The organism is Glycomyces luteolus (assembly GCF_027622875.1).
Classification (GTDB): domain Bacteria; phylum Actinomycetota; class Actinomycetes; order Mycobacteriales; family Micromonosporaceae; genus Glycomyces; species Glycomyces luteolus.
Map to the genome: position 1 here is coordinate 63,200 of NZ_JAPZVP010000006.1, position 51,323 is coordinate 114,522.

The 51,323-nt window shown below is 68.2% G+C and carries 50 protein-coding genes, 1 tRNA gene and 1 pseudogene; 16 read left to right on the forward strand and 36 right to left on the reverse strand.

The annotated features are described in order from the left end of the window. Together O1R50_RS26610 and O1R50_RS26325 are read left to right on the forward strand one after the other, a co-directional pair. Positions 1–236 (forward strand): annotated as a pseudogene (locus tag O1R50_RS26610) (helix-turn-helix domain-containing protein); the annotation flags it as partial. A 16-nt stretch (positions 237–252) separates the two neighbouring features. Beyond that, on the forward strand, positions 253–969 hold the full coding sequence (locus tag O1R50_RS26325) for a hypothetical protein (protein ID WP_408612653.1): 717 nt from the start codon (positions 253–255) through the stop codon (positions 967–969). A gap of 204 nt (positions 970–1,173) precedes the next feature. On the opposite strand, the gene O1R50_RS09135 is transcribed toward O1R50_RS26325, so the two are convergent. The 15 genes from O1R50_RS09135 to O1R50_RS09205 form a co-directional block, all read right to left on the reverse strand. Beyond that, positions 1,174–2,274 (reverse strand): hypothetical protein, encoded by a 1,101-nt coding sequence (locus O1R50_RS09135; RefSeq protein ID WP_270109668.1) that lies wholly within the window; start codon positions 2,272–2,274, stop codon positions 1,174–1,176. Positions 2,275–2,464: 190 nt separating this feature from the next. Further along, positions 2,465–4,174, reverse strand: coding sequence for a hypothetical protein (locus tag O1R50_RS09140; RefSeq protein WP_270109669.1), 1,710 nt, complete (start codon positions 4,172–4,174; stop codon positions 2,465–2,467). Then, positions 4,171–5,289 (reverse strand): AAA family ATPase, encoded by a 1,119-nt coding sequence (locus O1R50_RS09145; RefSeq protein WP_270109670.1) that lies wholly within the window; start codon positions 5,287–5,289, stop codon positions 4,171–4,173. Before O1R50_RS09145 ends, O1R50_RS09140 begins: the two co-directional genes overlap by 4 nt. Positions 5,290–5,551: 262 nt before the next feature. Continuing rightward, entirely contained in the window at positions 5,552–6,505 is a 954-nt protein-coding gene (locus O1R50_RS09150; protein WP_270109671.1) for a hypothetical protein, read from the reverse strand. Positions 6,506–6,510: 5 nt separating this feature from the next. After that, positions 6,511–7,017 carry a hypothetical protein gene (locus O1R50_RS09155; RefSeq protein ID WP_270109672.1) on the reverse strand — a complete coding sequence of 169 codons (507 nt, stop codon included), beginning with the start codon at positions 7,015–7,017 and terminating at the stop codon, positions 6,511–6,513. Beyond that, positions 7,018–7,494, reverse strand: a complete 477-nt coding sequence (locus O1R50_RS09160) for a hypothetical protein (RefSeq protein ID WP_270109674.1) — start codon at positions 7,492–7,494, stop codon at positions 7,018–7,020. A gap of 1 nt (position 7,495) precedes the next feature. Beyond that, a complete protein-coding gene (locus tag O1R50_RS09165; RefSeq protein WP_270109675.1) occupies positions 7,496–8,545 on the reverse strand; it encodes a hypothetical protein in 1,050 nt (349 codons plus the stop codon). Positions 8,546–8,635: 90 nt separating this feature from the next. Beyond that, a complete protein-coding gene (locus tag O1R50_RS09170; RefSeq protein WP_270109676.1) occupies positions 8,636–9,118 on the reverse strand; it encodes a hypothetical protein in 483 nt (160 codons plus the stop codon). A 54-nt stretch (positions 9,119–9,172) separates the two neighbouring features. Beyond that, on the reverse strand, positions 9,173–10,033 hold the full coding sequence (locus O1R50_RS09175; RefSeq protein ID WP_270109677.1) for a hypothetical protein: 861 nt from the start codon (positions 10,031–10,033) through the stop codon (positions 9,173–9,175). A gap of 89 nt (positions 10,034–10,122) precedes the next feature. Continuing rightward, positions 10,123–10,725 (reverse strand): hypothetical protein, encoded by a 603-nt coding sequence (locus tag O1R50_RS09180; RefSeq protein WP_270109678.1) that lies wholly within the window; start codon positions 10,723–10,725, stop codon positions 10,123–10,125. Between the two features lie 43 nt (positions 10,726–10,768). Beyond that, a complete protein-coding gene (locus O1R50_RS09185; RefSeq protein WP_270109679.1) occupies positions 10,769–11,152 on the reverse strand; it encodes a hypothetical protein in 384 nt (127 codons plus the stop codon). Between the two features lie 75 nt (positions 11,153–11,227). Next, entirely contained in the window at positions 11,228–11,650 is a 423-nt protein-coding gene (locus O1R50_RS09190; RefSeq protein WP_270109680.1) for a hypothetical protein, read from the reverse strand. 84 nt (positions 11,651–11,734) lie between these two features. Next, on the reverse strand, positions 11,735–12,319 hold the full coding sequence (locus O1R50_RS09195) for a hypothetical protein (RefSeq protein WP_270109681.1): 585 nt from the start codon (positions 12,317–12,319) through the stop codon (positions 11,735–11,737). Positions 12,320–12,400: 81 nt separating this feature from the next. Next, positions 12,401–12,805, reverse strand: a complete 405-nt coding sequence (locus tag O1R50_RS09200) for a hypothetical protein (protein WP_270109682.1) — start codon at positions 12,803–12,805, stop codon at positions 12,401–12,403. A 125-nt stretch (positions 12,806–12,930) separates the two neighbouring features. Further along, positions 12,931–13,332: a hypothetical protein gene (locus O1R50_RS09205; RefSeq protein WP_270109684.1), complete on the reverse strand. Its 402-nt coding sequence runs from the start codon at positions 13,330–13,332 to the stop codon at positions 12,931–12,933. Positions 13,333–13,742: 410 nt separating this feature from the next. Here O1R50_RS09205 and O1R50_RS09210 point away from each other — a divergent pair, with 410 nt between their 5' ends. The 3 genes from O1R50_RS09210 (at position 13,743) to O1R50_RS09220 (ending at position 16,484) form a co-directional block, all read left to right on the forward strand. After that, a complete protein-coding gene (locus O1R50_RS09210; protein WP_270109685.1) occupies positions 13,743–14,120 on the forward strand; it encodes an effector-associated constant component EACC1 in 378 nt (125 codons plus the stop codon). After that, on the forward strand, positions 14,117–14,806 hold the full coding sequence (locus tag O1R50_RS09215) for a caspase family protein (RefSeq protein ID WP_270109686.1): 690 nt from the start codon (positions 14,117–14,119) through the stop codon (positions 14,804–14,806). Before O1R50_RS09210 ends, O1R50_RS09215 begins: the two co-directional genes overlap by 4 nt. Before the next feature lie 112 nt (positions 14,807–14,918). Continuing rightward, positions 14,919–16,484, forward strand: coding sequence for a hypothetical protein (locus tag O1R50_RS09220; protein ID WP_270109687.1), 1,566 nt, complete (start codon positions 14,919–14,921; stop codon positions 16,482–16,484). 285 nt (positions 16,485–16,769) lie between these two features. Here the strand turns inward: O1R50_RS09220 and O1R50_RS09225 are convergent, their stop codons facing one another. From O1R50_RS09225 to O1R50_RS09255, 7 genes are all read right to left on the reverse strand, one after another. After that, a complete protein-coding gene (locus O1R50_RS09225; protein ID WP_270109688.1) occupies positions 16,770–17,612 on the reverse strand; it encodes a replication-relaxation family protein in 843 nt (280 codons plus the stop codon). Continuing rightward, positions 17,609–19,843: a type IV secretory system conjugative DNA transfer family protein gene (locus tag O1R50_RS09230; protein ID WP_270109689.1), complete on the reverse strand. Its 2,235-nt coding sequence runs from the start codon at positions 19,841–19,843 to the stop codon at positions 17,609–17,611. The genes O1R50_RS09225 and O1R50_RS09230 overlap by 4 nt, the downstream gene beginning before the upstream one ends. Positions 19,844–19,935: 92 nt before the next feature. Further along, complete coding sequence (locus O1R50_RS09235; RefSeq protein WP_270109690.1) at positions 19,936–20,988, reverse strand: M23 family metallopeptidase; 1,053 nt, start codon at positions 20,986–20,988, stop codon at positions 19,936–19,938. Next, positions 20,985–22,718, reverse strand: coding sequence for a VirB4 family type IV secretion system protein (locus O1R50_RS09240; RefSeq protein ID WP_270109691.1), 1,734 nt, complete (start codon positions 22,716–22,718; stop codon positions 20,985–20,987). Before O1R50_RS09240 ends, O1R50_RS09235 begins: the two co-directional genes overlap by 4 nt. After that, positions 22,715–23,590 carry a PrgI family protein gene (locus O1R50_RS09245; protein WP_270109692.1) on the reverse strand — a complete coding sequence of 292 codons (876 nt, stop codon included), beginning with the start codon at positions 23,588–23,590 and terminating at the stop codon, positions 22,715–22,717. The genes O1R50_RS09240 and O1R50_RS09245 overlap by 4 nt, the downstream gene beginning before the upstream one ends. Beyond that, entirely contained in the window at positions 23,590–25,323 is a 1,734-nt protein-coding gene (locus tag O1R50_RS09250; protein ID WP_270109693.1) for a hypothetical protein, read from the reverse strand. Before O1R50_RS09250 ends, O1R50_RS09245 begins: the two co-directional genes overlap by 1 nt. After that, the gene (locus O1R50_RS09255; protein WP_270109694.1) at positions 25,316–25,615 is read right to left on the reverse strand and encodes a pilin; all 300 of its coding nucleotides are present in this window, start codon (positions 25,613–25,615) and stop codon (positions 25,316–25,318) included. The genes O1R50_RS09250 and O1R50_RS09255 overlap by 8 nt, the downstream gene beginning before the upstream one ends. Positions 25,616–26,173: 558 nt before the next feature. On the opposite strand from O1R50_RS09255, the gene O1R50_RS09260 reads away from it, so the two are divergent. Further along, complete coding sequence (locus O1R50_RS09260; protein WP_270109695.1) at positions 26,174–26,998, forward strand: hypothetical protein; 825 nt, start codon at positions 26,174–26,176, stop codon at positions 26,996–26,998. Here O1R50_RS09260 and O1R50_RS09265 read toward each other — a convergent pair. Next, positions 26,939–28,627 carry an AAA family ATPase gene (locus O1R50_RS09265; protein ID WP_270109696.1) on the reverse strand — a complete coding sequence of 563 codons (1,689 nt, stop codon included), beginning with the start codon at positions 28,625–28,627 and terminating at the stop codon, positions 26,939–26,941. The two genes, O1R50_RS09260 and O1R50_RS09265, sit on opposite strands and share 60 nt — an antisense overlap. Positions 28,628–28,860: 233 nt before the next feature. Continuing rightward, positions 28,861–32,124: a CHAT domain-containing protein gene (locus O1R50_RS09270; protein ID WP_270109697.1), complete on the reverse strand. Its 3,264-nt coding sequence runs from the start codon at positions 32,122–32,124 to the stop codon at positions 28,861–28,863. Positions 32,125–32,362: 238 nt separating this feature from the next. On the opposite strand from O1R50_RS09270, the gene O1R50_RS09275 reads away from it, so the two are divergent. The 3 genes from O1R50_RS09275 to O1R50_RS09285 all read left to right on the forward strand — a co-directional run bounded on the left by O1R50_RS09275 (position 32,363) and on the right by O1R50_RS09285 (position 35,066). Then, positions 32,363–32,881, forward strand: a complete 519-nt coding sequence (locus tag O1R50_RS09275; RefSeq protein ID WP_270109698.1) for a hypothetical protein — start codon at positions 32,363–32,365, stop codon at positions 32,879–32,881. Between the two features lie 756 nt (positions 32,882–33,637). Continuing rightward, entirely contained in the window at positions 33,638–33,862 is a 225-nt protein-coding gene (locus tag O1R50_RS09280) for a helix-turn-helix domain-containing protein (protein WP_270109699.1), read from the forward strand. Further along, on the forward strand, positions 33,855–35,066 hold the full coding sequence (locus tag O1R50_RS09285; RefSeq protein WP_270109701.1) for a site-specific integrase: 1,212 nt from the start codon (positions 33,855–33,857) through the stop codon (positions 35,064–35,066). The genes O1R50_RS09280 and O1R50_RS09285 overlap by 8 nt, the downstream gene beginning before the upstream one ends. Positions 35,067–35,182: 116 nt before the next feature. On the opposite strand, the gene O1R50_RS09290 is transcribed toward O1R50_RS09285, so the two are convergent. Continuing rightward, positions 35,183–35,267 (reverse strand) — tRNA-Leu (locus O1R50_RS09290). 156 nt (positions 35,268–35,423) lie between these two features. Here O1R50_RS09290 and O1R50_RS09295 point away from each other — a divergent pair. Next, positions 35,424–36,437 carry a phosphotransferase gene (locus O1R50_RS09295; RefSeq protein ID WP_270109703.1) on the forward strand — a complete coding sequence of 338 codons (1,014 nt, stop codon included), beginning with the start codon at positions 35,424–35,426 and terminating at the stop codon, positions 36,435–36,437. A 44-nt stretch (positions 36,438–36,481) separates the two neighbouring features. Next, on the forward strand, positions 36,482–37,579 hold the full coding sequence (locus O1R50_RS09300; protein WP_270109704.1) for a C45 family autoproteolytic acyltransferase/hydolase: 1,098 nt from the start codon (positions 36,482–36,484) through the stop codon (positions 37,577–37,579). Here O1R50_RS09300 and O1R50_RS09305 read toward each other — a convergent pair. From O1R50_RS09305 to O1R50_RS09345, 9 genes are all read right to left on the reverse strand, one after another. Further along, the gene (locus O1R50_RS09305) at positions 37,576–38,433 is read right to left on the reverse strand and encodes a TrmH family RNA methyltransferase (RefSeq protein ID WP_408612655.1); all 858 of its coding nucleotides are present in this window, start codon (positions 38,431–38,433) and stop codon (positions 37,576–37,578) included. The genes O1R50_RS09300 and O1R50_RS09305 overlap by 4 nt on opposite strands. Before the next feature lie 56 nt (positions 38,434–38,489). Beyond that, positions 38,490–39,527 carry an SPFH domain-containing protein gene (locus O1R50_RS09310; protein ID WP_270109706.1) on the reverse strand — a complete coding sequence of 346 codons (1,038 nt, stop codon included), beginning with the start codon at positions 39,525–39,527 and terminating at the stop codon, positions 38,490–38,492. Between the two features lie 103 nt (positions 39,528–39,630). Further along, on the reverse strand, positions 39,631–40,077 hold the full coding sequence (locus O1R50_RS09315; protein ID WP_270109707.1) for an NfeD family protein: 447 nt from the start codon (positions 40,075–40,077) through the stop codon (positions 39,631–39,633). A 100-nt stretch (positions 40,078–40,177) separates the two neighbouring features. Then, positions 40,178–41,218, reverse strand: coding sequence for a ferrochelatase (locus O1R50_RS09320; RefSeq protein WP_408612666.1), 1,041 nt, complete (start codon positions 41,216–41,218; stop codon positions 40,178–40,180). Between the two features lie 16 nt (positions 41,219–41,234). Beyond that, positions 41,235–42,017 carry an enoyl-ACP reductase FabI gene (gene fabI, locus O1R50_RS09325; protein WP_270109709.1) on the reverse strand — a complete coding sequence of 261 codons (783 nt, stop codon included), beginning with the start codon at positions 42,015–42,017 and terminating at the stop codon, positions 41,235–41,237. Between the two features lie 51 nt (positions 42,018–42,068). Then, positions 42,069–42,773: a beta-ketoacyl-ACP reductase gene (locus O1R50_RS09330; protein ID WP_270109710.1), complete on the reverse strand. Its 705-nt coding sequence runs from the start codon at positions 42,771–42,773 to the stop codon at positions 42,069–42,071. A 107-nt stretch (positions 42,774–42,880) separates the two neighbouring features. Next, on the reverse strand, positions 42,881–43,831 hold the full coding sequence (locus tag O1R50_RS09335) for a VWA domain-containing protein (protein WP_270109711.1): 951 nt from the start codon (positions 43,829–43,831) through the stop codon (positions 42,881–42,883). 36 nt (positions 43,832–43,867) lie between these two features. Continuing rightward, on the reverse strand, positions 43,868–44,761 hold the full coding sequence (locus O1R50_RS09340) for a DUF58 domain-containing protein (RefSeq protein WP_270109712.1): 894 nt from the start codon (positions 44,759–44,761) through the stop codon (positions 43,868–43,870). Between the two features lie 14 nt (positions 44,762–44,775). After that, positions 44,776–45,861 carry an AAA family ATPase gene (locus tag O1R50_RS09345; RefSeq protein ID WP_408612656.1) on the reverse strand — a complete coding sequence of 362 codons (1,086 nt, stop codon included), beginning with the start codon at positions 45,859–45,861 and terminating at the stop codon, positions 44,776–44,778. A gap of 383 nt (positions 45,862–46,244) precedes the next feature. Between O1R50_RS09345 and O1R50_RS09350 the strand changes: the two genes are divergently transcribed. The 4 genes from O1R50_RS09350 to O1R50_RS09365 all read left to right on the forward strand — a co-directional run bounded on the left by O1R50_RS09350 (position 46,245) and on the right by O1R50_RS09365 (position 49,115). Further along, positions 46,245–46,808, forward strand: a complete 564-nt coding sequence (locus O1R50_RS09350) for a dienelactone hydrolase family protein (protein WP_270109714.1) — start codon at positions 46,245–46,247, stop codon at positions 46,806–46,808. Positions 46,809–46,834: 26 nt separating this feature from the next. Continuing rightward, positions 46,835–47,035 (forward strand): hypothetical protein, encoded by a 201-nt coding sequence (locus tag O1R50_RS09355; protein ID WP_270109715.1) that lies wholly within the window; start codon positions 46,835–46,837, stop codon positions 47,033–47,035. A 22-nt stretch (positions 47,036–47,057) separates the two neighbouring features. Further along, a complete protein-coding gene (locus O1R50_RS09360) occupies positions 47,058–47,564 on the forward strand; it encodes a PH domain-containing protein (protein ID WP_270109716.1) in 507 nt (168 codons plus the stop codon). Positions 47,565–47,693: 129 nt separating this feature from the next. Further along, positions 47,694–49,115, forward strand: coding sequence for a PH domain-containing protein (locus O1R50_RS09365; RefSeq protein ID WP_270109717.1), 1,422 nt, complete (start codon positions 47,694–47,696; stop codon positions 49,113–49,115). A 52-nt stretch (positions 49,116–49,167) separates the two neighbouring features. Here O1R50_RS09365 and hisG read toward each other — a convergent pair whose 3' ends face one another. Both hisG and O1R50_RS09375 read right to left on the reverse strand, forming a co-directional pair. Then, positions 49,168–50,013 (reverse strand): ATP phosphoribosyltransferase, encoded by an 846-nt coding sequence (gene hisG / locus O1R50_RS09370; protein ID WP_270109718.1) that lies wholly within the window; start codon positions 50,011–50,013, stop codon positions 49,168–49,170. Positions 50,014–50,037: 24 nt separating this feature from the next. Further along, entirely contained in the window at positions 50,038–50,301 is a 264-nt protein-coding gene (locus tag O1R50_RS09375) for a phosphoribosyl-ATP diphosphatase (protein ID WP_270109719.1), read from the reverse strand. A 194-nt stretch (positions 50,302–50,495) separates the two neighbouring features. Here O1R50_RS09375 and O1R50_RS09380 point away from each other — a divergent pair, with 194 nt between their 5' ends. Further along, positions 50,496–51,224, forward strand: coding sequence for a GH12 family glycosyl hydrolase domain-containing protein (locus tag O1R50_RS09380; protein WP_270109720.1), 729 nt, complete (start codon positions 50,496–50,498; stop codon positions 51,222–51,224). Positions 51,225–51,323: the final 99 nt, after the last annotated feature.

The following is a 51,323-nucleotide window of genomic DNA, read 5'->3' on the forward strand; positions in this document are numbered from 1 at the left end:
GCGGGGGGGCCCCGGCCCCCCCCCCCCCCCCCCGGCGCCCCCCCCCCCGGGGGGGGGCGCCCCCCCCCCCCCCCCCCCCCCCTTCCCTGCCGTCGCGGTACTTGCGCGAGGACGAGCGGATCGCCATCGCCGACCTGCGGCGTGAGGGCGCCGCGATCCGCGCCATCGCCCAGGAACTGGGGCGGTCCCCCTCGAGGAACCGAAGTAGACCCAGCCGTCCAGTACGGCGATGCCGGTGATGCTCGCCGCTCCGTGGCCCGAGCCGTCGTAGCGGATCCAGCCGAAGCCGGCCGGCGGTCGTTTGGGCTTGCGCTGCTGCCGGGAGCGGAGGTCTTTGGCCGCGCGTTTGAGGGCGGCTTCGAGGCTGGCTCCGGCTTGCGAGGCGGCAATGAGCCCTTGCCCGAGGTCGGGGTAGGGGCGGGCCTGATAGACCCCCGGCTCCTGTTCCCAGATTCCGATGGCCGCCTGGAATCCGTTGCGCAGACACAACGCCAGCGCGTCTTGCAATGCGCTAGTGACCTGCTCGTGCCGGTCACCGATGACGGCGTCGAGGAGGCCCACCATGGCCGCGGCGACCGCATTCTCCTCGTTGCCCGAGTTCTCAACGTGGATGGTCGACTCGATGGGGCCTTCCGGATGGGCGGTGGTGGCGTGGGTCGTGCCGTCGGTGAAGACGGCGTCGACCATGATTCGGCGCTCCTCGTCCCGCACTGTGATCGCCAGTCCTACGAGATCGGCGACGTCCACCGTGACCGCCCCGGTACGGATCCGGTCGATGAGCTGCGCAAAGTCGGCTTCGATATCGCCGCTCTCGGATTCGGCAAGGGCCTCAAGTACTTCGCCGAGGAAGCGGACTTCGAGGTGGCCCTCGTCTGTTCCCGGCTTGCGGTGCAGGTAGAGCCCGCGGATCTGGTCATAGTCGGCCTCGCGGACGAGCGCTGCGAGCTCCGTCCACGTCGAAGCCAGTGATTCATGGAAGGGGGGTTGGGGCTGATGCTGGTAGCGCATCATCGGAACTCCTTGATGTCGGGCTGCTGCAGGTAGGAAGCAGCCATTATGGAAATAAAGGCGTTGAAACTGCTGGAAACCTGCCGCAATTCGCCTGTCCGGCTTCGCGTCGGAGCGGAAAGCGAGCCGGTGCCGGGCCAGTTGGCCCGGCACCGGTTGCGGCGGTCAGACGTGGCAGTCGATGGCCACGACCAGGACGGCTGGGTCGAGCTGGTCGAGGTACTGGTTGACTTGGACCTGGTAGGCGTCTCGCTCACCTGGACCGTCGGTTGAGTGGCCGAACCAGCCCATCTCCCCGGGGGCGAGCCATTCCTTCTCGAGGGTGACCAGCGCGTAGCCGGGGACGGCGGCGCTGCGGGCCGCAGAGGCGTACTCGTCATCACCTGCGAGGAACTCCTCGATCGGGCACGGGTCGAACCAGCCGGTCAGCCCGGATTCGTTCGCCGCCGCGATCGCCGGTTGGCCGTTGTACTCGGTGCGAGCTTCGTCGATGGTGGCGACGCCGACGTGGACGAGACCCGCGAAGTGGGCCCAGCCCTTGGCGGGCGGGCAGGCAGCCTGGATGGCCGCCCACCGCTGGTAGCGTTTCCGGGCGGCTTCCTCGCCTCGATCGCGCATCACGGCGAGGTCGAGCCCGCCGATCGGTCCCCCGTCACAGCGCAGCAACCCGTCGCCGATAGCGGTGCCCTCTTCCTTGTGGTCAGACCGCCCCCAGATCAGGCCGGCTGCGGGACCGCGGGCGATGAAGTAGCCGGACCAGCGTCCGCCGATCACCCACCAGTCCCACCGGCCCTCGGGATTCGCGGTCGAGTATTGAAAGGCCGTGCCGGTCTCGGCGTCGTAGAAGAGGGCTCCTTTCCCGGCGAGGTCGAGTTCGGAGGTCCCGTCGTAGGGATGGAAGCGGTCGTTGTAGACCCGGACGACCTGCTCCCAGTTCGGGCGGGAACCGAGTTCGGCGGCCCAGGCGGCGTCTCTGGCGGTGTCGCTCTGCGCGGGGTCCGTCTTCGGGTCGTGTGCGGTGATCGCGAGCGCGTCGAGCGGATTCTGTGTGCGGATGCGCTCGGCCCTGCCTTGGTGATGGCGTTCCGCGGCGGCTCGGACGTGCTGGACCCACCAGAACGATTCGGGCCCGCCGTCGATGAAGGCGCGGTATTCGGGGACCGCGCGGTTTTCGTTCCACCGCTCGAGGACTTCGCTGAGCTGAAATTCGAGATCGGGTAGGTCGGTGTCTGCGGGAAGGCAGACGAGGACGGGGAAGTGCGTCACCGCTGCCCCCTCTCAAGGACGGCGTTCATGCCGCCGCGAGTGGGCGTGATGGCCCGGTAGGGCCGGTAGGATTCGGTGTTCACCTGGATCCTTCCTTTCTTGGGTTGGCCTGGTGGCGGCGCGGCCGGTGTGAAGTGGAATTCGGTTCCGGCCGCGCCTTTGTTCATGGAATGCGTTGCAGCCCAGACGGTCAGGGCGTCTGTGCGGCTGCGTGGAGCGCGTCGGTCACGGCGTCGGCGATGACGTCGATAGCCTCGGCGGGCTGGTCGATGCCGACGAACTCGGCGTCGGCGAGGTGGGTGCTGCGGTCGGGCCCGAGCTGGAGGATCGCGCACCCAGATTCGGTCAGCGTCTTGCACTGGGCCGCAACGAGTTTCACCTGGTCCTGAGCGAGGTCGCCGTCGGTGATAAGGACCAGAAAGCGGGCGTTCCCGTCCTCGCTGTCGAGGTCGAGCGACTCGATCAGTGCGGCGATGGCGACGTCGGCGTGGTCCGTGGCGTACTCGAGGACCGGCAGCGGAACTTGCTGCGGGACTTCTCCGACGGCGAGCATTGCTCGGGCTCGCTCCCCGAAGGTGGTCGCGGCTGCCGATCCGCCCGAGGCGTCGGTGGCGTGGGCGAAGATCCACGCGCAGGCCCCGGCCGGGTCGAACCAGTCGCCCATGGAACCGGAGACGTCGACGGCGATGCCGACCCTCGCCTGCGGGTCAGGCGGGGTCTGCTTCGTCCGCTGCTGCCAGGGCTGGGCGGTGACCAAGGCCCCGGATGTCTGCTGGGCCTTGGCATTGAGTGCCCCGCGCATGCGCAGACGACCCGGCGGGACCTGCGAGGGCGTCTTGGTGTGGGTGCGCGGCCGCTGCGCGGCCTTGCGGATCGTCGCGGCCAGCTGTCGGGCAGCGGCCCTCTCGTCGTCGGTGGCGTCCCGCGAGGCCCTCGGGGAGGTGAACTTGTCCCAGAGCTTGCGGCCGGCCTCGGCCGTTGAGGAACCACCGGGAACGCCGCCGCTGCCGCTGATGTCCCATCCCGCCGAGGCGTCCGGATCGGCGGCTGTGGGCGTGTCGGCGGCGGCGTCGGCGAGGGCTTCGGCAGCTGCCTCGGTGGCCTGGTCGAGCGTTCCGGCCGCGGCCGCTGCAGCAGCGACCTCTTTGGCCTGCTGGGAGATCAGCAGCCGGCACCAAGCCACGGCCAGGTCCCGCATCCGGTCGCCGTCGTGATTGGCGGTGGCGATGGCGTCACGCCAGATCGTTTCGAGCTTGCCGAGCAGGTCCGCGCCGCAGACCGCGGTGATCGCCGTGCGGGCTGCGCCGATACCGGCATCGGTCGCGTCCAGGACGCCGGCGTCGACCCGGCCGAGGCACCGGCACGCGGCGTCGGCGGCGTACCACAGGCCCAGGAGCGGGTACAGCGCTGCGCTGACACCACCCGATCCGGTTCCGAGGTCGAGGTCGGCTGATGCCGATCGCAGCCACTGCCGGTCGCCGGGCCGGTACTTGAGGTGGGCGGCTTCGATACGGACCTCTTCGAGGAGCATCGCGGCCCGACCGACCAAGGCCGGCCAGGATTCGTCCACAATCCACCGGGTGTTGCGGACGTGGGCTGCTTCGTGGGCGAGGACCCCGATCGCGGTCGGGTACCAGAAGTGATCAAACGTGTCGGTGACGTCGATGTCGGCCGGGTCCATGCCCGGGAAGCACCGGTCAGCGTCGAGTTCGACGATGCCCAGGTCCCTCAGGAAGCATCCGGGGGCGCCGTGGGCGGCTCCCGGAGAGGCGGTCACGGTGATCCGGGCGCCGCCGGTCATGGTCGCCAGCAGGGCGGTCAGGCCCTGCGAGACGTCCTGCCAGTCCGGGTGGCACGGCGTCGGCACGGTCTTGGTGCGGTTGTGCGGTGACGGTTTCATGTGGTCGGTCCTCCTTGCGGTTGGGTTTGCGGATTCGGCTGCGCGGGAGCGGTCTGCGCGGCGCTCGGTGCGGCTGGGCTGGGCTGCGGGGCCCTTACGGTCTTGATCTGCGCGCCCAGGCGCAGCGGGGTGCGCTGGCCGCCGCCGGCTTCCTTGTTGATGACCTGGGCGACCAGCGCCCGGTCGTCCTCGGGTGCGGTGGACAGCAGGTTCATGAGCGCGAAGTCGCGCCCCATGGCTGCCTCGGTGTCGCGGAAGGCGATGAGCTCCCGCATCTGGGGAGCCCGCGAGAGCTTCCCTTCGCCCCGCTTCTTGTTCAGCGCCTTCGCGATGCGGACGGCCGCCGTCGGCACCCCGAGCTGCTTCGCCAGGTCGTAGTCGGTTTCGACCTCGACGTGGACGCTGAACCTGCTAGCGAGCGCTTCGGTCAGGACTGCGCCGTGGACGCCGGGGTTGTGCCCTGCCAGCACATAGAAGCCGGGGGCGGCCTTGACGACCTCGGCTTTGTGGGCCTTGATGGTGATCTCGCCGCGGCCGTCCATAGCCGGATACAGCGTGGCGAGCACCGGCGGGGGGATGAGCGTGGCGTCGTCGATGAACAGGGCCCGGCCCTCGCGCATCGCGACCACCATGGGCCCGTATACGAACACGAAGTTCCCGCCCGGCTCCTGGGTGTACTCGCCGACGAAGTCTGACACGCAGGTGTCGCCGTCGCCGGCGATGGTGACCAGGTCCGGGTGCGCGGCCTCGGCCAGCGCGGTCTTGCCAGTTCCGGGTGGGCCCTGCAGCAGCACTGGGGCGCCAACCTCCCGGAGTTTGCGCAGGACCTCGACGTCGGGCTCCCCGTTGAGCTCCCGAGGGTGGTAGAGGCTCCCGCTCGGCCGCTGGACCGGTGCGACCCGCGTCATGGCCGGGGCCGGAGTCGGGGCGGTTGAGGGCGCCGGTGTGGCCTGAACCGCCGCAGAGGTGGTTCCGGCGAGTGCGAACTCCTGCGGTGAAGTGGGCAGCATTTGCACCTTGCCCTCGTCACACAGGTCCCGCAGGACGTGCCGCACGGCGCCTTCGGAAGTCTTGCTGATGGCGGTGACCTGCTCGTGGACGGCTTTTGCCGTCATAGGTTGAGCGTTCTGGGTGAGAACGTCCAGGATGTCCTGGGGCAGTTTTCCTGACGGTCTAATTGGAGACATGCCGCTACCTTTCTTTTGCGTGGCATGGAAATGGGGAGAGAGCGAACCCGCTTTGGTTTGCGGGAACGCGAATGAGGCCCGAGGCGGCATCGCCTCGGGCCATCGGGAAGAAGACTCAGAAGATCGGGCCCGGTCAGGGTGCGATCCACGCTGGAGTCTCGTTGGTGGCGTTGGCGACGGCTCGCGGGGTTCAGGCCGAGAGGCTCGTCAGCGCCCTGGTCAGTGCACGGAGCGCGTTGACGAACGGCCGATTGCTTGGCGCCAGTTCGTGCCAGGGGCAGGTCTCTTCGACCGGCTCGGACTCCTCAAGCGGCCAAGCGACCAGGTGCAGCCGCGTGCCGACGACCGCGTTGGCGACGATCATGGGCGCGGGCCCGGTCCGGTCGATGTTGACCAGTCCGCTGCCCACGAAGCCGTTCGCGTTCTGCCCCCCTGGTGCCGTTGCGAGCTCAGCGGCCGCGCGTTCCGTGGCTGAGTCGATATCACCCGTCGCCGCCAAGTGGCGGTCGAGGACATCCGTGGCCTGCTGCAGAGTCGTGGCCGAGAAGTCGCCCCCCTGCTGCCAGATACCGAAGGCGGCGTGGCCGTCTCCGGCACCGTCGCCGCCGCGTATGGACCCGATCATGGCGGCGACTGCGGCGCGGCAGGCCCGGTCCGACTCACGGACTGCGGCATCGAGCACCGCGTCGAGGCCGGCAACGACATGGTCGCTGCTCAGCAGCGCGGTGCCGTCAGGGATTCGAGCGAAGGCTGGCGGGAGCTGGCCCTTGGCGGTGCACCAGTGGACGGTGCCGTCGACCCCGACGGCGACCAGGCGGACACACCGTTCGCCTCCGTCGCTGAAACGCATCGAGATCGCAACCCCCCAGAGGAACTCGGTCTCCAGCAGGTCCTCACCCGATCGCATCCGTCGCCCGGCTCGGCGGAGTGCCTGCCTGAATGCGGCCCGACCGGTGTGGTGCTGGACTGCGGTGCGGTACTCCTGCTCCACGGCTACCCCGAGCGCATCGATTGGTGTGGCTTCCAGCGCATCGCCGTAGTGGTACAGCCCCATCACGGTGTCCCCGGGGGCCTGGACCAGGTCATTGAGGACGGCCGCGAGCGTGGCATCGAACGAGTTCTCGCCGTCGCCGTCGATGATCACGATGGTCATCGCACACCTCCCGTGCTCACCGATGCCAGGAGCCGGGCGGTTGCTGCTCCGGTGCGAGCCCACCACCACTGGTTCGGCCACCACCTCCCGGCTGCGGAGGGTTCGACGACGGCCGCGAGCGGGCTGGGAACGTCCAGGCGCCACCCGAGCCGGTATTGGACGTCGGCATCTAGGGCCGCCACGGCGCGGTGGCTCCAGGATCCGGCGCCGCTCCAGGTCCACGGCACGCCGCGTTGCTGGACGACCGCGAGTCCGAGCAGGTCTTCGGACCAGGCTCCGTAGCAGTGGCGGGGCATCGTGTCCGCGACGCGTTCGATGGCTGTCGGCAGCGAGCACAAGCGGTGTTCGCTCCAGATTCGGTCGGCCAGTTTCGACACGGTGCCGATCTGGAAGCCATCAGGGCGTTGCCGGAGCGTCAGCACGCCGAGTCGATAGTGGAACCGAGCTGGGCCGGCGTGGTCCAGGAGCGCCGTGAGCAATTGCTGGTGCAGATCGGCTTTCATCTAAGACACCGCCTTCGGGGCGAGGGCCGACAAGAGGGCGGCGAGCCCGGTCGTCGTCCCGGTTCCGGCATCGGCCTGGGCTTGGATGCGCCAGGTCGGGGCGGCGGCGCCGGCGGTCCAGCGGACGGTGTGCACCTTGGTGTCGACGACCAGGGTCGCGAAGGCGATCAGGTTTGCGTCTGGTCCCGGCACCGTGGACAACAGCCCGGTGCCGATGAGGCCGGGCACGCTGGCCGGGCGTACGGCGGAGTACTCGGTGGCGATCACCTTGATCGACGCGGCGAAGTTGTACCCGGCGCCCAGTCGGGCGGCGAGGCACGCGGTGGGACCGGCGAGCCAGTGCAAGGACAGGTCTCCCTGGTGGCGGAGGCCGATGATGCCGCTGTGCGGCAACGCGATGCACTCGGCGAGCGCATCCCGGAGCAGGCGGTTGACCGTGGAGTGCTGGGGGTCGTCGAGGTTGGCGGTCGTGTTCACGTCAGGCCCTCTCTTCCTGCTCGGCGCGACCGGCTATGGCCCCGGGCAGGTGCGCCGGGATCAGCGGGGCTCCCGCGTGCAGGTCGGCGGCCGGGACGCCGTGGGCGATGAGGTCGCACAGCCAGCCGATCAGGGGGCTGCCGCCGATATCGACGGCGTGCTCGAGGACGGCGGTGGCGTAGGCGAGGTCGCCGGTGCGCCAGGCGGCGAGCGCGACCAGTGCGGTCGTGGTGCCGTAGGCGTCGCCGGTGGCCGCTGCTGCCAGGTGCTGCCAGAGGTCGGCTCTGGCCGCGGTGGTGGTGTCGGCAGTCCAGATCGCGTCGATCGCGGCCGCGAGCAGGTCCGAATTCTCTTCGAGCGCCATGCCGAGTGCGACGGTGTGCCGCAGGCCCGGGAGCTCCGGTTCGGTCAGGGCCCGCTGGAGGGCGGCGGCGTTGTCAGCGGCTTGCACGGCAGCGTCGATGCCGTTGCGCGCCTGCCGGATTGAGTCGCGGGCGCGTTCGGCGGCGGCGAACCTCTCTGGGTCGGGTTGGCGTCGCAGGGTCTGGAGCGTGCGGCTCTGCTCGCGTCCGGCCCGACAGGCCAGCAGCCACATCCGTGCGGCCACCGGGTCGAGTTCGGGGACCGGCTGGAAGTCGAGTTCGGTGAGCGCCGGCGCCTGGTTCCGGTCGACCGCCGCCCAGCGGCGCCCGTAGTCGGTAACCGCGACAGTGGGACTTCCGTAGCCGTACCAGGCGTGGTCTGCTGCGGTGGCCAGGTGCGCGAGCGGTCCGGCGAGTGCTACCGGATTCTGGGTGAAGGCCATCAGCCATACGCTGTGGCACCGGGTTTGGGTGAAGGTGTGGAAGAAGCGGTCGGCGGCCGCATCGTCTCGCAGGTCGGCCAGGGGCCAGGTGATGATGGCACCGGTCGCGGTGCCGGTGGTGCCGATGCCGACCAGTTCCTCGCTGGGGGTGCGGCCGACCCAGAGGGGGGTCATGGCGGCGACCACTGCGGGGTCGAGCAGTTCGATGTCGCCGCATCCGGCGTGTACGTACGATTGCAGGAACACTGCGTTTCCTTTCGCTGGGATTTCCGTGGTGGAGGTGCGGGCCAAGGGAGGTCCAATTCGCTTGGCCCGCACCGTCTTCGACGTATGCAGTTATTCGGTGCCGGTTGGGTTCGTCGCCATCGAAGCGACGCTCTTCGGCGGTGTCGAGTGCGCCGCTTCGGGTGTGCAGGTGCAGCCGTTGTGGAACTCGAGGCGGACATGACGGTCAGTGGCAAGGCCGATCGCGTCAGGATCGAGCCAGCACCAGGTCGCGCCGTTCGGGGCGCAACCGATGAGGTCGGCCGGGCCGATCCCGGGCGCGGGCTGATTGGCCCGGACGGTGCCCGAGGCGAGCACGATGCTCAGGAATCCGGCGTCCTTCGCGTGGATATCGACCTCGCCGAGGTGCTCGGGCAGGTCTCCGATGGCGATGGCGGCGACGAGCACGCCGGTGCGGCCGACCGGGATGCGCGGCAGAATGAGCCGGCGCTCGGTCTGTGCGTCGTGCAGGGCGACCATGCCGGGCGGGTCGGCGTGGCCGTCGGCTTCGGGCCAGCGCAGGACGCCGTCGCCGAAGTGACAGATGGTGGACATGGGTAATTCCCTTTCTGGTGGTTGGGTAGCGCTGAGGCCGTTTGAACCGGGCGTTCAGGCGGTGGCGCTGTCGTCGGCTTCGGCGCGTTCTTCGCGGTAGACGGCGCGGCCGTCGGCGGCGATCTGGTCGAAGTCGAGCTGTCGGGCATCGGTCCAGTGGCCGAGGTTGCAGTAGAAGTCGCGCAGGACTTCGGCGCAGGTCTCGGTGTCGGCATGCGCGAGCGGTCCGCTCTGGCCGGTGCGTGCGGCGAACGCGTCGAGGGTGTCCTCGACCAGGAGCGCCCGCTGCTCGTTGGCTTCGGCGGGGTCGTCGCTGATGCGGCCCTCGCGCCCGCCGAGCCGGAGCCGACAGGCGCTGCACGGCTCGTGCCAGCGCTTGGGTTGCTGCCGTCGTTGGCCGCAGTCGGGACAGGCGACCTCGATCTCCTCGCGGCGGTTCCAGGTCTCCCGTTCCTCGACTTCGATCTCGCGGCCATGCAGTCGCACCGCGTCGCTGATGATCTCGTCGACGTACGCGCCAGCGCCTTCGCTGCAGTGGAGAAGGTCGGTCAGCGCTCGGACGATGCGGTCGCGTTCGGCGTCGCGAGGCGCGACCGGTTGCTCGTCGGCGCTGAGCGACAGGAGCCGGGCGGCATGCCCGGCCCGTGCGGCGTTGCGTTCGCCGAAGGTGCGGGACTCGTCGGCGCTCGCGCGGTCGAAGTCGCGCAGCGCGGTGCGGTGGGCGCGGAGATCCTGGCCGGCTTCGAGCTGGGATTCGAGGTCTGCAATGCGTGATCGCAGCGCCGCGGTCTCGCGCTCGAGGTGGCCCTCCCACGCGCAGGTTTCGCAGTCGTCGTAGCCGGGAAGGGGTGCCTCGCCGCTGGTGCACTCGGTGTTGGCGCAGGCGCACTCTGGCGGTTGGTCGTTGTCGTTCATGTTCTCTCCGTTCGGTTGTGAACGTGGATCGGTCGGAAGCGGCGGCATCGGCGCTTCCTCGGTGTGCCGGAGCTGGCGGCTCCGGCGGGTCAGATCGCTCGCGGCGTGCCTGTGCTGGAGGCGAGGAAGAGGCCGGCGCAGTGCTGAGCGAGGACGGCTAGGGCCGCAGGCGAATGGAGGTCGGGGGCGGTGAGAATCAGCTGCTGGTCCTCGGCACCGATCTCGAGGCACTCCCCGGTCTCGCACTGGAGGGAGAAACCGCAGGCCTGCAGCCCTCGTTGGAGCGTGCGCATCCATGTCCGCGCGGGATCGGGCCGCTTGGCTTGCCGCCGGTCCCTGCCGGGCACGGTCGGGCGGGTCTGGCTGCGGTCGAAGACCGGGAAGGATCCGCGTTCGCGGCGGGGCTCGCTGAAGATGTAGACCCGATTGGCGTTCTTGACCGGGACGCGGCCCAGGCGGGCCCATCCCTCCCTGGTGCCGAGTTCGGTGATAGCGAACCCGCGGAGTCGCTTCTGGAGCTGCTGCTCTTGGAGTTGCAGGACGCATTGGCTGCGCAGTGTCCATCGGGCGATGCTCGCGTCGCGCAGTGCCATTTCGGTGGCAAGGGCGCCGGCTTCGGGCAGCGCGAGGACACGGTCGGCGGCTTCGAGCAGGTCTTGGTGTCGGGTTCGAGCCTGATTGCGGCGGTTCAAGGGTGACTCCTTTCAATTGCGCGGAATGGGGAATTGCTTTCGGTCAGCGCTGCTCATCAGTTCGCCGGTCCGGTTCGGATTCGGATGCGGCCGTGCCGATGAGGTCGAGCAAGGTGGTCGAGATCGCCACGAGGTCGCCTTCGTCTACGGCGGCTCCGAGCAGAACGACCTGGTAGGTCTGGGCGAGGTACTCGGGCGGTTCGTTACTGTGTCGAGCACGGCGAGCATCGTTGAGCTGTCTTGCGAGGCTGTTGATGACGCGGCGTGCGCCGTCGAGGTCTCGCGCGACTGGTGTGGTGATCGGCCACGGGTGTCGTTGCGCGCGGCGCCTGTCGGCCTCCACGAGGAGTCCGCGAGCAGCGAACCCGGCGACGGTCCCGAGCAGAGCCCCCAATAGGAGGCCGAAGATCGATGGGTCAAGAGGCATGCGTTGGCCTGCTTTCGAGTCGGTGGAACGGAATGCAGGGGCCGCGCCGAAGCGCGGCCCCTGCATGGATTGCTCTCAGCTGACGCCGTCGAGGAAGAGGCGCGCTTCGAGCAGGAGGTCGATGAGGACGTTCCGGGCGTTGTGGCGGTCGCCCAGCGCCTGGAGCGCGTTGGTGCCGAGGAGCCGGCCGTGGGAGGGGTGGAGGTAGCCGTGGACGGCGAGCATGGCCTCGGCGTCTTCGAGGTGGATCTGGTACTCGTCGTTGACGGCACCGAAGCGCTCCACGCTGGCGCGGCAGATGCCGATCGATTCGGCCGCAGCGCGGTCGGCCTCGCGAAGGCGCGCAGCGGCCTCGGTGAGCTGGCCGATGCGATCGTCATCGAGGGCCGTGAGGCGGTCCAGGAGCGGGGTCCAGTCGCTCCCGCAGAAGTTCACCGCCAACATTCCCGCGTGCTGCCACGCTCGCTGATCGGTGCTGTTGTCCGTGTTGATGTTCATGGTCGCTTTCCTTTCAATGAAGCGGTTACGGCAAACGGCGCACCAGGAGGTGCGCCGTTGAAGGTCGTTGAGCAGATTCGGGATTCAGTGCGAGCCGGGCCCGGCGTGGGCGCGGGGCGGTTCCGTGTGGGCCGGGTCGGCCTCGGGGAGGACGGGCGGCCAACCGGTAGCTGCGGCGCGGTAGCGCTCCAGGGGCTCGAGAACGGCCTGCTGGTCCCACCACAGCGGGTCGCCGACGTCGAAGCGGAGGCGGGTTTCGCTGCCGCTGTCGTGGCGCTCGTACGTGAAGGCGGTGCCGCGGTCCGCCGCGATCTGGATGCACATCGTGTGCTGCCCGGTGGCCGCCGTCGTTCGGGTGACCAATCCGATTCCGGCCAGGTACCAGGGCTCGCCCATGACGATGTCGCGCATGAGCGCGGTGAAGTCGCTGGCGGCCTTGGGCCAGTCGGTGGGCAGGGCTCGCTGCTCGGGGTCGAGGTCAGCATGGCCGAGGTGGGCTTGGAGGGCGGCGGTGGCGGTGGGGAGGAGGGAGGTTGAGATCTGGCCGGCTCCGTCTTCCCAGCAGGCGATGATCCCGGGAACGCGGGTCCTGGTGTCGTCGGCAGCCAGGCGGTCCTGTGCGGGGCCAGTCCAGATACGCAGTGCGGTGCACAGGTTGTCGGTGATCATGTCGGATTCCTCTTTTCTAGGTTTGTGCTGCGGGCATGAGAAAAGGGGCGCAGCCAGTGGCTGCGCCCCTCGTGGGTTGGGTTAGTCGGTGGGATATTCGGGCTGGTCGAAGACCTCCTGGTTGATCGGGTCGGTGTCGCCGATGGTCAAGCGGTACCGTTTGCCGTCCTCGCCCTGCCCTTCGAAGCTGCCGGAGAAGCGGCGGAAGCGGCGGTTGTCCTCGTCGGTGAACAGCGAAGCGAACCACGCGAAGTCCCGCAGGACGAGATACATCACCGAGGGCTTGCACCCGAACTCGCCGGGTTCGACTGCGACGACCAGTCGGCGGTCACGTGAGAGCACCGGGACGATGACCGGGTCGAGGATCCTTCTAGGGTTCGGAGCGACGTCTCCGAAGTCTTCGCGGCCCTGCAACCCCAGCCAGGTAGCCGTGTTCATGGGCGGGTCGAGTTCGATCCGGCCTCGATAGGTGGCTTCGTATCCCATGGTCGTTTCCTTTCGTTCCTGCCTGTGCTTCTGGCCCCGCTGCGGGGCACGGAAATGGGGCGGTGCCGTTGGCACCGCCCTGCGCTGGTGATGACGGCAGCGGGCATCGGGTCCGCTGCCGGGTGCTACTTGCCGGAGGCCGGCTCGGACGACTGCTTCGGCGAGTGCCGGGGCCTGCGGCCGTTGCCGGTGAAGGTCCGCTTCAGCCACCGCCAGGCACGCAGCGGCCGCGGCCAGGAGCGCCGGTCGTGCGGGCGGAGCCGGCAGCCGCGGCACTGGCATTCGAGGGCGTGGAGCGCGAACAGGGTGAACGCCTGCTCCCGGTCGCAGGTGTCGACCGTCAGCTGCTTGTGCTGATCGAGGACGACGATCGCGACGACGCCGAGGCGCGCGATGCTGAGGCTCTTGATGGTGGCGGTGATGCGGTAAGGCGAGCGGATCTTCCAGTGCGAGCGCACCCCGGCCGGGAGGGTGAACACGGGGCGCACTTTGCACCGGTCTCCTGCCTTCCAATCGCGGTAGGGCATTTCGAATTCCTTGTTCGTCGAGTCGTGCGAAGGCACGACGAAGGCCCGCGCGCCGTGTGGCGTGCGGGTGCGAGAACGTGTTGTGCGGGCAGTGCCTGTGAGGCGCTGCGGTTGTGGGTTGAGTCCGGTGGCGGTGGTCCTCGGGGACCGTCGGTTCCGACCAGGTGACTGGTGGGAGGTCCGGCGGCAATACCGGGGCTGGCAGGCGCTACCTGCGGCTCAGGAGTATGCGGTTGTGAAGAAGTAATGCTCTATATAGGCAGGGTGCGCGGCATTTTCCGCGCTGGGTGCGCGAGGGTGCGCGCACCCTCCGCGATCGCGAACAGAGCGCTGTATGCGGCACGGTGGCACCACGGGCCGGGGGAACTCTCATAAAATGCGAAAGCCCCTATGGAGAGCGAGACCCGCAGATGACGATTGACCTGACCATCGAGCCCGACTCGACCCGATACAGCGCCGATCACCCTGGCTGGTCCAGTCACACCGCCGTGCTGTTCAGCGGCCTTCAATCCGAGGTCGGCGGCCTGCACCGTTCTGGTGCGCCAACGACAGGGCACCGTGGAGCGGCCGAGGCCATCATCCTCGCCCTCGGATCCTCCGGCGCAATCACCGCTGCCGTGGCTTGTTTCCAAGCGTGGCTGAAGGCCGACAAGACCCGGTCGGTGACCCTGACATGGACCGATGAGCACGGATCCGAGCAGCGGATCACCGTCGCCGGCGAGCACCTGGACCAGCAGTCCTTCCAGGTCCTGGTCGAATCCATCGGGCGGCGGTTGGAGCAGCAGTGACAAGCCCGTCGTACCGGTATCGGGCGCTCCTGATTGCCAATGCGCGCTTTCCCGAAGCCGACCCCCAGGAGCTTCCCGAGCTTCACGGACCACCACGGGACGTAACCGCCGTCGCCGAGGTTCTGACTGATGCCAACGTCGGCCTCTTCGACGCAGCGGACGTCATGCGCTTGGAGGATCAGCCGCACTGGGAGATCAACAAACAGGTGCAGCGGTTCTTCAGCGCGTCGGCACCCGATGACGTGCTGCTGATGTACTTCAGCGGCCACGGCCGGCTCGACGCGCTCGGCAAGCTGTACCTTTGTACGCAGAACACACAGCCTGACCTGCTGTGGGCGACCGGGATTGCATTCGACTCGATCGACTCGCTCATCACGACTTCGCCGGCGAAACGGGTCGTCATCGTGCTCGACTGCTGCCATAGCGGCACCTTCCGCGGTGGCGGCGGGGAATCCATGACCGGCCGCGGCCACTACCTCATCACCAGTACCCGTGAGGTGCAACTTGCCGCAGATGAAGACGGCCAGGGGCAGCCCAGCCCGTTCACGAGGCAATTCGTCGCCGCGATCCGCGAACCAGGCGCTCCTGGACCGCTGTCAGTGCCTGAGTTGTACCGCAGGATCTCTGCTGGGTTCGAACAACGCGGTGGCCCAGCACCCACAGCTCCGGTTCTCCGGCGAGGGTGAGTTCCCCATCGCTCGGACCAGCCCGGCCCCGTCACTCGCCCCGCTGACAAAGCACCACGCCCCTGGCAAAACCCGAGCCACGGGGGATGGCGGCACTCTCGACGCGCAGGCCATGCACCTGCATGACCTGCTTGGCGAGGCATCTCAACTACTGCAGCAGGTCACCGACGCCGAAGGCTATGAGCGGCTGCTGCTGCAACTGGTGCGCGTCATGACGGCAGTCAACCCGGTGGCCGCCATAAAGTACGTGCAAGACTGGGGGCCTTGGGACCGGCCGCTGGAGCTGCTGTGCGCGGCTCTCGCCGAGGAATTGGTCCGCTCGGATCTCGACCTCGCTGAAAAGTTCGCCTGGTCCTTGATCGATCGGCAACACCACCTCAGGCAAGGGGCACTGACCACCACGGCCGCGGCACTCGCGGAGAGCGCGCCAGACCGCGCGATCGCGCTGGCCCGTGCAGTGTTCGCGCCCAAAGATCGAATAGCGGCGTTCATCGCCATTGAGCGGGCAATTGCCGTGTCTCAACCGCGGCTGGCTCGCCTGTTGCTCGCCGATGCCGAAGCGCTACTCCCTCAAGTCGAGTTGACCGAGCGGTGGGAGGCACTGATAGCGGTGGCGGAGCGGCATGTCGACAGCGATGTCGCTCGCGCTGCGGCGCTTCTTTCCGAGGCGGAGCGGCTGGCTTGGGCAGACTGGGGCCGCCGGTCCACGGTTGATGCTCTAAGCCGTGTAGCGGCCGCCTTTGCGGCATTTGATGATCGCGCTGAATCGCTCACTGCCAGCGTTCTCGACCTCGGAGCCAATGCGCATCAGAGCCTCGGCCAGGTGGTGGCTGCCCTTGCTCGGGTCGATGTCCTCAGGGCCGAGCGTCTCGCCTACGTCATCGCCGATCGCGAAGGCCGGCGTGACCCTGGCACCGTCGTCGCCTTGGTCAGCGAGCTGACGCCGACGGCGCCTGACTTGGCACTACGGCTGGTGCAGGGAATTTCCAACGTGGACTTGGAACGTGATGCAGCGTTGGGGGATCTGGTGACGTTCTGGGCGCCGCGCGACCAGAACCGGGCCGAGCGCGCTGCCCATCTCGTTGCGGATGAAGCGGATCGCGCAGCCGCGCTCTTCGAGGTGGCCGCCGCATTCGCATCGGTTGACCTAGCGCGGGCCCGGCACCTCGCTGCCGAAGCCGGCAAGCTCTCCCCAGAGGGGGCGGAACCGGAAGAGCTTCTCGCCAATGCGGCGATCGCGGCGTCGCTAGCCGCCGCCGACTCCGAGGCGGCCATGCCTTACGCGAAGAGGGGGCTCCACCTCTACCAGAACAGTAATCGGACGTTGAGGCCGGATTTGGTCACCGCTCTCGCACAGTCCTTCCTGCCGCTCGACCCCGACCGCGGCGACGAACTGCTGAACGATGCCGAATCATTCACCCAAGCGCTGATTTCCCACTCAGAGGCACGCGAGGACGATGGTGAAATGGTGACCAGGCTGAGAAGCATCCATCAGTCTGAGCTGGTAGAGGGCATCCGCGCCCTTGCCATGGTGTCACCTGAACGTGCAGAAACGTGCGCACGTCGGATCCCGGAGTCGCTTCCCTTGACCAGAGCCAGGGCGTTCGTCACCGTCGCAGCAGCGTATGCCGGTCAGACTCGCCTCTGTACCTCCGGGTCCAGCCTCCGGCATCGGTAGCGGGCAGCGCGACCGGATACGACCCAGGTTTCGAAGCGCGGGAACGGGGGTGGGGGCCGGACGATGCAAGGCTGGGGTATCGGATGACGGAGCTGGGAATCCGAACTCGGGGACGGGGCCCTGCGGGAATATGACTATATATTCGGAGTTCGCTTTGGGGTTCGTCGTGCGCGGTGAGCTGGGCGTATGCGGGGTGCGCGGCACTGATCGTGTGGATGGGGCTGTGGATGCCCGATTGGATGGGTCAGCTTGGATGGTGCAGCTTGGATGATGCTGTGGTGGCCCTCAGCGGGCAAGGGACTCCAGACTCGTGGCTTGTTCGGAGCCGAGGAGTTGCCATCGGTGATCGGTGAGGACACCGGTGTCGACGGATCGCACGTCGGGGTCGGCGGGCAGCGGTTCGGTGATGGCCGCGGCGACGGTGAGGTCACCGGTGGGTGGGCAGACGCGGCGGAGCCCGTTGAGCCGACGCGGGCCGTTGAGCCCGAACAGAAGGATGCGGTCGCCGAGCGCGCCAGCGAGGCGGCCGGTCCGGTAGTGGGTGATCTTCTCGGCGAGTATTGCAAGAGGTTCGGTGCCGCGGTCGTGCTCGTACCACAGCCGCAGCTTGCGGCCATCGTCCCACGTGAGTTCCCCGGCAGCATCGGGTCGGGCGTGGATGATCTCGGCGCTGGCTGCAGCTTCGGGAAGCCATTCACTGACACGGGCACGTCCTGTGGCACGTGCGGCGAGGTGTAGTTGAGCGAAGAACGCGTTGACAGCTTCGCGGTGAGGCCGGTGCGCGGAATGGAAGACCTGCTGGGCGGTCCAGGCTGCCGCGGCGCGGGTGGGCGGGGTGGTGCCAGCTCGCAGGGCGCAGATGGCGGCACCGCCCCAGTCGAGGGTGTAGCGGTAGGCGCGGGAGCCGGTGACACGGCTGCGGGTGAGCAGCCCGAGGTCGCACAGCTCGTTGAGGCGGATGGCGGCAAGGCGCCTACGGGTGAAGAACACCGCGGCGACGATGCTGGTGGTGGCGATACGGTGCTGGGCGAAGAACTCGAGCACGGCGTAGTCGCGGGCGGTGAGCCGCCTGGCGAGGCCGGCGAGGGCCTCGGCATCGGTGCGGGAGCGGCGGACAGCATTCATCATGGCTCCCAGGTGAAGGCGCGGTGCCGCGCGGCTCCGGCGCGGATGGTCTCGGCTTCGCCGACCGCCTCGGGCGGCGGCAGCGTCTGGAGCGTGAAAGCCGGCAGCGGGGCGCCGGCGGCGATGGTGCGGCAGGCCGCAGTGTAGGCGCCCAGGTGGACCAGGTCATGGTCATCCAGGTGCGGGAGGGTATGCGCGGCAAGGACTTTCGCATCCCTGGGCGAGGTCGAGAAGATGATCTTGGTGCGGGCGTTCGCATCGAGGGTCTCGGCGAGTTCCTTGGGGAGCTGCCCGAGGTGCTGGTGGGCGAACACGAAGGAGAGTTTCAGCTTCCTGGCCTCGGCGAACATGTCGGAGAGGATCTGGGGGAACTGGAGCCAGTTGTGGCCCTCGTCCGCGTACAGCACGCAGTCCTTGCGATCTTCCATCCGCTGGGATTGGCGCGGCAGGACAGCTTGCCACACCTGGGCGGCGATGTTGGAGCCGAGGAATTTGGACGCGTCGTTGCCCAATTCGCCCTTGGGGAGCCGGGCGAGGATGATCCCGCCGTTGTCCAGGGCGCGAGGCAGGTTGATGCAGTATTCCTCGAGCGGGTCGCCGATGGTGTCGCGGATGAACTTCCGGGACAGAAGGGTGCGCAGGCGCGAGAGCACCGGCCCGGATGCCTGGGTCTGCACGCCGATGGGCAAGGCATCGAACCAGTTCCAGAAGCCGCGCAGGACGGTGTCGTCCTTGATGTTGGTGACCAGGGGCGCGCGTTCAGCCTTGTCGGCGAGGATGATCGGCAGCGCCGAGAGGCCGGCGAGGTCGCGCTGCTGGAGTTGGGCCTGGGTGCGCAGGGCCTGGCGGGCGATGTCGTCGGCCCGGGGCCCCCAGTGGTCGGGCCACAGCTGGCGCCAGATCCCGACGAGGTAGTCGATGGCGATCTCGGCGTCGGGGGCACGCAGCACCGGCGGCAGTCCCGGCGGCGGGGCATCGGAGGCGGGGTCGATGAGGACCACCCGCCCGGCCACGGTGGCAGGGTCAAGCCGGTCGAGGACGTCACGGACCAGGTCACCGTGAGGGTCGAGGACTACCACGGCCCGCTTGTCGCGGATGTCCTGCAAGATCATGTTCACCATGAGCGTGGACTTGCCTGAGCCGGTCGCGCCGATCAGGTGCGCGTGGTAGCGCCCGTCGGCCGCGGCGAGGGCGATCTTGCGGCCAGAGAGGGCGGCGACGCCGAGCGTCTTGGTGCCCCGGCCCCCTGACGGGACTTCGGGCGCGGGTGCGATCGGGCGGGCCCCGGCGCGGGCGAGCGCGGGCATGACAGCGTCGGCCGGCACATGGGCGACAGCAGCGAGCTCGGCGGCCGAGACCAGCACACCCGGCCCGCCACTCCATGCGTTGACCGCCGCGGCGATGCGCGGGGCCTTCCTGCGCCGCCACGCCCCGCCCAGGACCCCGGCCGTTCCGGCAGCGAGGTCACGCGCTGCAGCGACGGCGTGCGGGCGCCCGGCGGTGGTGGCGACGGCGTAGCGGACCCGCATCGACCACAGCGTCCCCGAGGCGAGCCGCTCAGCGACCAGCTTGCGGTGCTGAGCAATCCATGCCGGCTCGGGCATGGGCCGGCCGCTCTTGTGGTGGCCGGCACCGGGGGTGAACAGGTCGAGCACCTCGCCCAGCAGCGACCCGCTGGACTTCGGCCCGGCGGCGGCCTTCGCCGCCAGGCGGACCTGGCGTCTGCTCGGCGGCGCAGCGACCACCTGCATGATGCGGACATCATCGGCGCGGTTCGACGTCCCCGCGGCAACGAGCCCGCGGAGCACTTCCCCGGCCTCGATCCCCGCCACCAGCGGCAGCGCACCGACTCCGCGCTTGGCGAGCGTGAACGTCCCGCCCTCGATGCGGACCCGCTCTCCAACCGGGAGCGGCGGCTGGGCCTCGACGACGGTGCAAACCGCACCGGGCCACGCTGCGTCGACCGCGTGGGTGACCTGGCTGGTCGCCACCGTGCCGGGCACCCAGATGCGCACCGTGAGCCGCTGCCCGACAAAGCAATACTCGAAGATCAAGTGCGGCTGGCCCGACCACCAGCGCCGCCACCGGCCATGCTCGATCGCACTCAGGTGCTTCCACGCCAGGACCGCAGCCTTCGCATCGACCTCAGGCGGCGCCTCGATCCGGACGTAGCGGGCCCCCTCCCGCCAAGCGGCGGCCGAACTCCGGCGGGCACTGGCGCGCAAGATCGCCACCGACAACCCCACAGCCAGGGCGATGACGGTAATCGAGACCAGTAGCACCGGTGACAGACCCAGCCGAGCAAGCGACTCCGAAACCCAGGCAATCACAGCGTCACCTCTCTCGACTCGAAGAAGTCCACAGGGGATATCGCGGTGTCGAAGTTCGGCTGGTGGCTGCGATGCACCTCCAGATGCAGGTGGGGGCCGCTTGATCGTCCGGAGGAGCCGACGTAGCCGAGGAGATCGCCGGCCGCGACGGTGTCACCAACGCTCACCCCGGGACGCGAGCCCATGTGGCAGTAGCGGGTCAGCACCGAGTCGGCGTGGGCGATCTCGACATACCAGCCGCAGCCCATCATCGTCGGGTTCCCGTCGACATCGCACGAGTACTGCCTCCCAGCCGGCGTGCGGGCGTTGCACACCACCGTGACGACCTCGCCGGCCGAGGCGGCGAGAATCGGCTCACCGCGCGGGGCGCCGAGGTCGACACCGTTGTGGGTCGGACGCTCGGCCGTTCGCCAGCCGGAGTTGACCCCGTATCCGGCGACGGGGTGGATCCACTCGCAGGCACCGGCCGCCTCGACGGCGGCTCGTGCGCCCGCTTCGTCATCGGCGTACGCATCCGGGTACGCGGACACCTGGACCTCCTGGGCGGCAACGGTGACTGGGAGGTCCTCCCAGCCGTCGATGCGTTCCAGCGCGTCATAGAACAAGTCGGCCGAACCGGCAGGGTCCATGAGCACTTCCACAGGGCCCCAATGGGGTCGCTGCTGGTAGATGCCGATGCTGTCGTGGTCGCCTCCCTCGCCGTCGTGCGGGAAGTCGTAGCTTGCCGGGACTGCCGGGTTGGCGAGGACTCTGATCCCCGACTCCTGCATCGCGGTGGCAAGCGCGACCACGGCAGCCTGTTCAGGCAGGTCGCGCGCGGCGGCGGTCTGCACGATCGTGACCGCATGCTCCGCCTGGGTCGTCCCATAACCGTCCCCGAGCGCGTCGGCGACGGCCTCGAGGTCGGCCTCGCTCGCGGCACAGAAACCGGCACCCGCACCTGCGCCGATCGCGTGGTGCCGGTCCTGCTGAGCGGCACCGATCGCGACGACCATGCACCCGCCCACCACCATGGAGATGAGCACGCCGAGCACGAAGAGCCGCTTCATGACCGGCTCCCCGCGGACAGGCCGGTCAGGGCTAGGCGGTGCTCCTCGGGGCTGGCGATAGCCCGGAACGCGACGTGCGCGCCGCCGCCCAGGAGCAGGCCCTCGCCCAGGCGGGCCGAGCCGATGAGCGCGGTCTCCGCGGCGGTGAGTTTGAACGCGGCAGCGACGGCGTCGATCGCTTGCGCTGCTTGGCGCATGATGATCTGCGTGGCGGCGTTGTGGATGACGGTGCGCCCGAGCTCGGAGCCGGTGACGTCTTCGGCGTCCTGGGTGACGACCGCGAGACCGCAGTTGCGCTTTCTGGCCGACTTCGCGAGCCGGGAGAGCCAGGCGGCGCCCTGGCCGGTGCGCAGCATCAGCCACGCCTCGTCCACGACCACGAGCGTCCGGGAACCACCGGGGCGCAGCGACCGCCATATCTGGTCGAGGACCAGCAGCGTGACCACCGGGGCCAGCTCCGGCGGCACCGACGCCAGATCCCACACCTCCAAAGGCGAACGCGCCCCCGCCGACGCGGCAGCGGTGTCGCTGGTGTCGAAGACGGTGCCGGCCCCGACCCATGGGTCGAGGCGGGCGGCGAGATCGGCGCCGACCCCGTCGGTGGCGAGGACGGCGGCGACGTCGGCCATCGAGGGGGCCTGCCGGGCCCACGTGGCCCGGTCCTCGCCGATCCCGGCCGCCTCGTAGCAGGCCGCGACCGCGCGTTGCAGCACAGCGGCTTCGGCGCCGGTGAGCTTCTCGCCCAGCAGGGTCTCCACGACGGTGCCGGCGAACAGGCGGCGGCGGGCGAACTCGTCGGCCTCGCCCTCGAGCGGCATCGCCAGCGGATTCAGACGCGCACCCGGGCTGCCGGGGCGGTGGATGGTGCCGCCGACGTGCGCGGCGAGGTCCAGGTACTCGGATTCGGGGTCGACCACGACCACTCGGACGCTCTGGTAGAGCTCCCGCAGGATCGTGGTCTTCGTCAGGTAAGACTTGCCTGCCCCGCTGCGGGCGATGGTGACGGAGTTGTGGTTGTCCATGGACGCCCACCGGTCCCACATGACCGGCGACCCCGAATACAGATTCACCCCGTACAGGACCGCTGAGTCGGGGACGGGTCCGTCCATATCCGGTGAAGCGAACGGGAAGGCCGCGGCGGCAGTGGGCGTGTCGACCGTCCGGTGCGCACCGACCGGGTCGATCCCGAACGGGACCCCCGCGATCAGCCCCGGCAGCTGCCGCGCCGTCGCTGGGCGGACGTCGACCATCGCCGCCGCCGCCCGCGACCGGACCCGCGCGCACACCAAGTCCAGCTCGGCCGGGGTCTCGGCATGCACGGTCAGGTAGACCGCCTGGCGGTGGAGCTGGGAGTGACCGCGGGCGACTTGCGCGGCGAGGTCGGCCGCGTCCGCGGCAGCGGCCTCCACGGCCGGGTCGTCGAGCCGGCCCCGCACCGCCTGGTAGCGGCGCTGGGACTCGAACCGAGAACGCCGCCGCTGCAGCTGACTCGCCGCGACCTGCGCCGCCACCCCGTCCAGGTGGAGGGTGAGCGAGACACGCGAGCCCGGCACCGCCAACTGCGCGGCCCACCCCCACGGCAGGGTCGCCGGGTAGCCGGTCACCAGCAGCACCGCGGCCCAGGAGTCACCGATACGGACCCGGCGCATCTCGAATACGGCCGTGTCGGGCCACAAGTCGGCCTCGAGCGCTGCGCTGGTGCGGCGGTAGTTGAACAGGTTGCGGTTCATCGTGACCAGCTCCCGAATGCGGCGTCGGCGGTACCGAATGGATCGAGGCCGAACCGGATGCGCTCGGCGAGGGCGGCGCGGTCCAGGCGGTGGGCGTCGGCGCCGATCTGGGCGCAGAACGCCTCCACCTGACCCGCAGCTCGGATGGCGGCGTCGGCGTCGGGGCCGGCGACGACCACGGTGACTTCACGGCCCAGCAGCTGATGCCCGGCGGTAAGCGAGGCGAGCCAGGCGCGGTGCGCCTCGGCTGCGGACCGCAGTGGCACCGGCAGCGCTGCGGCGCGGGTGTCGAGGCCGGCGAGGTAGCCGGTGAGGTCGACCGGCCGCTGCGTCACGCACACCTGGAGGTGGCCCTCTAGGGCGTGGAGTAGGCGGGCGAACGCCTCGCACAGCGCGGCCTGCTCGGAGCCCGAGCGCAGGTCGAAGTTGACGCACCCGGCCGCGACTGCGACCGCGCACTTCCCGCCGAAGTCGATGACGCCGTCGTCATCGACACCGTCCACCGGTGCCGGGACCGGCCGGACCCGGCTCAAGCGGCCTTTGCGCCCGGACGTGGCCGCGGCGGCTTTGACAGCGGCGGGATCGGGGGTTCCGGCGGCGAGCGGCCGACGCGGGGCGCGCAGCGCGGCCCACACCAGCCGGTCCAACGTGGTGCCGTCCCTGCGTGCGAGTGCGAGCACGAACGCCGCCGCAGCGAGCGGCGCGGAGACCAGCAGCAACAGCATCGGGTGAACCTGGCCGGCCAGGGCCTGCCACAGGCCCCACAGGGTCAGCGCCGCAGGAGTGAGGACCGCGACTTGGCGAGCCGTGAGGTTGAACAACAGCTTGTCCGGCAGATCCAGGTCGGCTGGGACGTAGACGCCGCGTTCCATCACTGCTCACCTCCCGCCGGGCGCTTCGATCCCAGCGCTGGGCCTGAGCCCGGGGCCTTGCCCGGAGGCGGGGGCGGGGCATGGTGGCCCGGGCCCGCGGCGGGAATCGCGTGGGGTCGGGCGCTGGGTGAGGCGGCCATGCGCGCCATCGCGGCTTTCGCTTTGGCGCGCAGTTCGGCCTGCTGCTGCTCGGCCCGGGCGCGCGCTGCCGCAGCCTCGGCTGCCGCTTCTTGGTCACGGCGCTGGTTGGCGTCGAGGGCTTCTTCGCGGCGGTGTGCGAGCGGGACCACTTCGTCGCGGCGGACTTGGACGACCGGCTGGGCCTCGGGCCGCTCGATGAGGGTGCCGTCCGGTACTGCCGCCAACGGATGGGTCTCGCGTGCCGGTGCGGGGCGCGTCCCCGCGGCCGGGTCGGGACTGGCGTCGTCCAGCGGCGAAGTCACCGTGCTCAGGCGGTGGTCCGGCCGCGGGGCCGTCTCAGCGGCCGGCGCGTATGGTGTGGCGTTGCCGCCGATGCTCGGGCTCCCGTCGACACTGACCGGCGCCGCATCGTCCAACGGCGATTGCGGTCCCTGCTCCGGCCCGCGGGCGGGTGCGGGCGAGTGCGTCGCGCGGGCCTCGGCGTCATTGCGGAACCCGGCCCACTCGTTGAACCCGGCCGGTTCGGGCGGCAGATCCGGAAAGCGGTCCTGGTGCGGCTTGCGCTTCCACGGCGGCCGAGTCATATCGCGCCCCCAGACGGTTCCAGGAACGGTCGTATTCCGCTTTTTGGCACCTCCAGCGCGGCCGCCGCTAGCGCCGTCGATCAATTTCGACATCACCAGCGCCTGCGCCAGTCGAGAGCCGGGAATCGCCACGGGTCGGCCTCGCGCGATCTTGAAGACCTCGCCCTGGACTTTCCACATGAACCAGACCAGTAGCACGACGTAGATGAACGTCCAGTTCCATTCCAGGAGGGTCTGGTTCGGCAGCTCGACAATGACCTCGTGATAGGTCCAGACCAGGAGCGCCTGGCCGATACACGAGGCCATGCAAGCGCCCATGAGCCGCCACCACATGGTCGCGAATTGCTGTGTCGCCGGTAGCCCGTGGCACGCCAGTCCAAGCGGCGCCAATGCCACGACGAAGAACCAGACGAGGTTGCGAATCAGCGAGGTGATGAACAGGACCGCAAGACAGATAATGGCGAGGATGATCATGAAAATGTCGAACAGTGTCGGCGTATCGTCACCCTCGAAAATGCGCGCTGACAAACGGGATGCGAAGCTGGATCGCTCGACCTCGGTACCGGGAACAGCAGAGCATGAGCTGCTGTAGTTACCGTCCTCGTCGTAGCCCGGTTCCGTGCACTCCCATTCCTGGTCGATGCTCAGGTCGCCCGAAGCGAAAGCGTCAACCAGGTCGTTGGTAATGCTGAACGACTGGTCGAGCAATGGCGCTGACAGGCCCGCGAGCAGGAGCCCGATGACAAGTCGAGGAGCGATCTCGCGAACGGAGTATCGGGTCTGCAGCGTCTCATGGGTCATGAGCAGGAAGCCACCCACGACGATCACCAGCGCATAGGAAGATCCCACGACCATCAGAAACGACTCACTGAACGTCATGCCATGGTCGTGGAACGTGCCTGACAGGTGCAGGAAGTCAGAGGTGGTGATTTCCTCCCACAACCCCTGGCGCCATTCGTCGAGCTTGTTGAAAAACCATTTGATGAGGCCGTCGAAGATGTCATTCATGGACCAGGATCGCTCTCAGAACCTCGACGAACGGCACGGCGAGAATGACGATGGCGAAACCGATAGCAGACGCTCGCAAACCGCTCTTGGCTTTCTCTGTCTCACTCGGATCAGAGGCGAGCAGATACCGGAGCCCGGCGACCGTGAGCATGACCGCGACCACGGTCCCGGCAATGCCGAAAATCCACAGGCGCAAGTTGTCGAGCACCGCGATGATGTCCTCGGTCTCGGCCAGCGCCGCACTCGGCGTCGCAAAGACCAACACCCCGACGCCGGCGCCGACCGCCGCCAACGGCGGTAGCCATCGGGCCAGACGAGCCCTCGTTGTTCGGTGAGCCGTTCCCACGTCCCGCACCCCCCAGGCGCGATCGAGTCGTGAGGTCGGCCCGGGGATTGGCCGGGCCGACCGGGCCCGCCGGCGGGGGTCGGTGCTCGGTGAGACACCACCTCCTCAGGTCGGATGCGAACAGGAACGCCTGGACCGCACCCGCGCCTGGCGGGACCCGAGCCAGCCATCTGTCCGACCGACTCACCTAGGTACGGCAGGGTGCGCGGGCATTTCCGCGGAGGTGCGCGCACCTCGCGCGCACCCGACCGGGCGAAACATCGCGGCCGGGCGCTAACCACCGCTCGGAGGGTGCGCGCACCCCGGCCAAGCCCTCAGCGGGCACCTCGCAGTGGGTGCGCGGATGTGTCGGGGAAGGGTGCGCGCTGTTCAGCGGGGTGCGCGAGGGCAGGTGCGCGCACCCCAGGCACAGGGTGCGCACGGGACTGGACGCACCCTCGGGTGCGCGCGCTACCTGGGAGAACGCCGAGGCGACCGGCCTCGAACAAGCATCAGGAGCCCATCATGCGCACCGACAAGACACCGCTGGAAGTAGTCGCCGACGCGTTCACCACACTCATCACCGGCCAGGAGAAGATCACCGTCGACGCCGCCAAGATGAGCGGCCTACCTGACCGTGAACTGAGCCTCGCAGAGATCGCAGCCATCTTGAGCAACCGTGACACTACGAACGGGGCCAAGGACGCCCTCTGGGCCGAGCTGGTGATACGAACCAGGAGGTCGCCTGCGCCTTGGACCTTCATCTGCGCTGGCCTGGCTCTGCCCGGCCTGCGCAACGCCGTCAAGAAGGCGGCCTGGCTCGCCCCCAGCTATGCCGAACGCGCCGACATCGAATCGGCCGCCATGGAGGGCTTCACCACCGCGCTCCCCGACGTCGACCTTGTGGCGCCCCGCATCGTCAGGCGCCTGTGCAACAGCGCGCACACTGAGGCCCGCCGGTACGCCAAGGAGCTCGGCCGCTACGAGAAAGGGCTGACCTCAGTCGTCTACGAATCCCGCCCGCCCCGCAGGCCCGACGGGCACGTCGACTTCGTCCTCGCCCGTGCCGTGAGCGACAATGCCATCGACGAGGACGACGCGAGAATGATCCAGGACACCTTCCTCGACGGTCAGAGCGTGAACGACTACGCCGGGGCACATGGACTCAGTCCTGATCAAGTAACCCGCTGGCGCCGACGAGTCCGTGAAAATCTCGCGGAATGGTTCCATGGTGAAAAGGATCGAGCCTCGAGCAGCAGACTCGCCTCGGATGGAAATGCCTCATTGCAGTTAGTCCGACGAGGGCCAATCTCCATATTCGGACGCACCTCTAGATATTCGCCAATGTAGCGTCCGTCCGGCAGATTCAGACGCGAATGATGCCGGATGATTGAACCGGCTGATGGCCATGTCAAGGGTATCCATGAGCTGCGCTCGACTGCCGGGCTCGACCAGATGAAAGGAGTTTGAAACATTATCCACCTCGGCCAGGAACCACATACGCGTCGCCTCGCTCCAGGGACGAAAGGATTGCAATCGTTCAGCATAGTAATTAGCCAACGAGTCTTGCACAGCTAGGATTTCTCCCGATCTTTCGCTCTGAAAATATGCATAGTCACGAAGGCTGTCATGACTGCTGTATGAGCGAAGGCTTGGATCGGAGATCTCGACACTATGGAAAAAACGACGAGCAAACCCTGCTTTCATAAGTTCATCCATCAATTGATGCGCTTCCCGAATATCGCAACCTAGCGCAGCAGAAAGACTCCCTGCGGTCGGAGCGTACCCCGGGTGCGCGCCAAAGACGCGCAGCGCATATTGCTGGTCGCCGCTAAGGTTTCGGTACGAACCGTCAAAACGATCAAATAGTTGCCGTTGAACATCCAGACTTTCGTCGAACGGAACAGATTCAACGTCGCTCGCGATTTCTTCAAGGCTGCGATATCGCTCTCGAATTTGCAGGGCGTGAAATTCCACAAGTACGGGAATTCGGAAGTCTGCCTCGACAATCTTTTCTATCAGCTTGCAATCATGCCCAGATCCGGCAACCTGAGAAAAGAGAGCAACTGCACTCGGATCGTCAAGCGCGTCGAGCGTCAGTGGCGAGTTGTCACTTGACAGTTCGATATAGTCGCGACTAGTAATGATGGTGGCACAGTTCGGTTCGCCGCGTACAAGAAGCTCCGCGATTTGATTGAGATTTCGAATGTTGTCCCACACCATCAAGAGGCGACGCCCTGCCGTGTAGGCACGCCATGCACTCAATCGCTCTGCAGGCGACAGGCGGCTGACCTGCTCAGCCGAAATCTGTTCAGTCACAGTGGGAAGAATCTGAAGCAGGGCTTGATCGACCGATTGCGGCGCATGGTCGCCAGAATACGACTGGAAGTCATAGAAGATGCGACCATCCGGATAGCGGTCGCGATAGCGGTCAGCATAAGCGAGGGCCAACCTCGTTTTTCCAATGCCACCGAAGCCACGGACAGACTGAATCCTGGCAATCCCGTCCCCTGATTCGAGTGTTTTGGCAAGTTGGCGGAGTTCATCGTCGCGGCCAACGAAACTGGCAGTGGTCGTGTCGGGGTTCCAATAGTCGCTTTGCCGCTTCGGCCCAAGTTTGTCTAGGTCAGCTTCCGCTAGGAAGTCGCTCCACATCTCCGCGAGGGCGTGTTCCCCGCGAACCGCTTCTCTGCGGATCTGCTCGAGGATGCCCACGCAAAGCGCCACTACAAGGGGGTCGTGGCGGTCTGCAGGATCGGTCGTCCCGTCCGGCCCAGGGGGAGCGTAGATCTCCCCCACCCAGGCGCGTACGGCCGGAACGATGTCGATCGGATACGACCCGTCGAGGAGGGGCCAATCATCGATCGCTCTCTCGAGCAGGAGCGATCCGATGTGGTCCCGTTCAAGCTGATCCTCGAAGAGGCTCGCCACAGCGTCGGTTACGCCGCCGCTTACCGCTGACTCAAGTGCCTTGCGCATCGCTGGTAGGTCCCGCCCGCGTAGGGCGCGCCTTCGCGCGGCGCCCGCCGCTGTATCCAGGAGCTTTCTGCCTGCCCAGGCCGCGAGTGTTGAGGTGAGTGGATCCATCCGAGGGGTGCCTCCGACTACAGAACGCGAGACCTCAACAATATCGATTCGCGTCTAGCGGTGGCGAAGACGAACGCGGACGTACGCCTGCTTGAAGAGTCTCAACGGCCGGGGGAAGACCTGGTTCAGCTGCGCACCAGCACAAACCCTGCCCAAACCGAGGGCCACGCGATGTACCCTGTTCGATCCCGAACGGCGATCATGGCCTCGCGCACCGCGCTCGCTGCGCGATCGGATCTGAATTCGCCGTCGACCCAGATTCGCTGATAGAACTCGGTGTTGAAATCAAGCGTGGTCTTGTCCGGGACGGACCAAAGGGTCGCGATTACCTTCGAGATACCTGCGAGGTGGAATCCGGTTGCAAGAGACAGCGATTGGCTACGGAGAGGTGCTGCGGCAACGACTCCCGTTTGGCAGGCGGACAGGTTCCCCAGCCGCACGTGGCTGAGGTCGATGCCGAGCAAGTGCTCGACGGTCAGCGGCGCACCGGTCAGGTAGAGGGCGCTCTGTGAGGGATGGTGCGGATTCGCCTTGCCGTGAAGGGCAAAGTGCACCACGCTGGCTTGTCGTAGATGTTCGACTGTGTGCTCGATGTCGGCATCGGCGCCCGTCAATACCACCGGGTCTGCCCATGGCCCCGCCTGCTTGGCGATCGCGAGTTCCGATTCTGCTTGTTCAAGCCTCTTGCGCCCATCGTTCGGAGCGCCAACGGCGAGGAGCGAAGGGGCCTGTTGCACCGAGGCGACGTCGGTGCCGATCTCAGACGCGGCATCTATCATCCCGTAGGTCACTTCGCATCGGTCGAGCAAGTACTCGGGTCTGGCGACATCGTGCTTCGAGATCCCGCCAAGGACCGCGATGTGTAGCGGGAGACCGGTGAGACGGCCGTGTAGCACCCAGTGCAACTTCGGAGCAGGCCTGCTGGCCGTGGATTGCTCCAATGCATTGAGGACCGGTTGGACGACGGTCGTGCCCAATCTGCGGAGGGTCCGCAGCAGTTCACTGCCGCCTTCGTGCCAGAAGCGAGCCTCAGGTGCGGGGCCGGCCGCGGCGGCTCGAAGCTGCGCCATCTCCTTCGTCGCCAAGGCGGGGACGTCTGCAGCGATGGCCTCGAGCTCCTTTGAGGCCACGTCAAGGGCGATCGCAACTATGTCCACCCCGGCGATCAGCGCCCAAGCGTGTTCGGGTCCGGCGAAGAGATGCATGGTTCGTTTGCAGTCTTCCGCGAGGCCGCTGTCCTGACCTGACGTGATCTCTGCAGGGGGAGCTTCTAGCAAGTCATTGACCAGAGATTCGAGTTCCTGATGTGCATCGAATCGAGCCTGGTCCTCCCAGGAAGATCGGGCTCGCCAGGTCTCATTCGACAGGATGGCTGCAATCAGTCCCTTGTAGCGTTCGCCTAGCTCGGGATTTCGTTCCAGGGCAGCATCAAGTTGACGGAGGCGCCGGTGCTCGATGGTAAGGAGATGGCTATCTCGCCGCAGGACAACCAGCGCGCGTTCTGGGCCGTCCACGGTGCTGTTCTGCAAGAGTCTGTCCGCGGCGCGAGTGGCTAGGTCTTCGAAACGGTGGAGGATGTCCTCCCGGGCAGGTAGTGGCAGATACCAGGCCGCAACCTCGGCGAGAAGGGCCGATGCCGCCTCCCATAGAGGTGCACTTTGATCGGGCCAGTGGCGGTCGACAAGTGCAGCCGTAGCCTCAGCGTTCTGGAGCCGCTGTCGAGCTGGGACGTCACCGTTTGACACCGCCACAAGCTCGAGGTCAACGATCGTCCCAACCGCGGTCGCGTGCGTCTCTACCCCTGCGCCCGCATCGACTTCAGCAATCACCTGGCAGGCGCGCGCCAGCGCCAGGTTGTGGGCGGCAACCGTACGTTCGAACGCCGACCCCTTTGAAGTGAGTTCGACCATCGTCTCCGCAACGATCACCAGGTCCATCCAGGCTTGTGGCGATGGACGGTGCAGGCCGATGAGTTCAAGCGTCTGGCCGAGCTTGCCGAGCCGTCTCCGCAGCTCGCTCACCGATTGAGCTCCGGAGACGGCGCTGGTGAGATCGGCGGCTGCGGTCGTAAGAAGGTGCTCCTCGAATCCGCGGAGGGACGCCAAGCAGAGAGTGAGCAGGCCGTGCGCTTCATCAACCTGCGCGTCTACCGAAGGAGAAGTTGACAAGGCTTCCGCCCAGTCGTGACGCAACCTTTCGATCGAAGCCAGGAGGTCGGCGACGGCCACTGGATCGTCCGCGATTTCAGCAAAGCCACAGGCGTGCTTGACATAACGTTGAAGGTCACGCAGGCCCCGGATCGGATGCCGGCTGATCGCCACACATCCCCGCACCGCAGCCTGCTGAGCAGCGGTGCGATCCCCAGGATTTCCAAAGCCCCAGAACCGCTGCTGGTAAGCGCTCGCCAAAGCAAGATGGACGTTCGGATAGAACCGGTGGTCAGGATCGACCAGTTCAGCGGCTTGGCTGAGAAGCACGAGTGCTTCCTTGAAATCATCGAGTCGGCCGGACGAGCGCACCTGCAAAAGTGCCGTTGCCCCGAGGTTGGCCTTGGCACCGACGTATCCCTCAGTGCCAGGACCGGTGGCAGCTGCGGCCTGCTCGAGAACCTCCCGCGCCTCCGCGAGGGCGTTTTCGTCCTCGTAGGCATGCCAGACAGTAAGAGCGATAGCTCCGAGCCCGGCGTAGAGCGACTCCGGGCGATAGCCGCCAGCCGCATACCGGCGGGCGCGCGGCGCGAACTGCTCTTGGAGATCCGGGAGGAACTGCGTTGGAATCGCCTCGGCGAACACCGTGACGCCTGCGGCAATGTCCGCGATCAGCTGCATGGAGAGCGGCGTGTCATCCGGTTCAGCACTGAGGGCCTCGAGGCTGAGCGCCAATGCCGCCGCCATGTCGTCAAGCGATCCCCGGTGTCGGCCCGAGAGCCAGTAAGAGTAGGCCAAATTGCGCTGGGCTGCTGTCACGTAGTCAGCTCCAGCAAGGCGCATATGCGAAAGAACGAACGTGCTCAGAGCTACGGCCACGACAGGGTCGGCGTCTTCCTTCTCGCGCTCAATCTTGTCGACCTCAGCCTTCACATCAGCCTGGGCTTGGGCTGCCGCAGCGTCCACCGCGTCCGCTGCCCCGGCGGAGGTGATCACCTGCGTGAGGATGTCAAAATCGCCAAGCACCGCGGCAGCTTTTCGCAGAGCGGAACGCTGTCGAGTTGCACGCCAGCGGATCAACCAGTAGTTCCCCAGCAGGATCCTTACTTCAGCATCCTGCCCGGCCTGACGCGCCTCCAGAGTTCGAACCGCCGCGACCGCGGCTGGTGACCAGAGAATCTCCTTGCCTGAAACTGCCACCTGACGAATCGACTCCGCGAGCCGACGCCGAGCCTCCTCCATCTCCGAAGTTTCGATGTGCGCCTCCCTCCGGCCGGCCCTCGTGGCACGACAGGGCAGTCAATCGTGACACCCAGTTATGATGCTCTCATGAGTGACCATAACGCTGAGCCCCCGTCAGCACCGCCGCCCGCGGAGCCGGCTCCCGAGCCAGCTCCCAATCAGCCGGCAGCACCGGACCTTGACTGGATCAAGACGATGGAAACACGTGAGGGCAACACCCTGCCCGAGAGCGAGCAGCGTGGCTGAGCAGCCGGGCGGCAATGGGTCGGTGGTCTACGCTGCCTTCATCGGCGAGGAGTACTTGCGTGAGGCTGAGCGGCGTCGAGACATTCAAGCCCAAGGGCGACACCTGATCACCCACTCGGTCGCATTCATCACGGGCATGGGCATCGTCCTCGGTTTGATCGCCGGAGGCGAGCCAACACGGATCAGCGATACCGCGGCCATCACCTGGCTTGTCATCTCACTCATCTGTGCGGCATTGGCAATGAGCGCTGGGATCCACCTCTCGGGGAACCGCGTCTATCACATCGTCCACGCCCGGACGCTGGACCGAATGAGCACCTTCGAAGAGTGGCAAGTCTCTGAAAACGATGCCCTGCTCAAGGTCGCCACCGCCAAGAAGCGGGTGATTGATGCCAACCGAAAGGTCCTCGATCTCCGAACGCGCGTTGCAGTTGCGAGCCAGTACGCACAGATCGGCATGCTCGTCGCGGGTGCGATCGGAATCGGATTGCTCATCAAAGCACTCTCCTGAACCACGCAGTCCAATCATCACGGCAGCACACCCATGGACACTTATCAAAGCGACCGTGCTCAAGCTCACAAGCACTTCGAGGCTCGAATCCAGGTCGCCTGGCGCGTAAACGTTCTCTAGGACAACGGGAAACTAGCCTCGATAACCCAACGGCCGCCCGTAGCGGCGGCCGTTGATGTAGAGGTTCCGCGTGGTGTCCCCGGCACGGCTCGAAACCGCTGCGTTTCCTCCCTTGAGCTCTCTTCCGCAAATTTGCCGTGTCTGTCGGGTGCGCGCACCCCGCGCACCCTCCGCGGAAACCGCCGCGCACCCTGCCTATATAGGGAGCCTGGATCTATCGGTGTGCCGGTGAGACGCTCCCGTGCCGACCCGAACCGTCCTGAATCTGCCTTCGGCAGTCGATCACTGCGGCGCCATGGCCAAACCCTGTCCCCATCCGGCTGATGCCTGGCCGTTGCACGTTCCCGGCCTCGGTGCACGTCCGTGCGCGGGCGGCACCACCCCGACGCCCCGGGGGCTGGCATGACCGAGACCGGTCGACGCCCCAAAGCCGCCGCAGCACCCACGCCCGAATCGGCGCCAGGCGCCCGCGAGCGCGACTCGCGCGAGGCTCGATTCGGCCCTGAAGTGGAGCTACGTTCATCGACCGTCCGAACAGGAGCCGATGCCGCCTCCGGAACCGACACCACGGGTCCGGACGCCGAGCCTGATCACGACTCACTCCGGTGCCCGTGCCGAGCACGAGGAGCCACCGAAGTGACCGCACTCCAGTACTCCCCCGGCGCGACCGCGCTGGTCGAGTCCCTATGGACGATCAGTCAGGTAGCCAACTACCTGAAGATCCCCGTCCAGACACTCCGCACCTGGCGGAAGAACAAGACCGGGCCAGCCGCCGCCCGGATCGGCAAGCACCTGCGCTACGACCCCGGGCACGTCCGAGCGTGGGTCGCCCGCCGCGCTGAGGAGTCCGCCGATGACTAGCGCGAAGAAGCCCACCGGGCGCAAGCAGGCCCGCAAAGGCGACGGTTCGATCTACTGGGACGAGAAGAACCAGTGCTACGTGGGATCGATATCCCTCGGCACCAAACCCGACGGCACACGCAACCGCCCGAGCGTGCGCGGCGCGACCCAGAAAGAAGTCCGGGCCAAGCTCAAGGAGCTCAAGGACGACTTCGATGACGGCATCGAACTCGGCGACAAGTACAGCGTCGAGGACGCCGTCCGCGACTTCCTCAAGAGCGGCGTGCGCGGCCTCGGAGACGCCACGATCGACGAGCTTCGCATGCACTCCGAGAAGTGGATCATTCCGCATCTGGGCCAAGCGAAACTGAAGCAGCTGAAGGCCGAGGACGTCGACGCCTGGCTCGAGAAGATGATCGAAGTGCTGTCCACCTCCTCGATCAAACGGCGCCTGGGCACGCTGCGACGAGTCATCAAGTTCGCCGAGTCGCGCAACCGGGTGCGCCGCAATGTCGCCGCCCTGGTCGCCCCGCCCAAGGGAAAGGAAGGACGGCCCAGTAAGGCGCTCACCCTCGAGCAGGGCAAGGCGCTGCTTCGCGCCAGCCGCGGCAAGCCGATCCACGCCTACATCGCCATGTCGATGTTCACCGGCGTCCGCACCGAGGAGGCCCGGCCGCTGAAGTGGCAGCACACGCACCTCAACCCGGTCAAAGGCCAGATCTGCTCCTGCGGCGGTGAGCACTCGGAAGATCTACCACCGCATGTGGAGGTGTGGCGGTCGGTCCGGATGGGCGCGGACACCAAGACGCCCAAGAGCCGACGGACCATCGCGCTCCCGGAGTTCGTAGTCGAGATCCTGACCGAACACCAAGAGCAGCAGCAGAAGACCCGGGCCGACCGCGGCTGGAAATCGGAGGGGATCGTCTACGTCTTCGGCACCCGCTACGACACGGCCCAACAGGCCCAGGTCATCCGTGACCAGTTCCGTAGTGTCGTAGCCAAGGCCGGGATCCGCGGTAGCTGGACGCCGAGGGAGCTTCGCCACTCGTTCGTCTCGCTCATGTCCGACTCGGGCGCATCAGAGGAACTTATCGCGGACCTCGTCGGTCATGCCAATACGACGACGACGCGGACGATCTACCGCCACCAGCTTCGGCCGGTCATTACCAAGGGGGCTGAGATGCTCGACGGGGCCTTCGGGAAGGGCTTCCTCGACCACGAATGACCGTGCTGAATGGCTCGTAAATTGGCTCGTTTCGGCCCCCGACGGATCTTCCGCCGGGGGCCGAAACGTCGCCCTAAGACACGAAAAAGGCCCCGGTGACGGGGCCTTTCATTCTGTGCGCGAGGGGGGACTTGAACCCCCACGTCCATAATAGGACACTAGCACCTCAAGCTAGCGCGTCTGCCATTCCGCCACTCGCGCGTGCACACAGAAGTGTATATGTAGTTTGTTTTGCCTGCCAGGTGGGCTTTCCCGCCCTCCGTGGCACGAGACGAAACTTTACACGATGGTTCGGCGGTAGGCGCAAGGGGGGTTCACGGTCGGGCGGGCGGGCCGGCGGCGGCTAGGCTTGGGGGCATGACCGTGACCGCGCCTCGACTCCCCGACGCGGCGTTGACACATTGGGATCTCGGGCAGATCTACCAGATGCAGCGGGTCCAGACCGGGCTGATGAACCGGTCGTGGCGGGTCGACACCTCCTCTGGGTCTTATCTCCTCAAGTTGTTCCGGGACGTTACCGGCCCTGAGCTGCAGTTTCAGTTCCATGTGCTGCAGACCTTGGGCGGCTCGGGGGTGCCTGTGGTGCTGCCGGTGCTCAGCCGGGACGGGCGGACGACGATCTTCCTGGAAGGCGAGGAGTTCGGGGTCTTTCCGTGGGTCGGGGGACGGCACCGGTCGGGTTTGTCCATGTCACGGGACGCCTGCCGCGACCTCGGGTCGGTGATCGGGAGACTGCACCGGACCCTGCATGCCTCCATTCCCGCAGATCGGGCACCCAAGGCGGAGAATCCGCCGACGACCGAGGCCGCGCTGCAGAAGGTCGACCGGCTGCTGGAGCTCGTCGCCGCAGGCCGCGGGGACAAGACCGGATTCGAGGCCATCGCCGAGCAGACGCTGCGGTTGAAGCGGGGGCTGCTGGTCAGGCTCGGGGATCGCCGGCCTCCGGACCTGCTGCCGCAGTACACGGGTTATACGCACGGGGACCTTCACCCGCACAACGTCTTGCATGGGCCGGACGACCGGATCTCCGCGATCCTGGACTGGGACCGGTTGGTGGTCTCGTCGTACGCACGGGAGATGGCACGGGCCGCGGTGTTCTACTTCACGTACGGGGATGAGCGCGGGCTCGATTGCGACCGGATTCGGGCGTTCGCCGGGGGCTACCGGTCGGTCTTCGATGTCGGGGAGCCCGAGATCGGACTGGCCACCCACCAGTTGTGGTGGGACCGACTGACCGACAACTGGGTCATCGAGTGGCACTACGTGCGGCACAACTCCGCGTGCGACCACCTGCTGCCCGGGCAGACCGGGCTCGTGAAGTGGTGGACGATCCACTACTCGCAGGTGGAGCAGGCCCTGATGGGGCGCTAGGAAGTCGCTGGCTTATCGCTTTCGCCTTTGTCACAATGGCTTTCATGACTTCGCTTCCGCTTCTCCACCTTCAGGGCAGCCCGCATCGGCAGGGTCTGCAGCACGGCGAGGAACTGCGGGAGGCGATCGCCGCCAACGTCGCGGTCTACCGGTCCCGGATGCTCACGTCGGGCGTGCCCGAGGGCGAGCTCGCCGAGCGTTCCCAGCGGTTTCTGAAGCAGTTCGAGCGGTACGACGCCGGTTACCGGGCGACGATGGACGGGATCGCGGAGGCGTCCGGGCAGGATCTGCTGGACATCGCCCTGCTCAATGCCCGGTACGAACTGCTGTACAGCGCTTGGAGCGAGTTCGGGCGGCCCACGGTCGACAGCATCCGGTCCGAGTGCACCTCGTTCGGCGGCTCCGACGGGGTGTTCACCGCGGCTGGGACGCATATCGGGCAGAACTGGGACTGGTTCACCGGTGTCGAAGGGGCCCTGCTGCAGTGGGAACACGACGGTACGACGGTGATCGGATTCACCGAGGCCGGCGTCGCCGGAGCGAAGATCGGGCTCAACAGCGCCGGGATCGGCTTGTGCATCAACGGACTCGGGGCCTCGGCCGATGACTGGCGCCTCGACACGGTGCCGTTCCATCTCCGGTCTCGGCGGGTGCTGGAGTCGACGAGCCTCGCTGAGGCGATCGGGCACGCCGTCGGTCCTCGTCCCGCTTGCTCTTCGAACTTCTTCATCGGGAGTGCTTCGGAGGGTGTGGCCACCGTCGAGACCTCTCCCCTGGGTTCCCGGGTGATCTACGAGGACGGCGACGCTCCTCTGGTGCACGCCAACCACTTCCGGGATCCGGAGGCGCTCGGGGTCTACCAGAGCTGGCTTGAGACCGGTCGGGTATCGACGTACCACCGGTGCGAGCGGATGGAGACGCTGCTCGCCAAGGAGTCGCCGGTGTCGACCGAGCGTCTGCACGCCGCCATGCGGGACCACGAGGGCGGGCCGCTCGGGCTCTGTCGTCATCCCGTCGAGACCGATCCCGTTGAGCTGCAGACGCATACGGCCTTCGCCGCCCATCTGGAGCTCGACGCCAGGCGGTTCTCCTACACGTGGGGACCGCCCTGCGAGTCCGAGTTCGCCACGGTGAGCCTCTAGCGGGGCGTCGGCTGGGACAGCTCCCAGCAGGCCACCGCCGTCGCCGCGGCGACGTTGAGGGAATCGACGCCCGCGTGCATGGGGATGACCACGGTGCGGTCGCAGGCGTCCAGTGCGGCCTTCGTCAGGCCGGGGCCTTCAGCGCCGAACATCAGGGCCGGGCGTTCGCGTTCCTCGGCGCTCACCCGGCCGATGTCGATCGCGCCGCGCGAAGGGCTCAGGCCGTGCAGGGTGAACCCGGCGTCGCGGACCTGGGCGAGGCCGCTCGGCCAGGGCTCCAGGTAGGCGTAGGGCACGGCGAACACCTCCCCCATGCTCACGCGCACGCTGCGGCGGTACAGCGGGTCGGCGCAGTCAGGGGCGAGGAGGACGCCGTCGAAGCCGAGTCCGGCGGCGACGCGGAAGATCGCGCCGATGTTGGTGTGGTTGTTGATGCCTTCGAGGACCACGAGGCGTTTGACGCTCGTCAGGAGGTCCGCCGGGGCCGGGAGTTCCTTGCGGTGGAACGAGGCCAGCGCGCCCCGGTGGACGTGGAATCCGGTCACGGATTCGAGGACGTCGGGCCCGGCGGTGTAGCAGGGGGCGTCTTCGGCGAGGTGTGCGAGCTGGTCGGCGCGTTTGGCGTCGATGAGCATCGAGCGCATCCGGTAGCCGGCGCGGAGGGCCCGGTTGATGACCTGGTGGCCTTCGGCGATGAACAGGCCGTTGGGTTGTTCGAAGCGGGTGCGGAGGGCGAGGTCGGTGAGGGCGCGGTAGTCGCCTAGGCGCTCGTCCTCGGGGTCGTGGATGTGGATGACGTCGGGCACCCGGTGATTCTCCACTACGGGTATGGCAGCGCCCGGGGAGTCCCTCATGGCGAACCTTGCGAGCCATGAATTGGCAGAGCGGACTCCCCGGGCGTCACGTCGTATTAGGCCGGGGCGGGCGGCAGCTCGTTGTTCACGGGCTTCTTGCCTTCGCCGATGTCCTGGACCTCGCGGGCGGCCTTTTCGGCGGCTTCGAGGGCCTGGGCGGCCGAGTCGTCGAGTTCGAGGGCGCTCGTGTCGACCTCGACCTCTTCTTCGTCCTGGGCGCTTTCGGTGATCCCGCCGAGGGCGTTGCCGATGCCGCCGAGGGCCTTGGTGAGTTCGGCGGGCACGACCCAGACCTTGTTGGCGTCGCCTTGGGCGATCTTGGGGAGGGTCTGGAGGTACTGGTAGGCCAGGAGCCGGTCGGTGGGCTTGGCCTTGTGGATGGCCGCGAAGACGGTCTGGATGGCCTTGGCCTGGCCGTCGGCGCGGAGGACCTCGGCGTCGCGGGCGCCCTTGGCGCGGAGGACCTGGGACTGCTGCTCGCCTTCGGCGTTGAGGATCGCGGCGCGCTTGGTGCCTTCGGCGTTGAGGATGGCAGCGCGGCGGTCGCGCTCGGCGCGCATCTGCTTCTCCATGGCGTCGCGGATGCTGAGCGGCGGTTCGATGGAGCGCAGTTCGACGCGGGTGACCTTGAGGCCCCACTTGTCGGTGGCCTTGTCGAGTTCGGCGGCGAGGCGGGCGTTGATCTCCTCGCGGCTGGTGAGGGTCTTCTCCAGGTCGAGCGAGCCGACGACGTTGCGGAGGGTGGTCGTGGTGAGCTGCTCGACGCCCGCGAGGTAGTCGTCGATGCTGTACACGGCGTCGGTGGGCTTGGTGATGATGTAGTACAGCACGGTGTCGATCTGCACGCCGAGGTTGTCGGCGGTGATCACGGGCTGGGGCGGGAAGTTGACGACGCGCTCGCGGAGGTCCACTTTGGCGCGAACGTTGTCGACGAACGGCACCAGGAGCCGGGGCCCGGGTTCCAGGGTGCGTCGGTACTTGCCGAGGCGTTCGATGATGTAGTTCCACTGCTGGGGAACGATCTTGATCGAGCGGAACAGCACGATGATGAAGAAGATCGCGACTATCAGCAGCAGTATGCCTACGGCGTCCATGGTGTTTCAGCCTCCAGTGGTCTGGCGGATCGGCGGGCTTTTCTCTTGGCTTGCTCTGGGTCTGGTTCCAGACGTTGCGGAAAGGCTATACGGGCGTGGCCAGTCAGCTCTGCTTCCAGACGATGACGGTGGCTCCCTTGATTTCTACCACTGTCACGCTGTCTCCGGGTTCCAGCACTTGGTCGGGTTCGAGGGGGAAGGCGGTCCAGTTGTCCCCGTGGATCTCGACGAGGCCCCCGGAGAGGTCGACCTTGGTGAGGACGCGGGCCTCGGCGCCTTCGATGGCGCGGGTGCCGAAGACGCGGGGGGTCCTGTCCCCGCCGGAGTCGCTTTCGAGGGCCTGCTTGAGGAAGGGGCGGAGGCCGAAGATGGAGGCGAGGGAGCCGGCCCCGAAGAGCACGGCTTGGAGCCAGAAGGGGGCGCCGAGGGCGGCGCCGATGCCGGCGAGGACCGCGCCGACGCCGACCATGGCGAGGACGAGGGTGCCGGTGAAGAGTTCGATGGCGCCGAGGATCACAGCGGCGATGATCCAATAGAAGACGGGTTCCACCCGTCAAGCATGTCATGCGGATCCGACCAGCGGGGATTACGGTGCGGGCCCGCGTCCCGGTTCGGACGCGGGCCCGGTGGTCTTCAGCGGTTCGAGCGCGCTAGCGGCCCCGGTGCTTCTCGGGGGCCGGGGGCCTGCGGGCGGGGCAGCAGCCCTCGACCGTGGGGTCCCAGACGGGGAGCTTGCCGAGGCGCTGCAGGGGCGCGCCCAGGACGCGCTCGGCGACGAGGTCGCGGAACATGCCGACGAGGTCGGCGCCGACCTCGGGCGTGCCGGCCCGGAGGTAGCGCAGGCCGAGTTCGGCGGCGGTGTCCTTGGCCTCGTTGTCGAGGTCCCACAGCACTTCGATGTGGTCCGAGAGGAAGCCGACGGGGCTGACCACGACCGTGTCGACGTCGTCGGCGGCGAGGGCCTTGAGGTGGTCGTTGATGTCGGGGGCGAGCCACGGCATCGACGGCGGGCCCGAGCGGGACTGCCAGACGACGTCGAAGAGCCCGTGCCACCCGGCGTGCTCGGCGACGAGCGCGGCCGCCTCGGCGACCTGGTCGGAGTAGCGGGCGCCTTCGGGGCCGGAGCACTCGTCCATGACGTCGGGGATCGAGTGGGCGGTGAAGACCACGCGGGTCTTCGACTGGTCCTCGATCTGGCCGAGGCTCTTCTTCAGCTGGTCGGCGAAGCCGCCGACGAAGCCCGGGTGGTCGAAGAAGTGCCTGATCTTGTCGATGACGGGCGCGGTGTCCCCGACGGCGGCGCGCGCGGCGTTGATGTCCTCCACGTACTGGCGGCACGAGGAGTACGAGCCGTAGGCGCTGGTGCACAGGGCCAGGGCGCGCTTGACGCCGTCGCCGGTCATCTGGGTGACGGCGTCGACGAGCATCGGGGGCCAGTTGCGGTTGCCCCAGTAGATGGGCAGGTCGATCCCGCTGACGCGGAACTCCTGGCGGAGGGCGTCGAGGACCTCGCGGCACCACTGGTTGATCGGCGAGATGCCGCCGAAGTGGTAGTAGTGCTCGGCGACCTCGGCAAGGCGTTCGTCGGGTATGCCGCGGCCTCGGGTGACGTTGCGCAGGAACGGCAGCACGTCGCCGGGGCCTTCGGGGCCGCCGAACGAGACGAGCAGGACGGCGTCATAGCCATTCATTGTCATGGCGGCTCCGCTACTGCTCGGTGCGCTCGACCCCGACGGCGTGGAAGCCGCCGTCGACGTGCAGGATCTCGCCGCTGGTGGCCGGGAAGAGGTCGGACAGGAGCGCCGCGCAGGCCTTGGCGACCGGCTCGGAGTCCGTGAGCGACCAGCCGAGCGGGGCGCGCTCGGTCCAGGCCTTCTCGAAGGCCTCGAAGCCCGGGATGGACTTCGCGGCCATGGTGCGCTGCGGACCCGCGGACACGAGGTTGACGCGGATCCCCTTGGGGCCCAGGTCGCGCGCGAGGTAGCGGTTGGCGGACTCGAGGCCGGCCTTGGCGACGCCCATCCAGTCGTAGACCGGCCAGGCCTGGCTGGCGTCGAAGGTGAGACCGACGATGGAGCCTCCGTTCCCCATCAGCGGCAGGCAGGCCATGGCGAGGGCCTTGTAGGAGAAGGTCGAGACCTGCAGCGCAGTCGCGACGTCCTCCCACGGGGTGTTGAGGAAGTTCCCGCCGAGCGCCGACGGCGGGGCGTAGGCGATGGCGTGCAGGACGCCGTCGATGCCGTCGACGTGCTCGCGGACCTTCGCCTCGAGCCCGGCGAGCTGCTCGGGGTCGGTGGCGTCGAGCTCGATGACGGGGGCGGGCGTGGGGAGCTTCTTGGCGATCCGCTCGACCAGGGACATGCGTCCGAAGCCGGTGAGGACCACTTCGGCGCCCTGCTCCTGCGCGTACTTCGCCACACCGAAGCCGAGGGACTGCTCGGTGATCACCCCGGTGATGAGCAGCCGTTTGCCGTCCAAGAATCCAGTCATCTGTTCCTCCGTCGTTATTCGTGCTTGCAAATACTGTGGCGCTTCAGGGGCCTAGTGGCCCATGCCGAGGCCGCCGTCGACGGGGATGACCGCGCCGTTGACGTAGGCGGCGTTGTCGCCCGCGAGCCAGGTGACGGCGCCGGCGATCTCCTCGGCCGTGGCGAAGCGCTTGGCGGGGATCGAGTCGAGGTAGGCCTTGCGCTGGGCCTCGGGGAGCGCGTCGGTCATGTCGGTCTGGACGAAGCCGGGGGCGACGACGTTCGCGGTGATGTTGCGCGAGCCGAGTTCGCGGGTGATCGAGCGGCTGAGGCCGACCAGGCCGGCCTTGGACGCGGCGTAGTTGGTCTGCCCGGCGTTGCCGTAGAGTCCGACGACCGAGGAGATGAAGATCATGCGGCCGAACTTGGCGCGCAGCATCTTCGAGGAGGCGCGCTTGGCGACCCGCCACGCGCCCTTGAGGTTCGTGTCGATGACGCGCTCGAACTGCTCGTCGCTCATGCGAAGCAGCAGCGTGTCGTCGGTGATGCCGGCGTTGGCGACGAGGATCTCGACGGGGCCGAACTTGCCTTCGACGTCGGTGAACGCGGCGTCGACCGAGGCGGTGTCGGTGATGTCGCACTGGACGCCGTAGAGGCCGTCGGGCGCGCCGGTGCCGCGATGGGTGACGGCGACGTTGTCGCCCTGGGCCGCGAAGGCTTGGGCGATAGCGAGACCGATCCCGCGATTGCCTCCGGTGACGAGGACCGTGCGCGCCATTGTTCGAACTCCTCAAGTTTCTTTGTACGAAGCCACCGACGATCGTAGCGACGGGCCCCTTCAGTGGCGAAGGGGCCTTCACGCACCGTGTGGCACCCGCCTCAGGTTCAGGTGAGGCGGGAGGTCCAGGCGAGGCTCAAGCCGGCCGCCGCGAACAGGAGGATCATGGCGGTGCCGATGAACCACTGGGAGATGTCCTGGGCGATCGTCTGGTGCGCGAGCGAGGACTCCATGTCCTCGTAGACGGACCGGAGCTGCTCGGCGGTGACGGCCTCGTAGAAGTTCCCGCCGGTGCCTTCGGCGAGCTCGGCGAGGGCCTCGCGGTCGACCGGGACCGAGACGAGCTCCTGGTCGAGTTCGATCACGCCCTCGTCGGTGCCGAACGCGACCGTGGAGACGGGGATGTTCGCGGCCGAGGCGGCCTCGGTGGCCTCCTCGACGGTGCGCCCGGCCGTGCGGTAGCCGTCGGACATGAGCAGGACGCGGGCGGGCGGGAGCGTGCCAGACTCGTCGGCGGGCACCTGCTGCACGGCCTGGAGCGACGCGAAGACCGCTTCACCGGTGGCGGTGGCCTCGGCGAGGTTGAGGCCGAGGATCGCGGAGGCGACGCTCGCGTGGTCCTTGGTCGGCGGCACGTTGACCGAGGCGAACCCGGCGAAGGAGACGAGGCCGACGTTGTACTCCTCGGGCAGGTCGTTGACGAACCCGGCGGCGGCCTCCTTGGCGGCCTCGATCCGGGTCGGCGACACGTCTTCGGACATCATGGACAGTGAGACGTCGACGGCGAGGATGATCGTGGCCCGCTCCTGCGGCTCGTCGACGTCGACCGCGGGGCGGGACATGCCGCCCACGAGCACGGCCAGGGCGATCACGAGGAGCCCGGCCGGGAGGTGGCGGCGCCAGCCGGGGACCTTGGGCACGAGCTTGGCCAGGAGCGAGGCGTTGGCGAACCTGACGGCGATCCGCTTGCGGGCGAACTGGGCCCAGACGTAGACCGCGGCGAGCGCGGCGACCGGGATGAACGCCAGAAGCCACATCGGTTCGAGCAGGCGGATCAACGGTTCTCCTCCGTGTCGTGAAAAGGTGCGGTGGCGCTAGCGGTAGGCGGCGAGGTGGCGGCGCTGCGCGATGAACGCGGCGATGTCGCGCAGCCAGTCCGAGCCGGTCGAGAGGCGCAGGTGGGACGCGCCGCCGGAGCGGATGCCGGCGGCGATGCGGCGGCGCTGTTCGGCGGCTGCTTCGGCGTATCGGGCGCGGAACCGCGCGTTGCCGGTCTGGACCTCGACCGTGGCGCCGGTTTCGGGGTCCATCAGGTCGAGCACGCCGACGTCGGGGAGCGCGAGCTCGGCCGGGTCGAGGATCTCGACGCACAGCACCTGCTGGCGCACGGCGAGGCGGCGCAGTTCCCGGGGCCAGTCGCTCGGATCGTCCTCGTCCTCCAGGAAGTCGGAGATGACGATCGCGAGTCCGCGGCGGCGGGCGTGTCGACGGGTCTTGTCGATGAGCTCGGCGAGATCGCCGGCGCCCTCGCCGCGCGGCAGCGTGGTGACCGTTCTCAGGAGCGAGCGGGCGCCGCCGCGGCCGGGGCGCGGCGGGATGGCCTTGGCGGGGCCGCCTTCGGTGACGACGGCGCCGATGCGGTTGCCGCCGCGTCCGGCGAGGTAGGCGAAGGCGGCGACAGCGCCTTCGGCGAGTTCGCGCTTGAGCATGCCGACGGTGCCGAAGTCGAGGCTCGGCGAGAGATCGACGGCGAGCCAGGTCTCGAGTTCGCGGTCGGCGATGGTGGTGCGGACGTGCGGCACGGTCGTGCGGGCCGTGACGGGCCAGTCCATGCGGCGCACGTCGTCCCCGGCGCGGTATTCGCGGGCCTCGCCGGCCTCGGTGCCGGGCCCGGGCAGCAGGCCCAGGTAGTCGCCGTGCAGCAGCCCGTCGAGGCGGCGGGTGACGTTGAGCTGCAGGCGGTCGAGAGCGCGGAGATCGTGTTCCAAGGGAACCGTCGCACTCACCAGGCGCCCGGCTGCTGCGGCTGGTAGGACTCGGAGCGCGGGGCGGCGTCCTGGCGGGGGCTCACCGTCGGGGCCGGGACGGCCGCGAGGAGCTGGGCCACGAGCTGGTCGGTGACCACGCCGTCGGCCATGGCGTCGTAGGAGAGCACGAGCCGGTGGCGGAGCACGTCCGGTGCGATGTCGTCGAGGTCCTGCGGCAGCGCGTAGTCGCGGCCCCGCAGCAGCGCGATCGCGCGCGTGGCGCGGATGAGGCCGAGCGAGGCGCGGGGGCTGGCCCCGTACTGGATGTGCCGGGCGATGCCGCCCAGGCCCGCGGCCGCCGGGTTGCGGGTGGCCATGACGATGCGCACCGCGTAGTCGACCAGGGCGTTGTGGATGAACACGCCGTCCGCGGCCTGCTGGAGCCGCAGGAGGTCCTCGGTGTCGAGGATCCGGTCGGGCACGGGCGAGTCGACGCCCATACGGAAGACGATCTCGCGCTCTTCGGCGTCGGTGGGGTAGCCGACGTTGACTTTGAAGAGGAAGCGGTCGCGCTGCGCCTCGGGCAGCGGGTAGACCCCCTCCTGCTCGATCGGGTTCTGGGTGGCCATGACCAGGAACGGCTTGGGCAGCACGTGCGTCTGGCCGCCGATGGAGATGCGGCCCTCGGCCATGACCTCGAGCATCGCGGACTGGACCTTCGCGGGAGCGCGGTTGATCTCGTCGGCGAGCACGAAGTTGGTGTAGACGGGGCCGAGCTCGACGTCGAAGGCCTCTCTGGACTGCCGGTAGATGCGCGTGCCCACGATGTCGGCCGGGACCAGGTCGGGGGTGAACTGGATGCGCTGGAAATCGGCGCCGACGACCTTCGCCATGGTCTCGACCGCGAGGGTCTTGGCGACGCCGGGCACGCCTTCGATGAGGCAGTGCCCGCGGGCCAGCAGCGCGGCGAACATCCGCTCGACGAGGGCGTCCTGGCCGACGATGACCTTCTTGATCTCGAACAGCGCCTTCTCCAGCAGGGCGGCGTTCTCCGCCGGGGTGGAACTCACTGCTGAGGGTCCTTTCGAGCGGTCTGAACGGTCGGCCTCGGCTGATCCCATGTCGGCTCCTGCCCGTGCGGTTCGGTCTGGTCCTGTCGATACTAATTCGCCCGTTCGAGGATGGCAGGGGGCTGCACGGACCCGCGCGGCGCTCCCGCACCGGAATTTGTCGGGAACCCGACAGTTCTCACCGAACCCCTTGCGGCACAGGGGGTCTAAACTGCCACGACACCGCTGCGGCAAACGGAAAGGCGCTATTTGCCCAGAAGCGTGACACGCCGCGCGGATTCAATCCGTTGCTGCGAAATGTCGGAGCGCTATGCTTTCTGCAACCCGCACGACTTCCCCCGTGGTCGTGCGGGTCTTTTCATGCCCGGAGGGCCGCCGCGCGCGGTCGTTCCGGGGGACGTGCTTTCGGCCCCAGGGCAACTAGAATTCCCCTCATGCCCCGCCGCCGCCAGGCCCTCCTGCTCCCCGGACGCAACTACAGCGTCCAAGGGCCGCTGCTGATGTACACCCACGTGGCCCTGCAGTCCCGTGGCGCCCATACCTATCCGCTGGTGTGGCGGGGCGTGGACCAGCTCGCCGCCGACGAGCAGGCCATGATCGACGGCGTGTGCGAGCAGACCGAGGCCGTGCTCGACCGCGTGCACAACGACGACCCGCCGCTCCTCATCGGCAAGTCCCTCGGCACGGCCGCCGCGATCCTCGCCGCGCATCACGGGCTCCCGGCGATCTGGTTCACGCCGTTCCTCCAGCACTATCCGATCGTGCAGGCCCTGCGGCGCTCGACCGCGCCGTACCTGCTCGTGGGCGGCACCGCGGATCCGGCGTGGAACACCGCGCTGGCCCGCGAGCTGCCCGGGGAGGTCTGCGAGGTGCGCGGGGCCGACCACGGCATGTTCATCCGCGGCAGGCCGCTGGTCGAATCGGCGCACGCGATGGCGGACGTGATCGAAGCGGTGGAAGCGTTCATCGACACAGCGGTGTGGCCCCGCACCGGCTGAGGCGGCACTTGGCGGACAATCGCGCTGTGACTTCCGATCCCGAGGCGCCCATCTGCTCGTCGCGCGGCTGCCGCAACACGGCGGCCTGGATGCTGCTGTGGCGCAATCCCCGCATCCACGGCTCCGACCGCGTGAAGCGGTGGGCCGCGTGCGACGAGCACGAGCCGGTGCTGCGCGAATTCCTCACAGCACGCGGATTCCCTTGCGAGACCCAGAGGTTGCCGTGATCGAGCGTGGAATGATCGAGCGATGAACGCGAGAGCGGTCCCCGTGTGGGACCTGTGGCCCGGCGGGATCGAATGGCAGCCGATGTCGCCGAAGCTGCGCACGGTGTGGGTGCTGCGGAGCCTGCTCAACGTCTTGATCCTGGCGGTGGCCGCCGCGGTCCCGCTGACGATCTGGCTCGGCTGGGACGGACTGCTGTGGGCCCTCGGCGGCTACGTGCTGCTCGCCGGCCTGCGCGCCCTCGCGGTCTCCCGCACCGTGCGGACCTGGGGTTACGCCGAACGGGAGCAGGACCTGCTGGTGCGGCACGGGCTGCTGACGCGGCGCCTGAGCATCGTCCCCTACGGCCGCATCCAGCTCATCGACCTCTCGGCGGGGCCGATCGAGCGGATGTTCGGGCTCACCACGGTGCAGGTGCGCACCGCGGCGCTGGGTTCGAACACCGAAGTGCCCGGGCTCGACCCGCTGGTGGCCGCCGCGCTGCGCGACCGGCTCGCCGTCCGCGCCGCCGAGGTCCGGGAGGGCCTTTGACGAATGGCAGCGGCGCCGCCGACTTCGCCAGGTGAAGCCACTTACAGAAAGGTCACGGATGTGTAAGTATCGGTTCCGAATTACCGTCCAAGCACCTGAAACCAAATCCGGCCAGGTTCAGGGAGCGACGTGAGTACCGACGAGCCCGCTCCCCCGCTGGCGCCCGCGCCCTACGGCCCGGCGCCGTACGCGCCGAGCGCGCCGCCCGAGGGCATGCAGCGCCAGCGCCTGCATCCGCTCACGCCGCTGCTGGAGAGCGTGCGGTTCCTCACCGCTGCCGCGGCGGCGGTGGGCATCCAGATGTTCACGTCGCGGAACTTCCTGTTCGCGGTGTACGCGGCGGTGGCCGCGGCGGTCGTGGGCGGCATCGCGAGCCTGATCGCGCTCCAGTTCCGGGGGTTCGTGATCTGGGGCCGGGAGCTGCACATCTACGGCGGCGTGTTCACGCGCAGCCACCGCACGGTGCCGCTGGACCGGCTGCAGTCGGTGGACCTGGCGCGGCCGCTGCGGGCGCGGGTGTTCGGCTTGGCGCAGTTGAACATCGAGGTCGCGGGCGGCGACGGGACGGACGCGCGGCTCGCGTACCTCAAGCACGACCGGGCGCTGGAGTTGCGTGCCGAACTGCTGTCGATCGCGGGGAGGCCCGGGGCGGCGCCGAAGCTCGAGCGCGCGGAGGAGTCCGCTGCGGAGGCTCCGGCGGCGCCGCTGGTGCCGCCGGTGACGGTGCGGAAGCTGGCGGTGGCGTCACTGCTCGAGGCGCTGCCGGTGCAGTTGACGGCGCTGCTGGTCTTCGGGACCGCGTTCGCGGTGACCGGATCGATCTTCGGGTTCACCAAGGTCGCGACGGCGCTGTGGTTCGGTTTCTTCGCTCCGGCGCTGCTGGGCTACCTGCAGAGCACGGTGGCGACGGTGAACCGTTTCCTGCGCAACTGCCGGTTCCGCATCACCCGCGACGGCGGGAACCTGCTCATCGAGCGGGGCCTGACGGACACGAGCCACGAGACGGTGCCCGTGGACCGGGTGACGGCCGTGAGTTTCGACGAGCCGATCCTGTGGCGGCGCAAGGACTGGCGGCGGGTCGAGGTGTGGACGGCCGCGGTGGCGCAGCAGAGCACCAGCGTCGTCAAGTCGACCACGGCGCTGCCGGTCGGCGGTCCCGCGGAGGTGGCGCTGGTGGCGGCCGAGGCGGTGCCGGAGCTTCCGGCGGCGTTCGCGGTGGAGCGGCCGCCGAGTCGGGCTCGGTGGCGGATGCCGTTGCGCTGGAAGCGGACCGGGGCGATGCTCGACGAGAAGGTGTTCGTGGTGCGGCACGGCTGGTGGGTCAATACGTATGTGGCGGTGCCGTACGCGCGGATCCAGTCGGTGCGGGTCGTGCAGGGTCGGCTGCAGCGGATGCAGGGGCTGGCCACGGTGCACGCGATGACGGCCGGGGGCCTCGGGCACACGGCGAAGGCGGCGCACCGCGACGTCGGTGAAGCCGTCGCGATGGCCGCCGAGCTGCGCAGGCGGGCGGACGCGGCCGCGGCGCTCGAGGCGCCGCGGCTCAGCTGATCGGAGCGGTGTCAGCGCAGGCGAACCCTAGGGCCTGCAGGCGGCGCTGTGCCTAGAGCCGGCAGGCGTCGATGTTCGAGGCCAGGATGCCGCGGGCGCCGATCTCGTAGAGGGCGTCCATGACCCGGTGGAGCTCGGCGCGCTCGGTCATCGACTGGACCGCGACCCAGCCTTCCCGATGCAGCGGGGAGACCGTCGGCGATTCGATGCCGGGGGTCAGTTCGACGGCGGCTTCGAGGAGCTCGGCGCGCACGTCGTAGGCGAGCATCACGTAGGAGCGGGCCACGAGCACGCCGCGGAGGCGACGCAGCAGCTGCTCGACGGCCGCGGACTGGCCGTTGCCGGCCTTGCGGACCAGGACCGCCTCGGACTGCATGATCGGCTCGCCGAAGATGGCGAGTCCGGCCTGCTTCAGGGTGGTGCCGGTCTCGACCACGTCGGCGATGGCGTCGGCGACGCCGAGCGCGATGGCGTTCTCGACCGCGCCCGCGAGCTTGACGATCTCGGCCTTCACGCCGTGTTTCTCGAGGTCCGAGCGGACGACGCCGGGGAACGAGGTCGCGATGCGCTTGCCGTCGAGGCCCGCCACGGTGTCGACGGCGCCCGGGCGGGCGGCGTACCGGAACGTGGAGCGGCCGAAGCCGAGAGCGAGCACCTCTTCGACCTCCTCGCCGGAGTTCACGGCGAGGTCCTGGCCGGTGATGCCGAGGTCGAGGTCACCGGAGGCGACGTAGGTGGCGATGTCGCCGGGGCGCAGGTAGAAGAATTCGACGTCGTTGGCGGCGTCGAGGGACTGCAGGTCGCGGCTGGAGCCGCGCTGGCGGTAGCCCGCCTCGGTGAGCATGTCGGTGGCGCCCTGGGAGAGCGATCCCTTGTTGGGCACGGCGATGCGGAGCATGCGGATGGGCCTTTCAGAAGCTGGTTAGAGGTACCGGTACACGTCGTCGAGGCTGATGCCGCGGGCGACCATCATCACCTGGAGGTGGTAGAGGAGCTGGGAGATCTCCTCGGCCGCGGCCTCGTCCGACTCGTATTCGGCGGCCATCCAGACCTCGGCCGCCTCTTCGACGATCTTCTTGCCGATGGCATGGACGCCGGCGTCGAGCTGGGCGACGGTGCCCGACCCCTCGGGTCGGGTGGCGGCTTTGTCGGCGAGTTCGGCGTAGAGCTGCTCGAAGGTCTTCACGGCCGGAATTCTACGTGGCGGGCCTGGATGCGGCGACCGCGAACCGCCTGCCGCTACCGCTGGCCGGGACGGTGAGACCCAGGTCGCACCCAAGGTGAGACTTAATCGGGTCGTGTGATCTAATCCAGTTGTCATCATTCGACCCGTTTTGTCGTCCTATGTGGCATCGAACGGGACAACGGAAGGCAGACGAGATGCGACGCAGAACGCTCTTCACCGCCGGCGCGGCCACGCTCGTGGCGGGCACGGCGGCCGTCGGCACCCTCCCGGCATGGGCGCAGACCGGCGACGACGAGGCCGGGGCGGCCCAGACCTGGACGTCCGACGAGCAGTGGGGCAACTGGACCTCCGGCGACTACACCTTCTATAACAACATCTGGGGCTCCGGCGCGGGCTCCCAGTCGATCTGGGCGAACGCGCCCGGCGACTGGGGCGTGCGGGCCGACCACCCGAACACCGGCGGGATCAAGTCCTACCCGAACGTCTCCTACACCTTGGGGCGCAACGTCTCCGAGATGGGGCAGGTGACGAGTACCAACGCGGTGGGCGTCCCGACCGGCGACGGCCTGGCCTACAACACGGCCTACGACGTGTGGGGCAACGGCAACGAGCACGAGATCATGATCTGGACCAACTGGCACGGACCGGTCGGCCCGATCGGCGGCCCGTCCGGCGAGGTCGATATCGGCGGCCAGACCTGGACTTACCACCAGGGCAGCAACGGCGCCAACGAGGTCTACAGCTTCCTGGCGAACTCGCAGAGCACCGAGGCCTCGATCGACATCACCGGCCACTGCCAGTGGCTGGTCGCCCAGGGCCACATGCCTGAGGTGCGGATCGACCAGATCCAGTTCGGCTGGGAGATCACCTCCGCCGCGGGCGGGCACGACTTCACAGTGAACGACTACACGCTGACCGTCTGATCCGGCGCGAAACGGAGGGGGGGGGGCGGGGGGGCGGGCGCCCCCCCCGCGCGCGCGCGCAACACCCCCAGGGGGCCGCGGGCGCGTGGGGAGGGCCCG

What these genes read in the sequence shown, in the direction of transcription:
- O1R50_RS09220 (WP_270109687.1), top strand. Translation starts at nt 14,919, where the DNA reads ATGCACCTGCATGACCTGCTTGGCGAGGCATCTCAACTACTGCAGCAG.
- O1R50_RS09250 (WP_270109693.1), bottom strand. Translation starts at nt 25,323, where the DNA reads ATGAATGACATCTTCGACGGCCTCATCAAATGGTTTTTCAACAAGCTC.
- O1R50_RS09245 (WP_270109692.1), bottom strand. Translation starts at nt 23,590, where the DNA reads ATGGAACGCGGCGTCTACGTCCCAGCCGACCTGGATCTGCCGGACAAG.
- O1R50_RS09140 (WP_270109669.1), bottom strand. Translation starts at nt 4,174, where the DNA reads ATGAAACCGTCACCGCACAACCGCACCAAGACCGTGCCGACGCCGTGC.
- fabI (WP_270109709.1), bottom strand. Translation starts at nt 42,017, where the DNA reads ATGACTGGATTCTTGGACGGCAAACGGCTGCTCATCACCGGGGTGATC.
- O1R50_RS09270 (WP_270109697.1), bottom strand. Translation starts at nt 32,124, where the DNA reads ATGGAGGAGGCTCGGCGTCGGCTCGCGGAGTCGATTCGTCAGGTGGCA.
- O1R50_RS09360 (WP_270109716.1), top strand. Translation starts at nt 47,058, where the DNA reads ATGAACGCGAGAGCGGTCCCCGTGTGGGACCTGTGGCCCGGCGGGATC.
- O1R50_RS09200 (WP_270109682.1), bottom strand. Translation starts at nt 12,805, where the DNA reads ATGGGATACGAAGCCACCTATCGAGGCCGGATCGAACTCGACCCGCCC.
- O1R50_RS09320 (WP_408612666.1), bottom strand. Translation starts at nt 41,218, where the DNA reads ATGAATGGCTATGACGCCGTCCTGCTCGTCTCGTTCGGCGGCCCCGAA.
- O1R50_RS09195 (WP_270109681.1), bottom strand. Translation starts at nt 12,319, where the DNA reads ATGATCACCGACAACCTGTGCACCGCACTGCGTATCTGGACTGGCCCC.
- O1R50_RS09305 (WP_408612655.1), bottom strand. Translation starts at nt 38,433, where the DNA reads ATGAGGGACTCCCCGGGCGCTGCCATACCCGTAGTGGAGAATCACCGG.
- O1R50_RS09345 (WP_408612656.1), bottom strand. Translation starts at nt 45,861, where the DNA reads ATGGGATCAGCCGAGGCCGACCGTTCAGACCGCTCGAAAGGACCCTCA.
- O1R50_RS09175 (WP_270109677.1), bottom strand. Translation starts at nt 10,033, where the DNA reads ATGAACGACAACGACCAACCGCCAGAGTGCGCCTGCGCCAACACCGAG.
- O1R50_RS09310 (WP_270109706.1), bottom strand. Translation starts at nt 39,527, where the DNA reads ATGGACGCCGTAGGCATACTGCTGCTGATAGTCGCGATCTTCTTCATC.
- O1R50_RS09300 (WP_270109704.1), top strand. Translation starts at nt 36,482, where the DNA reads ATGACTTCGCTTCCGCTTCTCCACCTTCAGGGCAGCCCGCATCGGCAG.
- O1R50_RS09170 (WP_270109676.1), bottom strand. Translation starts at nt 9,118, where the DNA reads ATGTCCACCATCTGTCACTTCGGCGACGGCGTCCTGCGCTGGCCCGAA.
- O1R50_RS09225 (WP_270109688.1), bottom strand. Translation starts at nt 17,612, where the DNA reads ATGATGAATGCTGTCCGCCGCTCCCGCACCGATGCCGAGGCCCTCGCC.
- O1R50_RS09350 (WP_270109714.1), top strand. Translation starts at nt 46,245, where the DNA reads ATGCCCCGCCGCCGCCAGGCCCTCCTGCTCCCCGGACGCAACTACAGC.
- O1R50_RS09190 (WP_270109680.1), bottom strand. Translation starts at nt 11,650, where the DNA reads ATGAACATCAACACGGACAACAGCACCGATCAGCGAGCGTGGCAGCAC.
- O1R50_RS09240 (WP_270109691.1), bottom strand. Translation starts at nt 22,718, where the DNA reads ATGAACCGCAACCTGTTCAACTACCGCCGCACCAGCGCAGCGCTCGAG.
- O1R50_RS09380 (WP_270109720.1), top strand. Translation starts at nt 50,496, where the DNA reads ATGCGACGCAGAACGCTCTTCACCGCCGGCGCGGCCACGCTCGTGGCG.
- O1R50_RS09210 (WP_270109685.1), top strand. Translation starts at nt 13,743, where the DNA reads ATGACGATTGACCTGACCATCGAGCCCGACTCGACCCGATACAGCGCC.
- O1R50_RS09330 (WP_270109710.1), bottom strand. Translation starts at nt 42,773, where the DNA reads ATGGCGCGCACGGTCCTCGTCACCGGAGGCAATCGCGGGATCGGTCTC.
- hisG (WP_270109718.1), bottom strand. Translation starts at nt 50,013, where the DNA reads ATGCTCCGCATCGCCGTGCCCAACAAGGGATCGCTCTCCCAGGGCGCC.
- O1R50_RS09260 (WP_270109695.1), top strand. Translation starts at nt 26,174, where the DNA reads ATGCGCACCGACAAGACACCGCTGGAAGTAGTCGCCGACGCGTTCACC.
- O1R50_RS09155 (WP_270109672.1), bottom strand. Translation starts at nt 7,017, where the DNA reads ATGAAAGCCGATCTGCACCAGCAATTGCTCACGGCGCTCCTGGACCAC.
- O1R50_RS09265 (WP_270109696.1), bottom strand. Translation starts at nt 28,627, where the DNA reads ATGCGCAAGGCACTTGAGTCAGCGGTAAGCGGCGGCGTAACCGACGCT.
- O1R50_RS09295 (WP_270109703.1), top strand. Translation starts at nt 35,424, where the DNA reads ATGACCGTGACCGCGCCTCGACTCCCCGACGCGGCGTTGACACATTGG.
- O1R50_RS09235 (WP_270109690.1), bottom strand. Translation starts at nt 20,988, where the DNA reads ATGAAGCGGCTCTTCGTGCTCGGCGTGCTCATCTCCATGGTGGTGGGC.
- O1R50_RS09145 (WP_270109670.1), bottom strand. Translation starts at nt 5,289, where the DNA reads ATGACGGCAAAAGCCGTCCACGAGCAGGTCACCGCCATCAGCAAGACT.
- O1R50_RS09285 (WP_270109701.1), top strand. Translation starts at nt 33,855, where the DNA reads ATGACTAGCGCGAAGAAGCCCACCGGGCGCAAGCAGGCCCGCAAAGGC.
- O1R50_RS09185 (WP_270109679.1), bottom strand. Translation starts at nt 11,152, where the DNA reads ATGCCTCTTGACCCATCGATCTTCGGCCTCCTATTGGGGGCTCTGCTC.
- O1R50_RS09205 (WP_270109684.1), bottom strand. Translation starts at nt 13,332, where the DNA reads ATGCCCTACCGCGATTGGAAGGCAGGAGACCGGTGCAAAGTGCGCCCC.